This window comes from Clostridiales bacterium (genome assembly GCA_025757645.1).
Taxonomy (GTDB): Bacteria; Bacillota; Clostridia; order Oscillospirales; family Oscillospiraceae; genus CAG-103.
The window spans coordinates 1,187,925-1,245,595 of sequence record CP107216.1; the positions used below are offsets into that span (position 1 = coordinate 1,187,925).

Annotated in this window: 45 protein-coding genes, 1 tRNA gene, 1 pseudogene and 1 riboswitch (2 of these 48 cut by a window edge); of the genes and pseudogenes, 38 read left to right on the plus strand and 9 right to left on the minus strand. The window is 61.8% G+C overall.

Annotation, left to right across the window (positions count from 1 at the left end; translation table 11 throughout):
* A protein-coding gene (locus tag OGM61_05590; protein UYI85548.1) for an NAD(P)/FAD-dependent oxidoreductase crosses the window boundary here: on the minus strand, positions 1-1,687 show its 5' portion. It extends 239 nt beyond the left edge of the window; the window shows 1,687 of its 1,926 coding nt (coding positions 1-1,687); it begins with the start codon at positions 1,685-1,687; its stop codon lies beyond the left edge, outside the window.
* A gap of 75 nt (positions 1,688-1,762) precedes the next feature.
* The gene (locus OGM61_05595; GenBank protein UYI83346.1) at positions 1,763-2,221 is read right to left on the minus strand and encodes a hypothetical protein; all 459 of its coding nucleotides are present in this window, start codon (positions 2,219-2,221) and stop codon (positions 1,763-1,765) included.
* Positions 2,222-2,300: 79 nt separating this feature from the next.
* Here OGM61_05595 and OGM61_05600 point away from each other — a divergent pair, with 79 nt between their 5' ends.
* The 10 genes from OGM61_05600 (at position 2,301) to OGM61_05645 (ending at position 15,107) form a co-directional block, all read left to right on the plus strand.
* On the plus strand, positions 2,301-4,292 hold the full coding sequence (locus tag OGM61_05600) for an NAD(P)/FAD-dependent oxidoreductase (GenBank protein ID UYI83347.1): 1,992 nt from the start codon (positions 2,301-2,303) through the stop codon (positions 4,290-4,292).
* A 259-nt stretch (positions 4,293-4,551) separates the two neighbouring features.
* Positions 4,552-5,796, plus strand: a complete 1,245-nt coding sequence (locus OGM61_05605) for an AraC family transcriptional regulator (GenBank protein UYI83348.1) — start codon at positions 4,552-4,554, stop codon at positions 5,794-5,796.
* Entirely contained in the window at positions 5,789-6,376 is a 588-nt protein-coding gene (locus tag OGM61_05610; GenBank protein ID UYI83349.1) for a hypothetical protein, read from the plus strand. Before OGM61_05605 ends, OGM61_05610 begins: the two co-directional genes overlap by 8 nt.
* Positions 6,377-6,653: 277 nt before the next feature.
* The gene (locus tag OGM61_05615) at positions 6,654-7,421 is read left to right on the plus strand and encodes an SDR family oxidoreductase (GenBank protein ID UYI83350.1); all 768 of its coding nucleotides are present in this window, start codon (positions 6,654-6,656) and stop codon (positions 7,419-7,421) included.
* An 83-nt stretch (positions 7,422-7,504) separates the two neighbouring features.
* The gene (gene baiB, locus OGM61_05620) at positions 7,505-9,025 is read left to right on the plus strand and encodes a bile acid--CoA ligase BaiB (GenBank protein ID UYI83351.1); all 1,521 of its coding nucleotides are present in this window, start codon (positions 7,505-7,507) and stop codon (positions 9,023-9,025) included.
* A gap of 65 nt (positions 9,026-9,090) precedes the next feature.
* Positions 9,091-10,512, plus strand: coding sequence for an MFS transporter (locus OGM61_05625; GenBank protein ID UYI83352.1), 1,422 nt, complete (start codon positions 9,091-9,093; stop codon positions 10,510-10,512).
* A gap of 61 nt (positions 10,513-10,573) precedes the next feature.
* Entirely contained in the window at positions 10,574-11,932 is a 1,359-nt protein-coding gene (locus OGM61_05630; protein ID UYI83353.1) for a CoA transferase, read from the plus strand.
* Positions 11,933-12,047: 115 nt separating this feature from the next.
* The gene (locus OGM61_05635; GenBank protein ID UYI83354.1) at positions 12,048-13,415 is read left to right on the plus strand and encodes a CoA transferase; all 1,368 of its coding nucleotides are present in this window, start codon (positions 12,048-12,050) and stop codon (positions 13,413-13,415) included.
* A 72-nt stretch (positions 13,416-13,487) separates the two neighbouring features.
* The gene (locus OGM61_05640; GenBank protein ID UYI83355.1) at positions 13,488-14,273 is read left to right on the plus strand and encodes an SDR family oxidoreductase; all 786 of its coding nucleotides are present in this window, start codon (positions 13,488-13,490) and stop codon (positions 14,271-14,273) included.
* Between the two features lie 75 nt (positions 14,274-14,348).
* Complete coding sequence (locus tag OGM61_05645) at positions 14,349-15,107, plus strand: SDR family oxidoreductase (GenBank protein ID UYI83356.1); 759 nt, start codon at positions 14,349-14,351, stop codon at positions 15,105-15,107.
* A 172-nt stretch (positions 15,108-15,279) separates the two neighbouring features.
* Here the strand turns inward: OGM61_05645 and OGM61_05650 are convergent, their stop codons facing one another.
* Together OGM61_05650 and OGM61_05655 are read right to left on the minus strand one after the other, a co-directional pair.
* Positions 15,280-16,470, minus strand: coding sequence for a flavin reductase family protein (locus tag OGM61_05650; protein UYI83357.1), 1,191 nt, complete (start codon positions 16,468-16,470; stop codon positions 15,280-15,282).
* The gene (locus OGM61_05655) at positions 16,467-18,008 is read right to left on the minus strand and encodes an FAD-dependent oxidoreductase (GenBank protein ID UYI83358.1); all 1,542 of its coding nucleotides are present in this window, start codon (positions 18,006-18,008) and stop codon (positions 16,467-16,469) included. Before OGM61_05655 ends, OGM61_05650 begins: the two co-directional genes overlap by 4 nt.
* Before the next feature lie 146 nt (positions 18,009-18,154).
* Here OGM61_05655 and OGM61_05660 point away from each other — a divergent pair, with 146 nt between their 5' ends.
* The 11 genes from OGM61_05660 (at position 18,155) to OGM61_05710 (ending at position 32,925) form a co-directional block, all read left to right on the plus strand.
* A complete protein-coding gene (locus OGM61_05660) occupies positions 18,155-18,868 on the plus strand; it encodes a GntR family transcriptional regulator (GenBank protein UYI83359.1) in 714 nt (237 codons plus the stop codon).
* 106 nt (positions 18,869-18,974) lie between these two features.
* Positions 18,975-19,694, plus strand: a complete 720-nt coding sequence (gene pyrH / locus OGM61_05665) for a UMP kinase (GenBank protein ID UYI83360.1) — start codon at positions 18,975-18,977, stop codon at positions 19,692-19,694.
* 35 nt (positions 19,695-19,729) lie between these two features.
* On the plus strand, positions 19,730-20,284 hold the full coding sequence (frr, locus tag OGM61_05670) for a ribosome recycling factor (GenBank protein ID UYI83361.1): 555 nt from the start codon (positions 19,730-19,732) through the stop codon (positions 20,282-20,284).
* 99 nt (positions 20,285-20,383) lie between these two features.
* Positions 20,384-21,118, plus strand: coding sequence for a polyprenyl diphosphate synthase (uppS, locus tag OGM61_05675; protein UYI83362.1), 735 nt, complete (start codon positions 20,384-20,386; stop codon positions 21,116-21,118).
* A 40-nt stretch (positions 21,119-21,158) separates the two neighbouring features.
* On the plus strand, positions 21,159-21,989 hold the full coding sequence (locus OGM61_05680; protein UYI83363.1) for a phosphatidate cytidylyltransferase: 831 nt from the start codon (positions 21,159-21,161) through the stop codon (positions 21,987-21,989).
* A gap of 12 nt (positions 21,990-22,001) precedes the next feature.
* Positions 22,002-23,150, plus strand: a complete 1,149-nt coding sequence (gene dxr, locus OGM61_05685; GenBank protein ID UYI83364.1) for a 1-deoxy-D-xylulose-5-phosphate reductoisomerase — start codon at positions 22,002-22,004, stop codon at positions 23,148-23,150.
* A 12-nt stretch (positions 23,151-23,162) separates the two neighbouring features.
* On the plus strand, positions 23,163-24,209 hold the full coding sequence (locus OGM61_05690) for a site-2 protease family protein (GenBank protein UYI83365.1): 1,047 nt from the start codon (positions 23,163-23,165) through the stop codon (positions 24,207-24,209).
* Positions 24,210-24,277: 68 nt separating this feature from the next.
* The gene (gene ispG / locus OGM61_05695; GenBank protein UYI83366.1) at positions 24,278-25,330 is read left to right on the plus strand and encodes a flavodoxin-dependent (E)-4-hydroxy-3-methylbut-2-enyl-diphosphate synthase; all 1,053 of its coding nucleotides are present in this window, start codon (positions 24,278-24,280) and stop codon (positions 25,328-25,330) included.
* Between the two features lie 7 nt (positions 25,331-25,337).
* Positions 25,338-29,303 carry a PolC-type DNA polymerase III gene (locus OGM61_05700; protein ID UYI83367.1) on the plus strand — a complete coding sequence of 1,322 codons (3,966 nt, stop codon included), beginning with the start codon at positions 25,338-25,340 and terminating at the stop codon, positions 29,301-29,303.
* A gap of 105 nt (positions 29,304-29,408) precedes the next feature.
* A complete protein-coding gene (locus tag OGM61_05705) occupies positions 29,409-32,294 on the plus strand; it encodes an S-layer homology domain-containing protein (GenBank protein ID UYI83368.1) in 2,886 nt (961 codons plus the stop codon).
* 19 nt (positions 32,295-32,313) lie between these two features.
* On the plus strand, positions 32,314-32,925 hold the full coding sequence (locus OGM61_05710) for a cytidylate kinase-like family protein (GenBank protein UYI83369.1): 612 nt from the start codon (positions 32,314-32,316) through the stop codon (positions 32,923-32,925).
* Positions 32,926-32,964: 39 nt separating this feature from the next.
* Here the strand turns inward: OGM61_05710 and OGM61_05715 are convergent, their stop codons facing one another.
* Positions 32,965-33,330, minus strand: coding sequence for a GIY-YIG nuclease family protein (locus OGM61_05715; GenBank protein UYI83370.1), 366 nt, complete (start codon positions 33,328-33,330; stop codon positions 32,965-32,967).
* A 282-nt stretch (positions 33,331-33,612) separates the two neighbouring features.
* Here OGM61_05715 and OGM61_05720 point away from each other — a divergent pair, with 282 nt between their 5' ends.
* The 10 genes from OGM61_05720 to OGM61_05765 all read left to right on the plus strand — a co-directional run bounded on the left by OGM61_05720 (position 33,613) and on the right by OGM61_05765 (position 42,393).
* Complete coding sequence (locus tag OGM61_05720) at positions 33,613-34,401, plus strand: ABC transporter substrate-binding protein (protein UYI83371.1); 789 nt, start codon at positions 33,613-33,615, stop codon at positions 34,399-34,401.
* Between the two features lie 75 nt (positions 34,402-34,476).
* The gene (locus OGM61_05725) at positions 34,477-35,253 is read left to right on the plus strand and encodes an amino acid ABC transporter permease (protein ID UYI83372.1); all 777 of its coding nucleotides are present in this window, start codon (positions 34,477-34,479) and stop codon (positions 35,251-35,253) included.
* Positions 35,240-35,962 carry an amino acid ABC transporter ATP-binding protein gene (locus tag OGM61_05730; GenBank protein UYI83373.1) on the plus strand — a complete coding sequence of 241 codons (723 nt, stop codon included), beginning with the start codon at positions 35,240-35,242 and terminating at the stop codon, positions 35,960-35,962. Before OGM61_05725 ends, OGM61_05730 begins: the two co-directional genes overlap by 14 nt.
* A gap of 59 nt (positions 35,963-36,021) precedes the next feature.
* Positions 36,022-36,843, plus strand: a complete 822-nt coding sequence (locus OGM61_05735; protein ID UYI83374.1) for a methyltransferase domain-containing protein — start codon at positions 36,022-36,024, stop codon at positions 36,841-36,843.
* 170 nt (positions 36,844-37,013) lie between these two features.
* A complete protein-coding gene (locus tag OGM61_05740; GenBank protein ID UYI83375.1) occupies positions 37,014-37,448 on the plus strand; it encodes an Hsp20/alpha crystallin family protein in 435 nt (144 codons plus the stop codon).
* 167 nt (positions 37,449-37,615) lie between these two features.
* The gene (locus OGM61_05745) at positions 37,616-38,494 is read left to right on the plus strand and encodes a DMT family transporter (protein UYI83376.1); all 879 of its coding nucleotides are present in this window, start codon (positions 37,616-37,618) and stop codon (positions 38,492-38,494) included.
* A 170-nt stretch (positions 38,495-38,664) separates the two neighbouring features.
* On the plus strand, positions 38,665-39,744 hold the full coding sequence (locus OGM61_05750; GenBank protein ID UYI83377.1) for an energy-coupling factor ABC transporter permease: 1,080 nt from the start codon (positions 38,665-38,667) through the stop codon (positions 39,742-39,744).
* Between the two features lie 103 nt (positions 39,745-39,847).
* Entirely contained in the window at positions 39,848-40,648 is an 801-nt protein-coding gene (gene cbiQ / locus OGM61_05755; protein ID UYI83378.1) for a cobalt ECF transporter T component CbiQ, read from the plus strand.
* Between the two features lie 12 nt (positions 40,649-40,660).
* Complete coding sequence (locus OGM61_05760) at positions 40,661-41,401, plus strand: energy-coupling factor ABC transporter ATP-binding protein (GenBank protein ID UYI83379.1); 741 nt, start codon at positions 40,661-40,663, stop codon at positions 41,399-41,401.
* 77 nt (positions 41,402-41,478) lie between these two features.
* Positions 41,479-42,393 (plus strand): DMT family transporter, encoded by a 915-nt coding sequence (locus tag OGM61_05765; GenBank protein ID UYI83380.1) that lies wholly within the window; start codon positions 41,479-41,481, stop codon positions 42,391-42,393.
* Between the two features lie 330 nt (positions 42,394-42,723).
* Here OGM61_05765 and OGM61_05770 read toward each other — a convergent pair whose 3' ends face one another.
* Together OGM61_05770 and OGM61_05775 are read right to left on the minus strand one after the other, a co-directional pair.
* Positions 42,724-43,941, minus strand: a complete 1,218-nt coding sequence (locus OGM61_05770) for a homocysteine S-methyltransferase family protein (GenBank protein UYI83381.1) — start codon at positions 43,939-43,941, stop codon at positions 42,724-42,726.
* A 21-nt stretch (positions 43,942-43,962) separates the two neighbouring features.
* Positions 43,963-45,465, minus strand: coding sequence for an ASKHA domain-containing protein (locus OGM61_05775; GenBank protein ID UYI83382.1), 1,503 nt, complete (start codon positions 45,463-45,465; stop codon positions 43,963-43,965).
* Between the two features lie 72 nt (positions 45,466-45,537).
* On the opposite strand from OGM61_05775, the gene OGM61_05780 reads away from it, so the two are divergent.
* From OGM61_05780 to OGM61_05800, 5 genes and pseudogenes are all read left to right on the plus strand, one after another.
* Complete coding sequence (locus OGM61_05780) at positions 45,538-46,074, plus strand: DUF2284 domain-containing protein (GenBank protein ID UYI83383.1); 537 nt, start codon at positions 45,538-45,540, stop codon at positions 46,072-46,074.
* Between the two features lie 206 nt (positions 46,075-46,280).
* Positions 46,281-46,994 (plus strand): annotated as a pseudogene (locus OGM61_05785) (uroporphyrinogen decarboxylase (URO-D)).
* A gap of 174 nt (positions 46,995-47,168) precedes the next feature.
* A complete protein-coding gene (locus OGM61_05790; GenBank protein UYI85565.1) occupies positions 47,169-47,801 on the plus strand; it encodes a corrinoid protein in 633 nt (210 codons plus the stop codon).
* Between the two features lie 186 nt (positions 47,802-47,987).
* Positions 47,988-48,093: riboswitch (purine riboswitch) on the plus strand.
* A gap of 138 nt (positions 48,094-48,231) precedes the next feature.
* Entirely contained in the window at positions 48,232-50,013 is a 1,782-nt protein-coding gene (locus OGM61_05795; GenBank protein UYI83384.1) for an amidohydrolase family protein, read from the plus strand.
* Positions 50,014-50,049: 36 nt separating this feature from the next.
* Positions 50,050-51,363: an NCS2 family permease gene (locus tag OGM61_05800; protein UYI83385.1), complete on the plus strand. Its 1,314-nt coding sequence runs from the start codon at positions 50,050-50,052 to the stop codon at positions 51,361-51,363.
* A gap of 113 nt (positions 51,364-51,476) precedes the next feature.
* Here the strand turns inward: OGM61_05800 and OGM61_05805 are convergent.
* Together OGM61_05805 and OGM61_05810 are read right to left on the minus strand one after the other, a co-directional pair.
* Positions 51,477-51,565, minus strand: a tRNA-Leu gene (locus OGM61_05805).
* A gap of 69 nt (positions 51,566-51,634) precedes the next feature.
* A complete protein-coding gene (locus tag OGM61_05810; GenBank protein ID UYI83386.1) occupies positions 51,635-52,864 on the minus strand; it encodes a glycosyltransferase 87 family protein in 1,230 nt (409 codons plus the stop codon).
* 253 nt (positions 52,865-53,117) lie between these two features.
* Between OGM61_05810 and OGM61_05815 the strand changes: the two genes are divergently transcribed.
* Together OGM61_05815 and rpoC are read left to right on the plus strand one after the other, a co-directional pair.
* Positions 53,118-56,858: a DNA-directed RNA polymerase subunit beta gene (locus tag OGM61_05815; GenBank protein UYI83387.1), complete on the plus strand. Its 3,741-nt coding sequence runs from the start codon at positions 53,118-53,120 to the stop codon at positions 56,856-56,858.
* A 3-nt stretch (positions 56,859-56,861) separates the two neighbouring features.
* On the plus strand, positions 56,862-57,671 hold the start of the coding sequence (gene rpoC, locus OGM61_05820) for a DNA-directed RNA polymerase subunit beta' (protein UYI83388.1). Its footprint extends 2,913 nt past the window's final position; only the first 810 of its 3,723 coding nucleotides appear in the window; the start codon lies at positions 56,862-56,864; its stop codon lies beyond the right edge, outside the window.

Below are 57,671 nucleotides of genomic sequence, written 5' to 3' on the forward strand. Positions count from 1 at the left end.
TGGTGACCTTGGAGTTGCGGCTCTTCTTGATGGTATCGCCGGGGTACTCGATGTCGAGGAACATGGTGCGCAGCATACCCATCTTGTTGCCGACGCGCTTGGAATCCATCACGCGCACATCGGTGACGCCGTGCTCGATGAGGAACTGCGCGGTCTCGCAGCCAACGCCGCCGCCGCCGAGGATGATGGTTTCACCGTGCGGCATGGCCTTGCCGGCCAGCACGTCCTCAGCCACGTAGACGTCCTTCGCGGTGTCGAGACCCGGGATGTTCGGGGCGACAAAGTGCGCGCCGGTGGCGACGATCACGTGATCGGGCTTGACTTCCTTGATGAGCTCGGGCGTGACGGTCACGCCGGTCTTGATCTCGATGCCCATACGCTTGCACTCCTCAGCGTCCCACATGACGGCGTCGGTGAAGGCCTGCTTCTTCGGGGCCTTTCCGGCGAGCACAAAGTGGCCGCCCGGGGCGTCGGTGGCTTCATAGACGGTCGGATTGTGGCCGCGAGCCTTGAGGTACTCGGCTGCCATCAGACCGCCGATGCCGGCGCCGATGACCATGACGTTCTTGGCTTTCTCCGGCTTCGGGAGGCCCTTGTACTCCAGGCAGAGCGCCGGGTTGCGGGTGCAGGTGATGTGCTTGGCCTTCGGATCGATGACCTTGTCATAGCAGCCCTCGGTGCAGCCGATGCAGCGGCGGATCTCCGCCTCGCGGCCTTCCATGGACTTGTTGCACCATTCGGGATCGGCGAGCTGCGCACGGCCGACGGCGACCATGTCGATCTTGCCCTCACGGATGAGCTGATCGGCCAGAGCGGGGTCGACGATGCGGCCGACGCCGATGACCGGGATGTTCACGCGCGCCTTGATGGCGGCGATGTTGTCCATGTTGAAGCCGGGCTCCAGATTGTAGGGCGGCACTTCATACACGGTCGCAAGGCTGCGGGCGTTGCCGCGGGACAGGTCGATCGCATCGACACCGGCCTCGGCGGCCCAGTTGATGAACTGCACGGTCTCGTCCTGCGTGGTCACGGCCGGGAGCATCTCGTCGATGGCGTCCAGGCGCATGAGCAGCGGCATGTCTTCCGGCATGTTCTTGCGCATCTCGCGGATGACCTCGAGATTGAAGCGGCAGCGGTTCTCCAGGCTCTGGTTGCCGTACTCGTCGGTGCGCTTGTTGAGCGAGGGGTTCATGAATTCGTGCGGCAGATAAGTGTGTGCGCCGTGGAACTCGAGTGCGTCAAAGCCGGCCTCGACAGCGAGCTTGGCGGAGTAGCCGAACTGCTTGACGATCTCGTGGATGCGCTCGACGGTCAGCGTGTCAGGCGTCTCAAGCTTGTTGGTCTTGTCGAAGAACTCTTCGGGCACGAAGCCGCCGTGCCAGATCTGCACGCCTGCTTTGCCGCCGGCCGCGTGGATCGCGTCGGTGATCTTGCGCAGCTGGTCTCTGTGGTGCTCATTATAAAGGCCGAGGTACAGGTATGCATGGCACTCGGGGCAGATGGAGACGAGCTCGACAATGTTCAGGCCGCAGCCGCCGGCTGCGCGCGCCGCATGGTAGGCGGGCAGATCCTCGCCCACGTCGTTCTTGTCCTTGACCATCTTGGTGTTCATACCCGGCAGGACCACACGGTTTTTCAGCTCAAGCCCTCTGAGCTTGATGGGAGAAAACAATGCATCGTAACTCATGAAATACACCTTTCTTCATTGGAATGAATCCGAATCTGATTTCCTACACGTCTGCCTGAGAGCGGAGTTCCTTAATCATGTCCGACGGACCCGGGAATGATCCGGCGGAGACCGGCCGCTGGTGGCCGGATTCCGCTCTGCATCAGCTATTGTAGAAATTTTAACACTAGGCCGCAAAACGTGTCGGAAAGAATGTGGCGTAATCATGCGCGGGAAATGTACAAAAACTTCAGTTTTATTGTCACATGGCGGACGAAGTGTGGCGTAATATACAAAATCGGCTGCGATTTCTTGTGCAGTTTCGCTTCTTTCCACAGAGAACGCCGGGGGATCGCTGCGCTTTTTCGGCATGTTATCGACGGACAATTTCGACAAAATGGGTGCAAAATGTAGTGAAAACGAAAAAAGTGTCTGCCTGCGCGCCATCATTTTCTGAAATTCTTTTTGAAAATGTGGATTATTTAACAAGAAAATGTGCGACATGGCCGCGCCGTTTCCTTTATACTGAAAGCACAAACCATCCGGAGCACCCATGCGCGCCCTCCGGCCGGCATGTCCGGCGGGCGGCCGTTGCGTGGGATACACATTTAATAATCGTTCAGGAGGCAATCACATGATAACCGATATGAAAGATGCGAAAATCTTCTCGCCCCTGCAGCTGGGCAGAACGACGCTGAAAAACCGTATCGCCATGGCGCCGATGAGCATGCACTATGAGGCGACCAACGGCACGGTGCCCAAGCAGCTCGCGGATATCTTTGTGCGCCGCGCAGAGGGCGGCGCCGGCTACGTCGTCATCGACGCAGTCACGGTCGATCATAAGTATTGGTACATCGGCAAGACGACCGCGCTGGACAAGGACTCCCTCGTCCCGCAGTTTGCCGCCTTTGCCAAGCGCGTGAGCGATGCCGGCAGCACGCTCTTCCCGCAGCTCATTCACCCCGGCCCGGAGTCCATCTGTGCGCTCAAGGGCATCACGCCGCTCGGCCCGTCCGTGAACACGAACGCCAACGGCGCTGTCAGCCGCCCGATCACCATTGACGAGATCCACAAGGTCGTCAAGCAGTACGGCCAGGCCGCGCGCCGCGCCGAAGAGGCCGGCTGCGGCGGCATTGCCCTGCACGTCGCGCATGCTTACATGCTGCCGGGCGCATTCCTCAGCCCGCTGCGCAATAAGCGCATGGACGAGTACGGCGGCTGCATCGACAACCGCGCGCGCCTGATCCTGGAGATCATTGAAGAGTGCCGCCGCAACATCAGCCGCGATTTCCCGATCGTGCTGCGTGTCTCCGGTTCCGAGCGTGAGCCGGGCGGCAACTCCCTGGATGAAATGCTTTACCTCGCCCCGAAGTTCGAGGCTGCGGGCGTTGACATGCTCGAAGTCTCCGGCGGCGTCCAATATGAGGGCCTTCAGAACATCCTTCCTTCCCACAGCCAGAAGATCGGCATGAACGTCTACGAGGCGTCGGAGATCAAGAAGGTCGTGAACATCCCGGTTTTCGTTGTCGGCAAGATCAACGACGTGCGCTACGCCGCCGATCTGGTGGAGCGTGGTCTGGTGGACGGCGTGTCTATGGGCCGTCCTTTGCTCGCAGACCCCGACCTGCCGAAGAAAGCTTACGAGAACCGCTTCGATGACATCACGCCCTGCGGCTCCTGCGGCGGCCGGTGCATCACGCCGGAAGATCCGCATCATCCGGTCTGCAAGTGCCACATCAACCCGCTCGTCGGCCACGAGTATGACTATCCGTTCAACCCGACCGACAAGCCGAAGAAGGTCCTCGTCATTGGCGCCGGCCCCGGCGGCATGTACACCGCTGTCACGGCGGCCGAGCGCGGCCACGACGTCACCGTCTGGGAGAAGAGCAAGCAGATCGGCGGTCAGCTGAATCTGGCGGTCGTCTCTCCCGGCAAGCAGGAGATGTGCAAGTGGCTCACGCACCTGAACTACCGCGCCAAGAAGGCCGGCGTGAAGTTCGAGTTCAAGAAGGAAGCCACGGTCGAGAACGTGAAGGAATTCGCGCCCGATGCCGTCGTCGTCGCCACCGGCGCGACGCCGCTCATCCCGACCTTCATCAAGGGCGTCGGCGACTATCCGATCATCACCACCCATGATATCCTCAGCCGCAAGGTCACCATCCCGAAGGGCACGGTCTGCATCCTCGGCGGCGGCGAAGTCGCCTGCGAGACGGCCGAAATGCTCATGGCCGACGCGCGTCCGAACTCCTTTGCCACCACCGGCAGCATCGGCGACGTGGAAGTCACGCTCGTGGAGATGCAGCCGCAGCTCATGACCGGCGTCTGCCTGCCGAACCGCAACATTGCGCTCGCCAGCCTGCGCCGCGAGGGCGTTAAGAGCTACATCAACTCCAAGGTGCTCGAAGTGACCGAGCACGAGGTCAAGATCCAGCACAAGGATGGCACGGAAGAGTGGCTCAAGGGCTTTGACTACATTGTCCTCGGCCTCGGCTCCCGCAAGTACGATCCGCTGTCCGAAGAGCTCAAGGCGTTCGTGCCGGAAGTCCACGTGATCGGCGACGCCATCAAGCCGGGCCAGTCCAGCGATGCCATGCATCAGGGCTTCCACGTCGGCTACGAGCTGTAAGTCAGCGTCAATTCTCTTTGCTATTTTTCTTTTCATCCTCTTACTCCTTTCAATCTTATCACAGCGCGAAGGCCCGCCGGATGCACACCGGCGGGCCTTTTGCCACTTTTCGCTTTTTGTAACACAACGGGGAAAATGTTTAAAAGTTTGGAATTCGTTCACTTGTTTTTTGCACAAAAAGCTGTTAATCTATAAACAGAAGTATTGTCGGTTGCCGGTTTGCAAGCCGTATTGTTACCACGAATGGGGGCTAAGCACGTTGAAGAGAAAAAACAGGCCGCTCTGCGAGACACCGCGCAGCGGGTATTTTTGCGGGCCGGATAAGTATCTCCGTCTTCAGGAGCACACCATTAGTGAGGAGCTGTTCCCCGTTATGGAGGTGGACAGCTATTTTGTGCTTGTCCGCAGCGGCAGCGGCAGCTTTATCATCAACGGGGAGGAATTCCCCGTGCAGGCGGGCTGCGTTGCCTGGATCCAGTGCTCGCAGGTGCTGACGATCTGCCCCGAATTCGGGGAGACGCTCACGCTCTGGGTCGCCGCGTTTGATTATCAGCTTTTGAGCTATTATATGTTCAATCAGATCACCAACCTGCGAGAGGTCGAGATCGTGACCGGCCTGCCGGTCATCGGGCCGGAAGGGGACGATGTTCGCCAGATCGCGCGGCAGTTTGAGCAGTTTCGCCACCTGAGCGCGAAAAACAGCTGCGGCTCGGCTGTGATCCGCAGCTCCTTCCTGCGCAAGATCGAGCTGCTGTATAACCGCGCCGCCGCACGCCGCAAGGAGCAGTACTCGCTGCTGGATATGCCGCTCGGCCGGCGCGCCAGCCTCTATATCGCCACGCACAGCACGGCGGAGCTCACGGCGGCCTCGGTCGCCGAGGCGGTCTCGTCCGACGCGGATGAGACGGCACTCAACCATGCGCTGCTGATTGCCACGGGGCTGAATTTCAGCCAGTATGTCAACCGCGTGCGATTGATCCTGGCCATGTCGTACTTCCTGTATGACAGCCTGCCGTTTGACTATGTGTCGTCCATCTCCGGCTTTCATATGAGCATCACGTTTTTCCGCCGCTTCAAGGCGCTGACCGGCATGACCCCGCAAGGGTACCTCAACGATATGCTCAGCGACGGGAAGGACGGCCGGGTCTACCGCGGCATGATCCTGAGTGAGACGCTTATCTCTGCCATCAGTTATCTGTATGAAAATATGTCCGAGCCGATCGACGCGGAAAAGATCGCGCACGATCTCTACACCTCGGAGAATATCCTGCGTGTGCAGCTCAAGACGCGCCTGAACTCCAGCTACAAGCAGATTCTGTCGATGTTCCGTGTCCGCTATGCCGAGGCGCTGCTCACGACGACGGAGCTGCCGACAGTCGACATCGCCATGGAGACGGGCTTCGGCTCTGACCGCACGATGGGCCGCGTGTTCTATGCGCTCAACAAGATGTCACCAGGCGAGTTCCGCAAGCAGAGAGGACAGGGGAGGAAGCAGCATGGCTAACGAACGTTCATCCGGCACGGCATTTTTCAGCTCCAAGGACGAGAAGTCCGTTCTGGCCGGCGCGCATGACTATTTTGTCAACAATGTCCTGCCCAGCGATATCAAGGCGTGCGTGCGCAAGATCAAGGCGCCGACGCTCTATGTCAATAATCACGACGAGACGTTCCTGCTCGTGCGCAGCGGCCACGGTACACTCACGGTCAACGGTCTGGATTACCGCCTCAAGCCGGACACCCTCGTCAACCTCGGGCCGTTTCACCGCTACCGCTATCAGCCGGACAAGGGGGAGACGCTTGAGATCGCCGAGAGCCGCATGAACAGCGGCACATATGTCTACCTCGTGGCGAACCCCTATATGAAGTTCGAGCAGTTTTATGTCCCGTCCGAGCCGCCGGTCGTGGCGCTGCACGGGCTGTATGCCGAGATCGCGAATGATGCCATGGACGGCATTCTCGCGGAGACGGAGCGGCAGTCGCCCGATCAGCTCCAGCTGTGCTTCTGCTATATGATGGATCTGCTCGGTATCGTGACCGAGAAGATGCCGCGGGAATATTTTCACCAGATACCCGGTCGAAAGTGAGAATTAACAGAAAATATCGTCAATGTGGACAAAGCCTCAAAAGCGACAGCGGTCGTCTTTTGAGGCTTTGCCAGTTTTGCCACGAAATCTGTTGTGAAATCTTATTTTTTGTCGTTTTTAACGATAGCAAAACAGGAGGCAACGCCCGGAAGAAAATCGAATCTAATGTTAAAATATTATCGTTCCTTAACAAAAGCATAACTGCTGGTGTGTGTCCGGGGTGACGGGAAAGCTCCGGAAAAGGTCAAAGATTTGCGTTAAGAAAGGACAAAGAATCATGTTTGAAAATGAATTCAAAGGTAAGGTCGTTCTTGTTACCGGTGGTAGTCGCGGCATCGGCTTCGCGGCAGTCAAGGGCTTTCTCGCTGCGGGTGCCAAAGTGTACTTCCTCAGCCACTATGAAGAGACCGGTGCCAAGGCTCTAGCAGCGCTCAAGGAGATCAACCCCGACTACGAAGTCATGACCAAGGCCATCGACCTGTGCGACTACAAGGCCGTTCAGGAACTGTACAAAGAGATCATTGCCAAGTGGGGCCGTCTGGACGTGCTCGTCAACAACGCCGGCACCGACAACAGCACCTGGCTGACCAGGCTCAAGCAGTCCGAGTGGGATGCCGTCTGCAACCTGAACATGAAGGCCCCCTACACCATGATGAAGTACGCGATCCCGCACCTGGTCAAGACCAAGGGCTGCATCGTCAATACCGCTTCCGTCGCCGGTGTCTATGGCTGCCCGACCGGCCTGCCGTACCCCGCCAGCAAGGCTGCCCTGATCGCCATGACCAAGTCCGTCGCTTATTCCTTCGCCAACAAGGGCGTGCGTGTCAACGCGGTCGCTCCGGGCGTTGTCAACACCGACATGGTCGCCAATATGCCGCAGTTCGCCAAGGACTCCGTCGGTGATACCATCCCGATGAAGCGCTTTGCCGAGCCCGAGGACATTGCCAACGGCATCCTGTTCCTGTCCTCCAGCGCCGCGTCCTACGTCACCGGCGTCTGCCTGCAGATCGACGGCGGCTACCGTCCGAACAACCTGCCGAAGTAATTTTCCAAAGCCGCTGATCCCGCCCGCTGAGGGCGGGCGGGATCGGCGTATGCAAAATTCAGTGCTGTCAGGAAGTGATGGAGATGCGCACGCAGCATTTTAACATTTTCAATACCGGGACGGAGAGCTTCTTCACACCCGGCACACAGCTGGCGAACATCGCCGCCGTGAAGCCGGATGCGCCGGCGGTCATTTACGTTTCCCCGGAAAACAAGGAGTCCGTCATGACGTGGCGGGAGCTCCACGAGCTCTCGAACCGCATTGCCTGGTACCTGCTCGGTCAGGGCGTCGGCCCGGGTAAGAGCGTGCTCGCCGCGCTGCCGAACATCCCGACGCACATCGCGCTCGCGTTCGGCATCTGGAAGACCGGCGCCTGCTACGTGCCGGTGTCCAACCGCGCGCCGCAGCGCAATCTGATGGAGATCTGCGCGTGTGTGTCTCCGGCGCTCGTCATCACGAACCGCAAAAAGCCGGACGGCTATCCCGGCCTGAGCACGGCGGAACTCAGAACACTGTGTGCCGACTGCCCCGCGGACATGCCCCCCGATGTGCTCGCCATCCCCAATCTTGCCAACTGCTCCGGAGGCACGACGGGGAAGACGAAGGTCATCGAGCAGGACATGCCGGCAGGGGAGAGCGACGAGGGTCTGCGGACCTGGTTCGCCGTGTCCGGCATGCGCTTTGAGATGCGCCAGCTGCTCGCGGGCCCGCTGTTTCACGGCGCGCCGCACTCGGCGGCCTTCAACGGCCTCTACTGCGGCAACACGCTCATCATGCCGGCCAAGCTCGACGCCGAGACGATCGTGCGGCTCATCAAAAAGTACCGCATCGAGTATGTCCAGATGGTGCCGACGCTCATGCAGCGCATCAGCCGCATGCCCGGCTTCCGGAAGGAAGACCTTGCGAGCCTCGAGGTGCTTTGCCATACCGGCGGCGTCTGCTCGCAGGATCTCAAGCGCGAGTGGCTTCAGATCATCCCGCCCGAGCGGCTCTACGAGATGTACGCCATGACCGAGTGCATCGGCATGACGTCCATCCGCGGCGACGAGTGGCTGCGCCACCCCGGCAGCGTCGGCAAGATGCACTGCGGCCGGGTGTCCATCCGCGATGAGGACGGCCACGAACTGCCCACCGGCGAGATCGGCGAGATCTTCATGTCCTGGGGCGACAACAGCCCGCGCGTGATATATAAGAACATCCCGCCGCTGCCGACGGACAGCGAGGGCTTCCGCAGCGTCGGCGACATGGGCTATGTGGACGCGGAAGGCTACCTGTACTTTGCCGACCGCCGCAGCGACATGATCGTCACCGGCGGAGAAAATGTCTTTGCCGCCGAGGTCGAGATGGTGCTCAAAAAGCACCCCAAGGTGGTCGACGCCGTGGTCATCGGCCTGCCGGATCCCGATTGGGGCCACCGTATCCACGCCATCGTGGAGACGAACGGCCCGGTCGGAAATAAGGACCTGATCCGCTTCGCACTCAATTATCTCCCCCCGTACAAGATTCCCAAATCCATTGAATTGGTGGATCACATCCCCGTGAACGAAAACGGGAAAGTCGTGCGCAGCAAGCTCGTCGAGGAAAGCCTCGCCAAAGGCTATTGAGCACGCAGAAGAAACCAACTGTCACACGGCTTCGTGCCGGAATCACTAGACAGGAGAATGTACTCATGGAAAACAACAAAAATTATATGAAAGGCTTTGTGCCCTACGCTATTGCGGCGGCGATCCTGAGCCTTTGCGGCGGCTTCACCGCTTCGGTGCCGACCGCGATCTCCACGGCCTGGGATGCCGACTCGTCCCTGACCTTCATCACGCTGGCTTACTCCCTGGCTGCCGCCGCCATGGCGCCGATCCTGGGCAAGCTCGGCGGCGTGATTGGCCGCAGAAAGATGCTGCTGAGTGCCATGGGCCTTTACACGGTCGGCCAGGCTCTCATCGCCATCTGCCCGCAGAACATCCCGCTGCTGCTCGTGTTCCGCTTCATGGTCGGTATCGGCGCTGCCGGCATCGCCCCGGTCGTCATGTCCTACATCATGATGGAGTTCCCGCCCGAGAAGATGGGCCAGGGCTTCACGGTCTACATGGCAGTTGCCTGCGGCATGGTCATCTTTGGACCCACCGTCGGCGGCATCATCATGAAGGTCATCGGAACGGCCAATGCATGGCGCATCGTCATGTGGGTCTGCGTCGCGCTGTGCGTGATCACGTTCCTGATCTGCTTTGCAAAGGTCAAGGATAACCCGAACATCCCCAAAGGCACCATGCAGGGCTTTGACTGGGCAGGCGCCGTGTTCGTCCTGCTCATGTTCGGTGCGCTCGTCTGCGTGCCCACCTTCGGCCAGCAGAACGGCTGGGCCAGCGCTGCGACGCTTGCGTCCATCGGCGTGGCCGTCGTTGGCCTCATCGTCCTCTTCCTGGTTGAGAAGAAGGCCTCCAACCCGATCCTCAACGGCAAGTTCATGGCTCGTAAGAACTTTGTGCTCCCCGTGCTGGTCATGCTCCTGACCCAGGGCCTTATGACCGCCTGCCTGACCGAGATCATCCGCTTCGGTTATGCCATCGACAAGGCCACCGTCGCTGCGGTTGCCATGAGCATTGAGTACCTCGGCATGGCGATCGGCACCGTCGTCCTCGGCCCCATGGCCGACAAGAAGGAGCCGAAGGTCGTGGCTGCCATCGCGCTCGTGTTTGTCGCCATCGGCTCTCTGATCATGCTCTTCATCGGCGAGAATGCCGGCATCCTCATGATGGGCGGCGCTCTGTTCTTTGTCGGTCTCGGCATCGGCGGCAACGGCACCATCTTCATGAAGGTCGCCCTGTCCGGTGTTGCTCCGGCTGAGTCCTCCTCCGCTTCCGGCACGTACAACGTGTTCCGTGATATGACTGCTCCGTTCGGTGTTGCCATCTTCGTGCCCATGTTCGTCACGGGCATGACCAAAAAGGCCGCCACCGGCATGGCAGTGCCCGCAGCTGCCGCCAGCGCGCTGCACTCCGTGGCGCTCGTGCAGCTCATCTGTGTCATCGTCGGTATCGTGGTCTGCTTCCTGATCCCGAGCGTGCACAAGAAGGCAGAAGCTGCCAAAGAGTAATTTCTTCCGACCAATCAACCTCATTCAGTGCGATACGCACAGAAAGGATTGTCATCCTAACATGAAAGAAATCGACAACAAACTGACTCAGAAATTCGACGAGTATCCTTCCTTCGGCGTTCTCAAGGGCGTCAAGGTCTTCGTGACCGGCACGAACATCGCCGGCCCCTTCGCCGGCTGCCTCATGGCCGAGATGGGCGCGAAGGTCCTGCAGGCCGAGGCTCCGACCATCGCCTGCCAGACCCGCGGCACCCTCGCGTGGAGCCAGAACCACCGCAACGAGTACTCCATCACCATCAACTCCGCCAGCCCCGCCGGCAAGAAGATCTTCCTCAAGTGCGTCGAGTGGGCTGACATCTGGATCGAGGCCGGCCGTCCGGGCTCCTATGCCAAGCGCGGCCTGACCGACGAAGTCTGCTGGAAGCACAATAAGAAGCTCGCCATCGTGCACGTGTCCGGCTACGGCCAGTTCGGCCCGGCCAAGAACAAGCCCTCCTACGACGTCTCCGGTCAGGCCATGGGCGGCTACATGTACATGAACGGCGTCTCCCCGACGTCCGGCCCGCTGAAGGTCAACCCGTACCTGTCCGACTACATCACCGCTTACAACGCCTGCATGGTCGCGCTCGCCGGCTACATCAACGCCAAGAACAGCGGCGAGGGTGATTCCTGCGACGTCGCGCAGTACGACACCATGTTCCGCCTGCTCGACAACTACCCGGCCAACTGGTTCAACAAGGGCTACCCGAAGCAGGGCGAGCCCGTGCCCTTCCGCACCGGCAACAAGAGCGACCAGGCTGCCTGCTTCTCGTTCTACGACACGAAGGAAGGCAACGCCATGTTTGTCGCGATCGTCGGTCAGGGCCCTGTCACCCGCGGTTACCCGATCATCGGCATGGGCAAGCCCGGCGTCACCGAGGGCATCCCGAAGAACTGCACCGGCTTCCCGCTGTTTGACCCCCGCGGCAAGAAGGCGGACGAGCTGTGCGCGAAGTTCTGCGCCGAGCACACCTGCGACGAGATCGAGGAGATCTTCAACAAGGCCGGCATCCCGTGCCAGCGCGCTTACGGCCCGGCCGACATCGAGAAGGATCCGCAGTACGAGGCCCGCGAGAACATCGTCGAGTGGGATGACCAGTGCTTCGGCAAGATGAAGGGCATCGGCGTCACGAACATCTTCAAGAAGAACCCGTCCCAGATCGTGGCTTCCGCGCCGTGCTTCGGCGAGCACAACCGCGAGGTTCTCAAGGACTTTGGCTACACCGACGAGGAGATCGACGCGCTCTACAAGAAGGGCGAGCTCGCGACTTGGACGCCGGCGGACACCGCCCGCATCAAGAACTTCGTTGAGTGGCACTTCTTCTGGGATCCGGAGCGTCAGGCCAAGCGCATCGGCCTGGAGTATCCCCCGAAAAAGTAAATCTTAGCGCAAATAGACGGTAAGCTGTCAGCATGGGCTTTTGCCCATGTTGGCAGCTTATCTTGAATCCGGAGGAATCTGTAGAAAAACACAACAAAAAGGAGGCACAGCATACATGAGTTTCAAAAAAATTGACTGCAACCTCACGCAGAAGTTCAGCGAATACCCCGACTTCGGCGTTCTCAACGGTGTCAAGGTCTTTGTGTCCGGCACGGCCATCGCCGGCCCCTTTGCCGGCTGCCTGATGGCGGAAATGGGTGCGAAGGTGCTCCAGTCCGAGGCGCCCAAGATCTCCTGCGGCACGCGCGGGACGACCAGCTGGTCGCAGAACCACCGCAACGAGTACTCTATCACGTGCAACCCGCGCACGCCCGCCGGCAAGAAGATCTTCAAAAAGTGCCTCGAGTGGGCCGATATCTGGATCGAGTCCAGCAAGGCCGGCACCTATGCCAAGATGGGCCTCACCGATGAGGTCTGCTGGGGTGTCAACAGCAAGCTGTGCATCGTGCACGTCTCCGGCTACGGCCAGACGGGCCCGTATAAGTCCAAGGCATCCTACGACGTTTCCGGTCAGGCCATGGGCGGTTATATGTACATGAACGGCGTGTCCCCGACGGATGTGCCGCTGAAGGTCAACCCCTATCTGTCTGACTATGTCACGGCCTACAACGCCTGCATGACCGCACTGTCGGCTTACATCCACGCGCTCAAGACTGGCAAGGGCGAGTCCTGCGACGTTGCGCAGTACGACACCATGTTCCGTCTGCTGGATAACTATCCGGTGCTCTGGTACAACAAGGGCTACCCGAAAGACGGCGAGCCCGTGCCGTACCGAACCGGCAACCACTCCGACCTTGCGGCCTGCTTCTCATTCTACACCACGAAGGACAACAAGCAGCTCTTTGTCGCCATCAATGGCCCCGGCCCGGTCGAGAAGGGCTATCCCATCATCGGCGTCGGCACGCCGGGCGTGACGCCGGGTCTGCCGAAGGGCATCCCCGGCTTCCCGCTCAACACCCCCATGGGGCAGAAGGCGGATCAGGCGCTCACGGATTTCTGCGCGAAGCACACCTGCGCCGAGCTCGAGGAGATCTTCAACAAGGTCGGCATTCCGAACCAGCGTGCCTATGAGCCGGGCGATATCGAAAACGACCCGCAGTACGCCGAGCGCGAGAACCTTGTCGAGTGGGAAGACCAGATCTTCGGCGAGATGAAGGGCATCGGTATCACGAACCGCTTCAAGAACAACCCCTCGCAGATCGTGGCATCCGCGCCGTGCTTCGGCGAGCACAACCGCGAGGTGCTGCAGGAGTTCGGATACACCGATAAGGAGATCGACGACCTCTACAAGAAGGGCGAGATCGTGACGTGGACGCCGGCGGACACCGCCCGCATCCGTCACCTGCCCGATTGGGGCTTCTTCTGGGATACCGAGCGCCAGTGTGAGCGCATCGGCATGGAGTGGCCGCTCAAGGACGAGTGATCCCAACATACCGGACGGGCTGCGGCTCACACAGCCCGTCCGCCGCATTCTATATCAGCAAAGGAGAAACAAATGGGTAGACTTGATGGAAAAGTCTGTTTCGTCACCGGTGCCGGTTCCGGCATTGGCGCCAAGACTGCCGAGCTCTTCGCACACGAGGGCGCAAGCGTCATCATGGCGGATATGCATGAAGAAAACCTCAACAAGGTCGCGGCCAACATCCGGGCTGCGGGCGGCGAGGTCATGACGGCTGTCGTCAACATCACCGACAATGACGCTGTGAAGGCGGCGTTTGCGGCCGGTGTGGAAAAGTACGGAAAGATCGACGCGCTGGCCAATATCGCAGGTGTGCTCGATGTCGCCATGCGGCCGATCGACGATTTTCTTACCAGCGATCTCGACACGACCCTGACCGTGAACGTCAAGGGCACGATGTACGTTACCCGCGCGGCTGTCAAGCAGTTCATCGCGCAGGGCTACGGCACGATCGCGACCGTCGCCTCCGTCGGCGGCGTGAACGGCAACGGCAGCGCAGCCTACACGGTCTCGAAGGGCGCGGAGGTCGCGCTGACCAAGCACATCGCGCTGCGCTTTGCCAACGGCGAGCAGAAGATCCGCGCCAACTGCGTGTGCCCCGGCACGGTCATGACCCCCATGACCACGCGCGCCATGAAGGCCAGAGGCAAGTACACGAAGGCCGCCAAGGCCATGCAGGCCTCCACCGCAAAGCATTCCACGCTCGACGTGGGCACGTGCTCGGATCTCGACATTGCCAAGATCCTGCTGTTTTTGTGCAGCGACGATTCTGCGCCGCTCAACGGTCAGGCGCTCGTTGCCGATTACGGCGCAAACCTCTGATACGCTGCGCCGGTGCGCGCACACCGGCGCAAAGCTGCAAAACCGCGCACACAAAATGAAAGGGAGTGTACTGTTATGAGTAACCGTTTGGAAGGAAAAGTCGCGCTGGTCACGGCGTGCACCCGCGGCATCGGCCGCGCGATCGCAGACCTGTTCGTCGATGAGGGCGCGAAGGTCTACTATGCCTGCCGCAACATGGAGACCGGTAAGGCTGCCGTTGAGGCCGCCAGAGCCCGCGGCGGTCAGGCCGAGCTTGTCTACTTTGAGGCACACGACCCCGCCACGCACAGAAGCATGATCGACGAGTGCATCGCCAAGGAAGGCCGCCTCGACGTGCTGGTCAACAACTTCGGCGAATCCAACCCCCGCAAGGACCTCGACATCACCAAGTGCACCTACAAGGAGTTTGAAAAGACCGTCTGCGTGGATCTCTCGACCGTGTTCAACGCCTGCCAGCAGGCGCTCAACAAGGCCATGATCAAGCAGCACTCCGGCAGCATCATCAACATCGGCTCCGTCGCTGCCGTGTGCCCCGATCGCACGCAGGTCGGCTACGGTGTCGCCAAGTCCGGCATCAACCACCTCAGCCGCCAGATGGCGCGTCAGGTCGCGCACGCGGGTGTGCGCGTCAACGTGCTCAACCCCGGCATCATCGCCACGGAGGCCGTCGCCAAGCATCTCACGCCCGAGACGCAGTCGCGCTACACGACCAACTGCATGATCAAGCACCTCGGCGAGCCCATCGACATTGCCTACATGGCGCTGTATCTCGCCTCCGACGAGTCGAAGTACGTCACGGCGCATGTGATGAATGTCTCCGGCGGCTGGATGTAATGTCCGCTTTGTCTTCTTTTTATATCCTCTCATTCCAGCGGAAAAGAGCCCGGCGTTAGCCGGGCTCTTTTCCGTTCCCTTCCGAGAAAACGAACCCGCACACGGCGCAGCCGTGTGCGGGTTTTTCAGGGAAGGAAGCGTGAATTTGATTTACATAATGTTTGAAACCGGTTTACATAATCGGAATTTTGATCTTCAGATCGCTCAGCGGGTAGGCTGAGCAGGCGTGGAACCAGCCGAGTTCCTTGTCCATGGCGCGGCGGCCGTCGCCGATGGGGGACACGAAGATGTCGCCGCCGAGCAGCTGGCTGCGGCAGAAACCGCACTCGCCGTTGCGGCAGTGGGTATCGACCGGGATGGCGCTGCGCTCGAGCGCGACGGCGACGGATTCGCTCGCCCTGGCATCGATCACATCTTCGTGAATGCCGCGCACGACGGTGATGCGAAACGTTTTTTCCTCCGTACCCTTCGGGTAGCCCGGCAGGGTGGAGATATCGGCCGGGTTATTCACCACGTCGTGGCGGAAGCGGCGCTGCGGCACGCCCATGTCCTCGAGCGCCTTGCGCACGAACCGGAACATGGCCAGCGGGCCGCAGAACAGGAACGTGCTGTTGGGCGCGGCGTATTTTTCGATGATCTCGCGCGTGATAAAGCCGTGCTCGCCCGGCCAGTCGGGGTCGTCGGAGAGCACATGCACGACTTTGACGTCCGGACATTCGGCGCAGATCTGATCCAGCTCATCCTTGAGCACGATATCGTCCGACTTGACCGAACCATAGAGGATCGTCAGCCTGCAGCCGTGCATCTTGCCGTGGGCGATCTCCTTGGCCATGGCGTAAAACGGCGTGATGCCGCTGCCGCCGGCCAGCGCGACGAGCTCGGTCGTGTCGCGCAGCGGCTCCCAATAGAACGTGCCGAACGGCAGCGCGCCCGTGAGCACATCGCCGACATGGACGTTTTCAAAGAAGTAGTCCGGCACGAGGTACGGCACGTTGCGGCGCACGGTGATCTCGAAAAACGGGTGCTCGCCGCGCGCTTCGTACGGCGCGGAGGAGATCGTATACGGCCGCGTGAGCAGGCTCTCGCCGATCTTCAGGCGGAAGTTCACGAACTGGCCGCACTGGAACACCGGAATGTGCCCGTCCGCGGCCTCGAAGCGGAACGTTTTTGCCGTCGGGGACGCATCGCGGATGTCCGTGACGCGCAGCTGCATCTCACTCGGGTGTAGCTTGCCGGCCAGATCCCGGATGGGGTCTTTCGGATCCGGCACGGCGGATGCGTTTTTCAGCTTTTCGCGGCGCGCCTCGGTGACGCGGCCCGCGCCGCCGACGTCTTTCAGAAAGCTCTTGACTCGAATACTCATTTCGCTGCCTCCTTTGCTGCCATCGCGTCGAGCACGGCCTTGGCCGCGGCTCTGCCGTTGGTGATCTGCGGGCCCTGCCCGTCGCCGGCCACGGCGTGTGCGCCGGCAAACTCCAGCCCGTCGATGAAGTGATCTTCCGCCATCATGGTCTTCTTGGCGACCACGTGGTTGTCCATGGAGTGTGAGTAGCCGTAGATGCTGCCCTTCCACGCGCCGACGTAGTGGGAGATCGTCATGGGCGTGGAGACCTCGATCTCGGCGATGCGGCCGCGGAAGTCCACGCCGCCGATCTTGATGTACTGCTCCATCATCTCATTGGCCAGGCAGCGCTTGAGATCGTAGTATTCCTCCTCCTTGACGCCAAGGAACGGGTCGACCGGCACCAGATTCGTGATCGACAGGTGCGTATAGCCGGCCGGCACGCAGTCAGGGTTGGCATAGTTGAGGCACACGGTCGTCAGGAAGTTGTACGGTTCGGTCAGGTTGCAGTTGTTGCGCCAGATGGCGTTCGTGTCCATCGTGTCGCCGGAGAAGGTGTTGTAGTTTGTGATGCCGTTTTCCTCGGGCGTGCCCTCGAGAATGAGCATGACCGACACGGGGCAGACATTCAGGCGGTTGCCGTTGACGAACCGGATGGCGCCGGCGGGCACTTCGCTCAGTGGCTCGATCATCTGCGTGTAGACGCGGTTCGGGTACGCGCCGCAGATGACATAGTCGCAGGCGATCTCGTCTCCGCGCTTCGTGCGCACGCCGCGGACCTTGCCGTCTTTGACGAGGATCTTTTCGACTTCTTGCCGCAGCTCGAACTGCGCGCCGTTTTCCTCGACCTTCTGCTGCATGCGCATGCTCATCTCGTGCGAGCGGTGGCGCGGCACATAGCTGCCGGCAAAATAGTCCGCCATGCAGTAGGCGTAGATCGTGAATGGGAGATTGTCCATCGGCTCGCCGACGTAGATCCAGTACGGCGTGAGCATATCGACCGCCTTCTGCGGCAGGTCAAAGGTCCGGATGACTTCCGAGGCGCTGTAGCCCGCCACGCGCACAAAGTCCGGGTGCTCGCGCAGCATGCGCAGCTTGCTCATCGGTGTCACGGATATGACGTCCATGCTGTCGTACACGCGGCGGCAGAGGCGGATGAATTCCAGCACCTTGTCGTAAGTGCCGGGGCAGGCGGCGTCAATGTCGCGCGCCATGTGCTCGTAGCCGTCGTGCAGCACGGTGTCGATGCCCTCACCGGGCACGACGACGCGGTACGGCTCCGGCACCGGCAGCCAGTCGATGTCAATGCCCATGTCGTCAAAAAACTGGCCGACCTTCAGCCGCTTACCTTTCGGGCCGATGGACATCATCTCATGCAGCGAGGCCTCCATCTCAAAGCCGTCGCGCATGTAGTCCGTGGCGACACCGCCGGGCATGTTGTGCTTTTCGAGGATCAGAATGTCCCGCACGCCCTTGGCCTGCAGCTGCAGGGCGGCCGCCATGCCGGCCAGTGCGCCGCCGATGATGACGACATCATAGTGGTCTTTGTAAAAACGCAAGTCAATTCCTCCTTCTGTGTTTGAATCACTGCGAAAAGTATATGTCAAGAATTCTACAAGTCAAGAATCGACTTGCTTTTTCGTCACTTTTTTGGTACTATTTTCTTGTGATTCTGATTCAATCACAAATACAAGGAGGACTGCGTATGCGTTTTCAGACCATCGTTGCGCCAACAATCACGGAGTTGTTCGAGCGGCAGATCCAGGGCATGATCCTCTCCGGCCAGGTGGAGCCGGGGGAAAAGCTGCCCACGGAAGCGGAGCTGGCCGAGAATATGCACATCAGCAAGAGCGCCGTGCACGCCGGCATCAAGAATCTGGAGCGGATGGGCTTTCTGCGCGTGTCGCCGCGGCACGGGGTGTATGTTGCCGACTGGGCCGAGTGCGGCAACGTGGACACGCTCATCTCCATATTAAAATACCGCGACGGCAAGCTCGACATGGCGACGACGGCGTCGCTGCTGCAGACGCGCAATGTCATTGAGGGGCTCGCGGTGCGGCTGTTCGTGCCCAAGCGCACGGACGATGATATTGCGGTGCTGCGCACGATCATCCGTGATTTCCGGCAGGCCGCGCAGCAGCCGCGCGCGGACGTGGACAAGCTCGCAGAGCTGGCCTGTTCGTTCCACCGGTATATCTGCTTTAAGAGCGGCAACAACGTCGTGCCGCTCATCGTCAACGGTTTCCATGATGTGAATATCGTCCTCTGGGCGCAGTGGGTGCGCTCGGTCGGGCCGCGCGCCGCGGGCGATGTGCTGGAGGATTTTCTCTATTTCGTCACGCAGGGGGACGCCGAGGGCGCCATCGCACTCTTCGATACGAATACGGACGAATTCGTCTCCCGGCTCGTGGACGTGTGAAGCCGGCGGGCGATTGTTTTCGCTCTTTTCACAAATACCCCCTTTTCATCCGGGCGGTTTTATATTACAATAAAACGACGAATATGAAAAAGTGAGGGGTAGTTTTATGGAAACAGGACCCAAATATAAACGCATCCTGCTCAAGATCAGCGGCGAAGCGCTGGCCGGCGAGCAGAAGACGGGGCTGGATTTCGGCGTCATCGGGCAGGTGTGCGATGTCATCAAGTCCTGCACCGAACTGGGCGTGCAGGTAGGCGTCGTCATCGGCGGCGGCAACTTCTGGCGCGGCGTGAAAAACGGCGAGGGCAAGATGGCTCGCTCGCGCGCCGACCACATGGGCATGCTCGCCACCGTCATGAACTGTCTGGCCGTGTCTGACGTCATGGAGCAGAAGGGCATCCCCGTGCGTGTGCAGACGGCCGTCGAAATGTCGACATTTGCCGAGCACTATACCTGGGAGCGCGCCGTGGCGCATCTGGAAGAGGGCAAGGTCGTGCTCTTCGGCGCGGGCAGCGGCTGCCCGTATTTTTCGACCGACACGGCCGCCGTGCTGCGCGCCGCCGAGATCGGCGCGGACGCGATCCTGCTTGCCAAGAACATCGACGGCGTCTACAGCGCCGATCCGCACGTCGATCCCGGTGCCGTGAAGTACGACGCCATCACCTATGACGAGGTGCTGGCAAAGCATCTGGCCGTCATGGATCTGACGGCGACGTCGCTGGCCATGGAAAACGACATTCCGGTCGTCGTCTTCGCGCTGGCTGATCCGCAGAATATTGTCCGTGCCGTGATGGGCGAGTCCGTCGGCACGGTCGTGACCAAATAAAATCAAATTTGAAAACCCGATAAGGAGGATACATCATGTCTACCGATTATACCGAGTTTGAGTCCAAAATGAAAAAGACCGCTTCGGTCCTCACCGAGCAGTATGATTCCGTCCGCGCCGGCAAGGCCAACCCCGCCGTACTCGACCGCATCACGGTCGATTACTACGGCTCTCCCACGCCCATCCAGCAGATCGCATCCGTCAGCACGCCGGACGCCCGCTCGCTGCTCATCCAGCCGTGGGACGCATCCGTGCTCAAGGGCATTGAAAAGGCCATCCTGGCGTCGGATCTGGGCCTGAATCCCCAGAACGACGGCCGCACCATCCGCCTGATCTTCCCCGCGCTGACCGAGGAGCGCCGCCGCGACCTCGTCAAGCAGGTCAAGAAGTACGGCGAAGAGGCCAAGGTCGCCGTGCGCAACATCCGCCGCGACGCGATGGACAAGTTCAAGGCGCAGAAGAAAAAGTCCGAGATCACCGAGGACGACCTCAAGATCATCGAGAAGGATCTACAGAAGCTGACCGATGATTACATCAAGGAAGTCGAGCGCATCGCCGACGAAAAAGAGAAGGAGCTCATGGAGATCTGAGCGCCCGCACCCGCAAATGTGATACGGGGGGATTTTTCATCCCCCCGTTTGAATATCCTGTCTACAGACGCCGCCGATCCGGGCGGCGCAGGAGGAACTATGGCAAACGATAAGACGACCGCGCCGCAGGTGGATTTCTCGCGCCTGCCGCGCCACGTGGCGATCATCCTCGACGGCAACGGCCGCTGGGCCAAAAAGCGCGGCCTGCCGCGCACGGCCGGCCATGCCTACGGTGCGGAGGCGTTTCGCCGCATCGGCAACTACTGCAAGGCCATCGGCATCGAATACCTCACGGTCTACGCCTTTTCCACGGAAAACTGGCGCCGTCCGCCCGAGGAAGTGCGCACGATTATGAGCATCTTCGATAAATACATGAAGGAAGCGCTTTCGATCATGGAGCGCGACAAGTTCAAGATGCGCTTTTTCGGTGAGCGGTCCGGCCTCTCGCCGGAGCTGCAGCGCCTCATGGCCGCGGCCGAGGAAAAGAGTACGCACTACGACGGCTGCCAGATGAATCTGTGCATCAACTACGGCGGCCGCGACGAGATCCTGCACGCCGTGCGCCGGTATGCCGAGGCCTACAAGGCCGGTACCGCGCCGGAGCTCACGGAGGATGTGTTCAGCGGCTATCTGTATTCGGCCGGCATTCCGGACCCCGACCTCATCATCCGCACGAGCGGAGAGCAGCGCCTGAGTAACTTCCTGCCCTGGCAGGGCGCGTACTCGGAGCTGTATTTCACCGACGTGCTCTGGCCGGACTTTACCGAGCGCGACATGGACGCGGCCCTGGCGGAGTTCCAGCGGCGCGACCGGCGCTTTGGCGGCGTGAAATGACCGCTGCACCCGAGAGAAAGACAAACGGGAGGGACCAATCATGAAAAACAGACTGATCGTTGCGGCCATCGGCATCCCGGCGCTGCTGGCCGTGATCTTCTTCACCCCGATCTGGGGTTGGGGCATCGTGGTGGCCATCATGGCGGCGTTCTGCGCCTGGGAGCTGCTGCACACGGCCATGCCGAAGTTCGTGCCGCGCTTTGCGGTGTATGCCGGCGTGTGCGGCGCGGCCATCGTGCTCGGCGCGGCGTTCGGAAAGTCTGAGCTCGTGTTCAAGATCGCGGCCTACGTGCTGTTCGTGACCATGTTCGTCGAGATGATGATCTCGTTTCACAAGTCCGAGCGCATCCCGTTTCAGGATCTGGCGCTCGTGTTCACGGCGGGCATTATCATCCCGTGGATGCTCTCGTCGCTCGTGCGCCTTGGCCTGAACGACCCCAAAGCGCCGTACCTGCTGCTGCCGTTCGTCATCACGTGGCTGAGCGATTCGGGCGCGTTTTTCGTCGGCCGCAGCCTGGGCAAGACCAAGCTCGCCCCGGCGCTGAGCCCGCATAAGACGGTCGAGGGCTGCGTCGGCGGCTTTGTGTGCGCGATCGCGGCGGCCATGCTCTACGGCCTCGTACTGCACCTGTGCGGCTACCGCGTGCAGATCGGTCTGCTCGCCATCTACGGTTTCTTCGGCAGCCTTGCCGGACAGACGGGCGACCTGGCGTTTTCCGCCATCAAGCGCGAGCACGGCGTGAAGGACTACAGCAATCTGCTGCCCGGTCACGGCGGTATGCTCGACCGGTTTGACAGCACCATCTTCACCGCGCCCATGCTTGAGCTGCTGGTGCTGCTGGCACCGGCGATCGCGGTCGTGGCGCAGTAAAGGAGCATAACTATGGTACATTCGATTTCCATTCTCGGTTCTACCGGCAGTATTGGCCGGCAGACCGTTGCCGTCGCGGAGCATCTGGGGCTGAACGTCCGTGCGCTGACGACGAACCGCAACATTCAGCTCGCCGAGGAGCAGGCGCGCCGCCTGCATCCGGCGTTCGTCGCCGTGACGGATGAGGCGTCTGCCAAGGCGCTGCGCATCGCGCTCGCCGATACGGACATCGCCGTCGGCGGCGGAGAAAACGCACTGTGCGAGGCGGCGGTCATCTCCGATACGGACGCCGTCGTCACGGCGGTGTCCGGCGCGGTCGGTCTGCGGCCGACGCTCGCGGCCATTGAAAAGGGACGGCGCATCGCGCTGGCCAATAAGGAGACGCTCGTGTGCGCGGGCGACATCGTCATGCGCCGCGCCAGAGAATGCGGTGCGGAGATCGTGCCGGTCGATTCCGAGCACTCGGCCATTTTCCAGTGCCTGACCGGCCGGGAGGGCGAGCTGCACAAGATCCTGCTCACCGGCTCCGGCGGCCCCTTCCGCGGCTGGACACGCGAACAAACGCGCGACGTCACGCCCGAGATGGCTGTCCGTCACCCGAACTGGAGCATGGGCGCGAAGATCAGCGTAGACTCCGCGACCATGATGAACAAGGGCCTGGAATTCATCGAGGCCATGCACCTGTTCGGCGTCACGCCGGACGATATCCAGGTGCTCATCCACCCGGAGAGCGTCGTGCACTCGATGGTCGAGCTGCTTGACGGGACGGTCATCGCCCAGCTCGGCGTGCCGGATATGGGCCTGCCCATCCAGTATGCGCTCACGTATCCGGAGCGCAAGCCCAGCCGCAGCGACCGGCTGGACTTCACGGCCTATCCCGGCGGGCTGCATTTCTACGCGCCCGATCTCGAGGCGCTGCCGTGTCTTGCGCTCGCCATGCAGTGCGCGCGCACCGGCGGCACTGCGCCGACGGTCATGAACGCGGCCAACGAAGTCGCCGTGCACCTGTTTCTGGACCATAAAATTGGGTATCATTCCATTTATGAGAGCGTGGCGGCGGCGGTGGATGCCATCACGCCGGCCGCAGCGCCCGATCTGGACGTCATCCGCGCGGCCGATCAGGAGGCCCGCGCGTTCGTCCGGTCATATTTCCATTTCTGAAAGGACACCTGCATGTATATTCTGCTCGCAATTCTCGTCTTTGGGATCCTCATCGCCGTGCACGAGCTCGGCCACTTCCTTGTGGCCAAGGCGTGCGGGGTGCGTGTGGATGAGTTCGCCATCGGCATGGGCCCCGCCATCTGGAAAAAGCAGAAGGGGGAGACGCTCTACGCCGTCCGCTGCCTGCCGATCGGCGGGTTTTGCGCCATGGCGGGCGAGGACGAGGCGATCGACGACCCGCGCGCGTTCACGAGCCAGCCGGCATGGAAGCGGTTTCTGATCCTCTGCGCCGGTGCGTTCATGAACTTTGTGTTCGGTCTGCTACTGCTTCTGATCGTGTTCGCGCAGGCGAAGAGCTTTTCCACGCCGACGCTCACGGACTTCATGGACGGCTGCCCCTATCAGGGGGAGAACGCCCTGCAGGTGGGCGATACGATCTGGAGCATCGACGGACACCGCATCTATTTTACGACCAATGTCAGTGAATATCTCGCCCGCGGCGGCGACACGCATGACATCGTCGTCAAGCGTGACGGTGAAAAGGTCGCGCTCAACGATTTTTACCTCGTCGCGCGCGAGTATCCGGGGCAGGACGGCAAAATGTACGGCTTCTACTTCGGCACGAAGCCGGCGACGTTCGGCGCCAAGCTCCAGACCACGTGGTACAGCGCGATGGACTTCGTGCGCATGGTCTGGATGGGGCTGAGCGATCTGTTCGCGGGCGCAGTCGGCGTCAAGGATCTGTCCGGCCCGGTCGGCATCGTGAGCATGATGAACGAGGTCGGCAAGGAGTCGGCCACGAAGGCGGCCGCCTTCTCGAACATCGCCTATTTCTCGGCGTTCATCGCCGTGAACCTTGCGGTCATGAACATGCTGCCGCTGCCGGCGCTCGACGGCGGGCGCGTGTTCTGCCTGCTCGTCACGTGGATGCTCGAGCGGATCAGCCGCAGAAAGATCGACCCCAAATATGAGGGCTATATCCACACGGCGGGGCTGGTGCTGCTGCTGGCACTGATGGCCTACGTCATGTATAACGACATTTCCAAACTTGTCACCTGATCCGGGGCGGATCTTTCCGCCTCGGGCTTTTGTGCGTTTTCAGGCTTCTCGGAGATACAGGAGTGTTTATGAAAAGAACCCAGACAAAACAGATCCATGTCGGCCCCGTTGCCATCGGCGGCGGCGCCCCGGTCGCGGTGCAGTCCATGTGCAACACGCACACATCGGACGCGCGCGCGACCATCGAGCAGATCACCCGGCTGCATGACGCCGGGTGCGAGATCATCCGCCTTGCCGTGCCGGATCAGGCCGCGGCGGATGCCCTGCCCGAGATCGTGCACGCCTCGCCCATCCCGGTCGTGGCCGACATCCACTTTGACTACCGCCTTGCGCTCGCAGCGGCGAAGGCCGGCGTGCACAAGATCCGCATCAACCCCGGCAACATCGGCGAGCCGGACAATGTCCGCAAGGTGGCCGAGGCCTGCCGGGAGCGCGGCATCCCCATCCGCATTGGCGTCAACGGCGGCAGTCTGGAAAAGCGTCTGCTCGAAAAGTACGGTCACCCGACGCCGGAGGCGCTCGTCGAGAGTGCGCAGGGGCACATTGACCTGCTGCACCGGTATGATTTTGACGACATCGCCCTGTCGATGAAGAGCTCTACCGTGCCGCTGACGATCGCGGCCTACCGGCTCGCGGCCGAGCGGTTTCCCTATCCGCTGCACGTCGGCGTCACGGAGACCGGCACGGCCTACAACGGCATCATCCGCTCCGCCGTCGGCATCGGCACGCTGCTGTCCGAGGGCATCGGCGATACGATCCGCGTCTCGCTCACGGCCGACCCCGTGGAGGAGGTGCGCGCCGGCATCGCCATTTTGAAGGCGGCCGGGCTGCGCCGCGAGGGCGTACGCTTCGTCTCGTGCCCGACGTGCGGCCGCACGCAGATCGACCTCATCGCGCTCGCGCAGGAGGTCGAGCAGCGGCTTCAGGGGCTGGAGCGCGAGATCACGGTCGCCGTGATGGGCTGCGTCGTCAACGGTCCCGGAGAGGCGCACGAGGCGGACTACGGCATCGCCGGCGGCAAGGACTGCGGCCTGCTGTTTCGCCGCGGCGAGATCCTTGGCAAGTACCCCGCGGACAAGCTGGCCGATGCGCTGGTGGACCTGATCCTGAGCGAAAAGTGAGGAAGCTATGAGCGAAAAGATCCCGTTTCTCGATATGTTCCCGGACTGCGTGTCCCTGCAGGATAGCTGCGGCGGACTCGACAAGGCCGAGGTGCTCGACGTGCTCATCGAGCGCGAGAGCATGACGATGCAGCTGCACACGTGGTTTGCGCGTATGCCCGCGCCGGTCGAGCGCACGAATATCGAGCAGCTGCTCGCGGCGCAGTTCCGGCTGCGCGGCGTGCAGATCCAGGCGGAATATCCCGCCCCGGAGCAGAAAAAAGAGGAGAAGAAGGCCAAGGCTAGGGTCCTCATGGGCAAGCCCATTCCGAAGCGCTCGGACATCACGCCCATGAACGAGCTCACGCTCGAGAGCGGCAATGTCACGCTCGAGGGCGAGGTGTTTGCCGTCAACAGCCGCGAGATTGCAAAGTACGGCTCGGCCGTGCTCTCGTTTGACATGACCGACAGCACAAGCAGCGTGCGCGTGTCGCGCTTTCTGCGCTCGGACGACGATCAGAGCATCGTCGGCATGATCCACGAGGGCATGTGGCTGCGTGTGCAGGGCAAGATCAACTACAGCAAATACGATGAAGACATGGTGCTCGAGCCGCGCAACATCGTGCAGGGGGAGAAGGTCATCCGCCCCGACAACGCGCCGCAAAAGCGCGTGGAGCTGCACTTACATACCCGCTATTCGGCGCTCGACGCCATCTCCGACCCCGCCGACCTCGTGGCCCGCGCGGCCTACTGGGGCCACCCGGCCATCGCCGTGACGGATCACGGCGTGGCGCAGGCGTTTCCGGATATGTGGAAGGCGTCGAAGAAATACGGCGTGAAGATCATCTACGGCGAGGAGGGCTACCTCGTCAACGACGTGGACGGCACGCTCGCCGTGCACGGGCAGAGCGACCTGCCGCTCGACGCGGAGTTTATCGCCTTCGATATCGAGACGACCGGCCTGCACCTGGACACAAACCGCATGACGGAGATCGGCGCGGTGCTCTTCTCCGGCGGCGAGATCAAGGCGGAGTTTGACACGTTCGTCGACCCGCACATGCCCATCCCGGCCGAGATCACGCGCCTGACCGGCATTACGGATGCCGATGTGGCCGGCGCGCCGGACGAGGCGGAGGCCATGCGCCAGTTTCTCGACTTTGCGGGCGGACGGCCGATCATCGCGCACAATGCCGACTTTGATACCGGCTTCATGAGCGCGGCCTGCCGCCGGGCGGGCATCCCGTTCGAACCGGTGTATCTCGACACGCTGGTGCTCGCGCAGTACCTGCTGCCGGATCTCAAGCACCACAAGCTCGACCAGGTCTCGAACCGCCTGAGCCTGCCGGACTTCAACCACCACCGCGCGTGCGACGATGCAATGGTCGTGGCGCGCATCATGGACAAGTTCCTGCCCATGCTCGCGGCGAAGGGCGCAAAGACGATCGGCGACTTCAACGATCTCGTGCGCGGCGGCCTGAAGGAGAAGCGCCGCACGCACCACATCTCCATTCTGGTGAAAAACAAGACCGGCCTGAAAAACCTCTACGAGATCATTTCCCGGTCGTATCTGAAGTATTTCAAGCGCAACCCCACCATCCCCAAGAGCCTGCTTATGGAATACCGCGAGGGCCTCATCATCGGCTCGGCCTGCGAGGCGGGCGAGGTGTTCGAGGCGGTGCTGCGCGGCAAGAGCGACACGGAGCTCAAGCGCATCGCGTCGTTTTACGACTATCTCGAGATCATGCCGCTGGCGAATAACCACTTCCTGCTCGACAACGGCACCGTGCGCAGCGAGGAATCCCTGCGCAACCTCAACCGCCGCATCGTGCAGCTCGGCGAGGAGCTCGGCAAGCCCGTTGTGGCGACGTGCGACGTGCATTTTCTCGATCCCGAGCAGGAGATCTTCCGCCGCATCCTGCTGGCGGCCAAGAAATTCTCCGACGCGGACAAGGCCATGCCGCTCTATTACCGCACGACGGTGGAGATGCTCGACGAATTTGCCTACCTCGGCCCCGAAAAGGCGCAGGAGGTCGTCGTCACGAACACGAACGCCATTGCCGACAGCGTCGAGGTGTTCGAGCTCCTGCCGAAGGATCTCTACCCGCCGAAGATCGAAAACTCAGCCCAGCAGCTCAAAGACCTGGTCTATGGCAAGATGACGGCCATCTACGGCGAAAACCCGCCGAAGCTCATCACCGACCGCGTCGAGACCGAGCTGCACGACATTCTCTCGCGCGGGTATGACGTCATTTACATGAGCGCACAGAAACTTGTCGCCAACTCCCTCGAGCATGGCTATCTGGTCGGCAGCCGAGGCAGCGTCGGCTCGTCGCTCGTGGCGTATTTCTCCGGCATCACGGAGGTCAACTCGCTCCCGCCGCACTATGTCTGCCCGCAGTGCAAGTATACGGACTTTGACTCCGGCGCGGGCTTCGGCTGCGGCGCGGATATGCCGGACAAGGTGTGCCCCAGGTGCGGGGCGAAGCTGCGCAAGGACGGTTTCGACATCCCGTTTGAGACGTTCCTCGGCTTCGGCGGCGACAAGGTGCCCGATATCGACCTGAACTTCTCGGGCGAATATCAGGCCAAGGCGCATAAATACACCGAAGAGCTCTTCGGCTCGGATCACGTGTTCCGCGCCGGCACGATCGGCACGCTGGCGGAAAAGACGGCCTACGGCTATGTCCTCAAGTACCTCGAGGAGCGCGGCAAGACCCTGCCGAAGGCGGAGATGAACCGCCTCGCGCTCGGCTGCGTCGGCGTCAAGCGCACGACCGGCCAGCACCCCGGCGGCCTCGTCGTCATCCCGCAGGACAAGGACGTCACGGATTTCTGCCCCGTGCAGCACCCGGCCGATGATCCGAACAGCGACATCATCACCACCCATTTTGAATACCACTGCATGGAGGCGAACCTCCTCAAGCTCGACGAGCTCGGCCACGATGACCCGACCATGATCCGCATGCTTGAGGACATGACCGGCGTCAACGCGCGCGAGATCCCGCTCGACGATCCGGACACCATGGGCATCTTCTGCAGCGCGGCGCCGCTCGGCCTGACGGACGACGACCCGATTGTCGGCAAGACTGGCACGATTGGCATCCCGGAGTTCGGCACGGGCTTCACGCGCCAGATGCTCGTCGACACGCAGCCGAAGGGCTTTGACATCCTCGTGCGTCTGTCCGGGTTCTCGCATGGCACGGACGTGTGGCTCGGCAATGCGAAGGATCTCATCATGTCCGGCACGGCGACGGTCAACCAGACGGTCGGCTGCCGCGACGATATCATGCTCTACCTCATCAGCCGCGGTATGGACGCCAAGCTCTCGTTCAAGATCATGGAGAGCGTCCGCAAGGGCAAGGTCAAGCGCGGCGGCTTCCAGGACGGCTGGGTCGAGACGATGCAGGAGCACGGTGTGCCGGAGTGGTACATCACGTCCCTGAGCAAGATCGCCTACCTGTTCCCGAAGGCGCACGCGGTGGCCTACGTCATGATGGCGTTTCGCATCGCGTGGTTCAAGGTGCACGAGCCGCTGGCGTTTTACAGCGCATATTTCTATCGCCGCAGCCAGAAGGATTCGTTCGACGCCGACATGATGACGCGCGGCCTCGATTACACCCGCCGCAAGATCAACGAGCTGCGCAACAAGCCCACGCTCACGGCCAAGGAGGAGGACCTGCTCGTGACGCTGGAGGCCGTGTACGAATTCAACCTCCGCGGCTTTGAGTTCGCGCCCATGAGCCTCTATGAGAGCGACGCGACGAAGTTCCTCATCCGCGACGGGAAGCTCCTGCCGCCGTTCGTGGCCATCTCCGGTCTCGGTGAGAGCGCGGCGTGGAATCTCGTGGCCTGCCGTGCCGACGGGCGAGAGTTCGTGTCGGTCGAGGAGCTCTCGGCTGCCTGCCCGAAGGTCAGCCAGACGCACCTGGAGCAGCTGCGCGCCATGGGCGCGCTCGGCGAGATGCCGGACAGCAGCCAGATGAGTCTGTTTTAAATTCGTCATTTTTTTGCAACTTTTGTTTGCATCATGCGCAAATCCCTGATATGATAAAACCGTATCCCTGTACGATTCGGCACGACCGAAAGAGGAGGTAATGCAATGAAACGTTTCCTGGCGCTGCTGCTGACGCTGGTCATGCTCGTGTCCGTCTGCGGCCTGCAGGCGTTCGCCGCTGACGGTGACACGCCTGCGGACACCGGCGACGAGCTGGTCGTCTACACGCGCTCCGGCGCAACGCGGACATTTCATGTCGGCGATACTTTTTCGTATACCTACTGGTTCCGGCTGACATCCGGCTCCGTCAACGAGATTACGGGCCATGTGCTGTATGACAGCCAGTGCCTGTCGGTCAATGCCGACGGCTGCAAGTTCCCGAACATGACCTCGCCCTCGACGAAAAACAACGCGGGCGACTTTGAGTTCCACGATACGTTCACGACATCGCAGGGCGGCGAGTTTGCCACCACGTCGCCGCAGACCATGGCGAACATTTCGTTCACCGTCACGCGCGGCGGTACGGCGTACCTGACGACGCTGCTCGAGGAACTGGAGATCCGCAAGTCCAACGGCGACAAGTCGCAGCTCGTCACGAATTTCAAGAACAAGAGCTGGTCGCCGACGATGTACTCCACGTTCGACTACCTGCAGGATGAAAAGCCGTCGCTGGCCTCCACGCCGCTGAGCGCCTCGTCCGACGTCGCGTGGTTCTATGCCGTCGACGCGGAGACCGGCGCGCCGATCCCGGCCGGTGTGACGTTTGAACTCACCGGCACGTCCGACAACGGCAAGCACATCGAGCGCACGGCCGTGTCCGACGCCTATGGCTTCGTCGGTTTCGGCACGGTGCCGTATGGCAAATCGTATTACATCCAGACGCGCACGGCGTCCGACGCTTCGGTGGCGTATATCATTAAGGACGGCGCGCGCATTTTGCCCGACGTGGAAAACGGCAAGCTGCGGCTCGATCACACGCTGCACTACAAAACGGCCGACCCGAGCGAGCTGCGCTCGATCACGGTCACGTTCGAGTGGACGAACGAGCAGATCGCACCCGATGAGGTCTATACCAAGGACCGGCCGACGAGCGTGTACATGGAGCTGAGCCGCAACAACGATGCCGTGGTCGTGGCGCACCATTCGTCCGATCCCGAGGACGGACAGGCCGTCTTTGACAACCTGCCCATCCACGATGATTACGGCAACGAGATCACCTATGTCCTGACGACAACGACGCTGCAGCATTACGATGCGCAGATCACGCGCACGGATACGGGCTTCCATATCAATTTCGCCTATCTCAATGACCATAACTGGGAGACGACCCGCACCGAACCCACCTGCACGGTGGATGGCTCCATTGTCTCTGTGTGCAAGGACTGCGGCGCGACCGACCGGGTCGTGCTGCCCATGACCGGCCACAAGCTGGTTTCTTCCGGGCACGATGCCACCTGCACGCAGGACGGTTATCAGCGCTACATGTGCACGCAGTGCGACTATTGGTATGAGAAAAAGACCCCGGCGCTCGGCCACGACTGGAGCGACTGGGATGTCCTTCTGGAAGCCGGCAGCAAACGGGATGGTATCAAGCAGCGCACATGCATGCGCTGCGGTGAGGTGGAGACGTATGCCATCCCGAGCGACCACCACGAGCACACCATGAAAAAGCACGTCGTCCAGCCGACCTGCACTGAGCAGGGCTACACGGAGTACCGCTGCATCAACAAGGCGGGTCTGCCGTGCGGCGAGCACTACATCGTCGAGGGCAGCCGCACGCCGGCGCTCGGCCATGACTACAGCGGCGACAGCGGCATCCGCACGATCGTCGAGCCGACCTGCACCACGAGCGGCCTGAAGGAATATAACTGCTCCCGCTGCGGCGACACCTATACGGAGATTATCGATCCGCTGCGGCACAATTACGAGCTCAAGCCGGAAAAAAGCAGAGAAGCAGACTGCACGCAGCCGGGCACGGAGTATTATGTCTGCGGCCGGTGCGGGGATGTGCATCTGGTGCGCATCCCGGCAAAGGGCCACGACTGGGGCGACTGGATTGTGGACAAGCAGGCCACGGACCAGACCGACGGCGCGCAGCACCGCATCTGCAAGGTCTGCGGCGAGCGGCAGGATGCCGCGATCCAGAAGCTGGATCATGTGCACAACCACATTCCCACGGTCATAGATCCGACCTGTGAGCAGCAGGGCTACACGCGCTACACCTGCGCCTGCGGCGATACGTATATTGAAGAGAGCAGCTATGTGCCCGCGCTCGGCCACGCATGGGCTGAGACTGCACGGCAGGAGCCGACCAGCAAGACCGTCGGCGTGATCACCTACACCTGCCAGCGCTGTGCCAAGCTGCGCTATGAATTCCTCCCCAAGACCGAACCGGTCGAGACATGGAAAAATCCCTACCGCGACGTGCGCAGCACCGCGTGGTACTATGAGGACGTGGCCTATGTCACGCAGAACAAGCTCATGGTCGGCACCTCAACGATGATGTTCTCGCCCAATGCCGTGATGAGCCGCGCCATGCTTGTCACGGTGCTCTACCGGATGAACGGCTCGCCGAGCGTGGCGGGCATGACCGCACCGTTCACGGATGTGCCGTCCGGTCAGTGGTACACGGACGCCGTCATCTGGGCGTATAACTGCGGCGTCGTCGACGGCACGAGCCCGACGCAATTTGCCCCCGCACAAAACGTCACGCGCGAGCAGATGACGAAAATGTTCTACGGCTATGCCGAATTCATGGATTACAACACCATGGCGGTCGCCGACCTGAGCGCGTTTGCGGACGGCGGGAGCGTTTCGTCCTGGGCGCAGACCATGATGGGCTGGGCCGTTGCCAACTCACTTATTAAAGGTGTGCAGGATGAAAACGCGACGTATCTGCGCCCGCAGGGCGTTGCCACGCGCGCCGAGGCGGCAGCGATCCTGCACCGCTTTGACCAGTGGCGCGTCAATGCCGTCGTCACGGGAAAATAAAACAGGAGGAGATCATACCATGGCCAATCTTGTCATTACAATCGGAAGAGAGAACGGCAGCGGTGGCCGCCAGCTCGGCAGCGAACTGGCAGCGGCGTTGGATGTCAAGTGCTATGACTCGGAACTCATCAACGAGACGGCGAAAGCGAGCGGCTTTGCCAAGAGCTTTGTCGAGACGCATGAGGAGCACCGTCCGGGCAGCTTCCTGTATTCGCTCGTGACGGGCGGCGGTGTTGTCGCCGACGAGCAGCCGTTCCCGGTGCAGATCTTTCAGGCGCAGTCGGAGGTCATCCGCACGATCGCCGCGCGCGAGCCGTGCGTCATCGTCGGCCGCTGCGCGGACTATGTCCTGCGCGACGATCCGAACGTTGCGCTCGTGAACCTGTTTGTGCACGCGCCGCTGGCTGCCCGCATCCGCCGCGAGAGTGCACGCACGAACACCACGCCCGCGGAAGCGGAAAAGCGCATCCGCCAGGTGGATAAGGAGCGCGCGGCGTACTATAACTTCTTCTCCTCCAAGCGCTGGGGCGATGCGCAGGCCTATGACCTGTGCGTCAATACCGACGGGCTGGAGATCAGCGACGTTGCCAAGCTCGTGCTCCGCTATCTGGAGCTGCGCGGTCTGCGCTGAATCAGCGGAATCATGATATAAGGAAAACCCGGCAGACGCTCAGGCGTCTGCCGGGTTTGTCATGTCGGGGAGATGGTCTGCGAGCTTTGCGTCCGGCACCGGCCGGATATCCGCCCCGGCCAGAGCGGGGCAGAGGTCGGGCAGGCACGCCGGATCTGCGATGAGCGCATCTTTCTGCGCGCGCGTCAGGCGCTTGATGCGCGCCTCGAGCTGCCGGGCGGTCGTGGCGGTGTCGGTCGTCAGCAGCAGCGCCAGCGCCGTGACCGGATGGCTGCGCGTGTACTTCGCGCAGCCGGGCAGACGCGCGACGTGCTGCCGCAGGCGGCGCGCAATGTCCGGCGTCATGCCCGTGTAGAGCGAGCCGTCTGCGCAGCGCAGAAGATAGACATAGTGGCGCTTATCCATGAAAAAGTCCCCGTTTCCCGTGTAAAATGCGTGAAAAGAGCATAGCACAAAACTGTCAATTTTTCAAACGCGCGCCTCTGCCGCATTGTGCAAAAGCGCGAATTCGGCTGCAAATATTCATTGATTCTCTGAATATTCGCGCGTTTTGTGAATATTCAAGGGAGAAATCCGAATATTCATGCACGAAAATGCTTGACAGCCTCACGCTCGCGTGCTATCATACGACCATACCAAACGGGGCGCGAGCCCCAATCTATTTTGTTTGAGGAAGAGGCTAATAAAATGAAGAAATTTGTTGCACTGCTTCTGGCAGTCCTCATGGTCGCATCTCTGTGCGCCTGTGGCCAGAAGGATACCCAGACGGGTTCGGACATCAAGACCGTGACCGCCGGCAAGCTCACCATGTCCACCAACGCGCAGTTCCCGCCGTACGAGTCCGTTGCGGACGACGGCAAGGGCTACGAGGGCACCGGCTTTGAAGGCATCGACATCGAGATCGCTTACGCTCTGGCGCAGAAGCTGGGCCTGGAGCTGGTCGTCGACGATATGGACTTTGACTCCGCTCTGAGCGCTGTCCAGACCGGCAAGAGCGACATCGTTGCCGCCGGCGTGACCGTCACGCCCGAGCGTCAGAACACCATGAGCTTCACCGACAGCTACGCCAACGGCGTTCAGGTCGTCATCGTGAAGGAAGGCTCCGATATCAAGAGCATTGATGATCTCGAAGGCAAGCAGATCGGCACCCAGCGCGGCACCACCGGTTATAGCTATTGCATCGATGATTACGGCGAGGACAGCGTGGTTCCCTTTGATGACGGCGCGACCGCCGTGCAGAACCTGCTCGCCGGTAAGGTCGACTGCGTCGTGATCGACAAAGCGCCGGCTCAGGAGTACGTCAAGGCGAACGCCGGTCTGACCATTCTGGACACCGAGTACGCCAACGAGGATTACGCCATCGGCATGGCTAAGGACAACACCGCGCTGCAGGAAGCCCTGAACAAGGCGCTGGCCGAGCTCAAGGCGGACGGCACCATCCAGTCCATCATCGACAAGTATATTTCCGCGAAGTAATCGCATCCAAAATGCAAACCACGTAAAGGGCGGCCAACTGCCGCCCTTTGCGCGTAGAAAGAAAGAGGTATCTACATGGGTAATTGGGCGCAGCTTTACGCCGACCTGACGGCGCAGCTGCAGGCCGGGCAGGCCCTCGGCTTCTGGGACAACGCCTTCGTCGGCTTTTACCAGAGCTTTGTGGCCGCCGGACGCTGGAGACTGTATCTGAACGGCCTGCTCACCACGCTCGAAGCGACGATCCTGGCGCTGCTGCTGGGCGTCGTGCTCGGCGTCGTCGTCGCGGTCATCCGCACGGCGCACGACCAGCAGCGCGCCGGGCACAAGAATGTGATCCTCGGCGTGTTCAACGCCATCTGCAAGATCTATACGACCATCATCCGCGGCACGCCGATGATGGTGCAGCTGCTGATCATGAGCCTCGTGATCTTCGCCAGCAGCCGCAACTATACCATGATCGGCATTCTGGCCCTTGGCATCAACTCCGGCGCTTACGTCTCGGAGATCGTCCGCAGCGGCCTCATGTCGGTCGACCCCGGCCAGATGGAGGCCGGCCGCAGCCTGGGCATGAACTACTTCACGACCATGCGCTTCATCGTCATTCCGCAGGCGATCAAAAACATCCTGCCGGCCCTCGGCAACGAGTTCATCACCCTGCTCAAGGATACGTCCCTCATCACCGTCATCGGCGGCAAGGAGATGACCTATGCGGCCAAGGCGGTCATCGCCAAGACGTATCAGGGCCTGTTCCCGCTGTTCGGCATCGCGCTGATGTACCTGCTGCTGGTCATGCTGTTTTCCAAGCTGCTCGGTGTGCTTGAAAGGAGGCTGCGTCAAAGTGATCGACGTTAAACATCTGTCCAAATCGTTCGGCGACCACCTCGTGCTCGATGATATTTCCGAGCACGTCAGCCCCGGCGAAAACGTGGTCATCATCGGCCCCTCCGGCTCCGGCAAGTCGACGTTCCTGCGCTGCCTGAACCTGCTCGAGCAGCCGACGGCCGGTACCATCACCTTTGCCGGCACGGAGATCACCGACCCGAAGGTGAATATCGACGCCATGCGCCGCCAGATGGGCATGGTGTTCCAGCACTTCAACCTGTTTCCGAACATGACCGTGCGCAAGAATATCACGCTCGCGCCCGTGCAGACGAAGCTCATGTCGCAGGCGGAGGCGGATGCAGAGGCGGACAAGCTCCTTGCCCGCGTCGGCCTGGCCGACCGGGGCGACAGCTATCCGTCCGCACTCTCCGGCGGCCAGAAGCAGCGCATCGCCATCGTGCGTTCGCTCGCCATGCACCCGAAGGTCATGCTCTTTGACGAGCCGACGAGCGCGCTCGACCCCGAGATGGTCGGCGAAGTGCTCGATGTCATGAAGGAGCTGGCGCACGAGGGCATGACGATGGTCGTCGTCACGCACGAGATGGGCTTCGCCCGCGAGGTGGGCGACCGTGTCCTGTTCATGGCCGACGGCAAGATCGCCGAGTCCGGCACGCCGAAGGATATCTTTGAGCACCCGCAGTGCGCGCGCCTGCAGGACTTTTTGGCCAAGGTGCTGTAAGTGACATTGCGACCGCGCAGCCTGACCGGCTGCGCGGTTTTCTGCGGAAAGGAGCCAGAATGCCGGAACTGACCTGTCCCGTCTGCGGCGGCGCGCTGCACCGGGAGGAGAGATCCCTGCGCTGCGGCGCAGGGCACTGTTACGATCTCGCGCGGCAGGGCTATGTGAATCTGCTGCGCACGAACCGATCCAAGGATAAGCGTCACGGCGACGATAAGCGCATGGTGGCCGCGCGCACCGCGTTTCTGGACGCGGGCTATTACGCGCCGCTGCGAGATGCCATCGCTGCCGCCGCGACGGAATACACCTCCGGAGATGCAGGCGTGCTCGATGCCGGCTGCGGCGAGGGATATTACACCGCCCACGTCCTGCACACGCTGCAGGCGCAGGGGGCAAGCCCCTCCGTGTGCGGCGTGGACATCTCGCGCGATGCGCTCATCTGCGCGCACCGCCGCGCGCCGGAGCTGACGCTGGCCGTGGCCAGCATCGCGCACCTGCCGGTCGCGGATGCGAGCTGTGACCTCGTGCTCAATGTCTTCGCGCCGCACGACGCGGCTGAGTTTGCGCGCGTGCTGCGCCCCCAAGGGGTGCTGCTGCGTGTCATCCCGCTCGAGCGCCATCTCTGGGGGCTCAAGCGGGCGGTGTACGACCACCCGTATGAAAACACCGTTCCCGACCCGGCGCTGCCCGGCTTCGCGCTCGCAGAGCAGCGGACGCTGCGCGGCACGATCACCCTGCGCACGAACGCCGACATCGAGGCACTGTTTTGCATGACGCCGTATTACTATAAGAGCGGCGCGCGCGACCAGGCCAAGCTCCACGCGCTCGACACCCTGACCACGGAAACTGAATTTGCCCTCCTGATCTACCGGAAAGCATGAAAAACGTTAGCACTCGAATCAAAAGAGTGCTAACGTTTACTTTTTGTTCATGATATATACTTTATTTATTCATAATTGTATAGTAATTTATATATCGTAAAGAGCGAGAGAAATAAATCGAACGCTCGAGAAAATGATTACCGTGTATAGAATTCTAGGAGGAATATAAAATGTTCGAAATCATGCCTTTTGACCGCAGAAGCTATCGTATGAGCTACAATCCGTTCCGCGAGCTGGAACAGATGGAGAAGAATTTCTGGGGTGACCAGCAGGTCAATCCGTTCCGCACCGACATTTCCGAGACGGCGGACGGCTATAAGCTTGAAGCCGACCTGCCGGGCTTCCGCAAGGAAGACATCCACATCGATATCGACGATGACATTCTGTCCATCCATGCCGAGCACAAGGACAGCAAGGGCGAAAAGGACGACAAGGGCGATTACATTCGCCGCGAGCGTTACTACGGTTCTTACTCCAGAAGTTTCAACGTGTCCGAGATCGACGTCGAGGGCATCAAGGCCGCCTATGAAAACGGAGTCCTGACGCTGACCATGCCCAAGAAGGCCCCGGCAAAGCCGGAGTCCAAGCACCTCGAGATCGAGTGATCGAGGGCCAAAATCGTTAAATCCTTTCATCTCTCATTTTCCTTTCATCCCCCTATCGAAAAGGCGTCCGGTGTCCGGCCGGGCGCCTTTTTCATGCCCGGCCGGACTTGACAGGGCGGGGGAGCGCTGTATAATAGGGTGACTTTGTCGGAATCGAGAGAACCGTTATGCAAAAACTCAGTCAAAAAACACAGGGCATCGTCTATGTCCTCATTGCGGCGTTCGGCTTTTCGCTCATGTCCATGTTCATAAAGCTGGCGGGCGATCTGCCGTCGTTTGAAAAGGCATTTTTCCGCAACTTTGTCGCGCTCATTTTTATCACCATCCTCATGCTGCGCAGCCGCACATCGTTCCGGCCGGAGCGGCGCAATCTCCCGGCGCTGTTCGGCCGGTGCTTTTTCGGTACGCTGGGCCTGCTGTGCAATTTCTATGCCATCGGCAAGCTGAACCTGCCGGACGCGAACATGCTCAACAAGCTCTCGCCGTTTTTCGCCATCCTGTTTTCGATCTTCCTGCTGCGCGAAAAGCCGAACCTTGTGCAGGTCCTTGGTGTGCTGGTCGCCTTCGGCGGCAGCGTGTGCATCATCAAGCCGAGCTTCGCTAATCCCCAGATGCTCCCGGCGCTGGCCGGCGTGCTCGGCGGGTTGGGCGCGGGCGCTGCGTATACGTTCGTGCGTTATCTCGGCGCGCGCGGGGAAAACGGCAGCCGGATCGTGTTTTACTTCTCGGCGTTTTCGTGCATCGTGTGCGTGCCGTTCGTGGCGCTGGATTATGCGCCGATGAGCCTGCTCCAGCTCGTGTATCTGCTGCTGGCGGGCGCGTTCGCGTGCGTCGGGCAGCTCGGCATCACGAAAGCCTATGTCTGCGCGCCGGCCAGGGAGATCTCGGTGTATGACTATACGCAGGTGCTCTTTGCCGCGGCGCTGGGCTTTTTCGTCTTTGGTGATGTACCGGACTGGCTCAGCGTCTTGGGCTATGTGCTCATCTGCGGCGCGGGCGTCGGCATGTTTCTCTATAACCGGCGGCACGACGCTGCCCATCCCTGAAAAAATCGGTTGACGCCGGATGTATGGGCATCCGGCGCCAACTTTTTTGCGTTTTTCATCACGGCGTGGAAAAGTGTTGAGCAACGCATCCCCCCTGGGAGCTTGTGCAGGAAGCGACTGGTGCGTTATAATCTTGTCATAAGAAACGAAGGGAAAGGGCGGTGCATCCTATGCATATGGCAGATGCGTTGCTCACGCCGGCGGTCGCCGGTGTGATGTACGCCGCTTCTGCGGTCGTTGCGGGGGCCTCGATCGTGGAGCTGCACAAGGAAGAAAAGCAGGATCTGACCTCAGCGGCCAAAAAGTTGCCGACCATGGCCGTCATGTCGGCGCTCGTGTTCGCGGGGCAGATGATCAACTACACCATCCCCGGCACCGGCTCGTCCGGCCATCTGTGCGGCGGCCTGCTGCTCACGTCCGTACTCGGGCCGTGGGCGGGATTTTTGTCCATGATCGTGATCCTCACGATCCAGTGCCTGTTCTTTGCCGACGGCGGTCTGCTGGCGCTGGGCGCAAACGTCTGGAACATGGCGTTTTACGGCTGCTTCGTCGGATATTTTCTCATTTACCGGCCGCTGATGCGCAGCCGCTGCTTTGCGCGGCGCGGCGAGCGGGCGGCGAACCGCCTCAAGATCACGCTTGCGTCCGTGCTCGGCTGCGTGCTGACGCTGCAGCTCGGCGCGTTCTCGGTCGTGCTGGAGACGACGCTCTCCGGCATCACGGATCTGCCGTTCGGCGCGTTCTGCGCCATCATGCAGCCGATCCATCTGGCCATCGGCCTGATCGAGGGCCTCATCACGGCGGCGGTGCTGCTGTTCCTCTATGAGGCGCGGCCGGAGCTGCTGCGCGATGTGCGCATGAGCGGCGAAACCACCGGCAAGGCCTCGTTCAAGGGCACGATCGCGGTCATCGCCATCGCGGCGGTGCTCGTCGGCGGCGGCTTGTCGCTGTTGGCCAGCGGCAACCCCGACGGGCTGGAGTGGTCGCTGTTCGGCAACAGCGACGCCGGCTACACGCAGAACATGGGCCTCGACGAGGACAGCTACGGCGTGCAGAGTAGCGCGGCCGACAAGGCCGGCACCGTGCAGGAAAAGACGGCGTTCCTGCCGGACTATTCCTTCGCCGGGAGCGATTCCGCGGCGGGCACGTCCGTGTCCGGCATCGCGGGCGCTGCCATCGTGGCGGCGGCAGCGGCGCTTATCTGCGGTGTCGGCGGCATCTGCCGGCATAAGAAAAACCATTCGCAATAATCAATAATCTCGATACCAGGCATCCAAATACGACCCATGCGGCAAGCTCCTCTCGGGGCTTGCCGCAATGGGCGTTTTTGTACAAACGGGGAGGTGAGCACACATGAACAAAGCGCAGCAAGCGAGCGTCGAGCTGCGGGCCATGGACGAGCTGGCGGCGCAGGATTCGCCGATGCACCGGCTCAGCCCGCTGTCCAAGCTCTTTGTGACCGTGCTCTACATCGTCGTGACGGTCTCGTTTCACAAGTACGATATCTCGGGCGTGTTCGTCATGGTGCTCTTTCCGCTCGTCGGTTATCAGGTCGGCATGATCCCGGTACATACGTGCTTTCACAAGCTGCGCGTGGTCATGCCGCTCGTGTGCGCGGTGGGGCTGTTCAACCCCTTCTTTGACAAGCGGATCGTGCTGTACATCGGCGCGGTCGGCGTCAGCGGCGGTGTGATCTCCATGCTGACGCTGATGATGAAGGGCATCTTCTGTCTCATGGCGTCGTTCCTGCTCGCGGCGACGACGAGCATCGAGGATATCTGCCGCGCGCTGCGGCAGCTGCACGTGCCGAAGGTGCTCACGTCGCTGCTGCTGCTCACATTCCGGTATATCTCCGTGCTGCTCGACGAGGCGGCCATCATGACGGATGCCTACCGTCTGCGTGCGCCGGGGCAGAAGGGCGTGCATATCTCGGCCTGGGGATCGTTTCTGGGCCAGTTGCTGCTGCGCAGCATGGACCGCGCGACCGCGCTCTATGAGAGCATGGAGCTGCGCGGCTATCACGGGGAGTTTCATTACGCGCAGGGCCGGCCGTCGAGTCGGGCCTCGTGGCCGTTTGCCATTGGGTGTGCGGCGCTGATCGTGCTGGCGCGGCTGTACAATCTGCCGGCGCTGCTGGGCGGACTTTTTGCCTGAGGAGGGGCGCATATGCTGTGTTTTGACCATGTTTCGTTTGCCTATCCGGGTGAGCGCACGATCTTAAATGACCTGTCGTTTTCCGTTTCCGAGGGCGAGCAGGTCGGCCTGATCGGCGCCAACGGCGCGGGCAAGTCCACGCTCATGAAGGCGGCGCTGGGGCTCATCACCGTCTCCGGTACGATCACGATCGACGGTCTGGAGATGAACCGTGACAACCTCGCGGACATCCGCCGGCGGCTGGGCTATGTCCTGCAGGACTCAGACAACCAGATGTTCATGCCGACGGTGTTTGAGGATATGCTCTTCGGCCCGCTCAATTACGGCATGCCCCGCCCGGAGGCGGAGGCACTTGTGGATCAAACGCTCGCAGAGCTGAACCTTACGCACCTGAAAAACCGCCGCAACCACAAGCTCTCCGGCGGCGAAAAGCGCATGGCCGCCATTGCGACCATCCTCGCCATGCAGCCGAAGATCATGCTCATGGACGAGCCGTCCACGGCGCTTGACCCGAAAAACCGCCGCACGCTCATCCGCACGCTCAATGCGCTGCCGGTGACGAAGATCATCGCAACGCACGATCTCGACCTCGTGCTCGAGACGTGCGACCGCGTCCTGCTGCTGCACGACGGGCAGATCGCGGCCGATGGGCCGGCGGGGGAGATCCTGCGCGACCGGGCGCTGCTTGAGCGGCACTCGCTGGAACTGCCGTTTTGCCTTGCCGGTGTGCCGGAGCGGGCAAAAGAATCGTGAAAAACGGCGCTTGAAGCCGTGGGCGCTGTCTGCTATAATAGCGCGTATTCCGGTGGAGAGCGAGGTCGATGTTTGCAATGAGCCGACAGCTCAAAGGTGCGCTAATGGCGGCGGGCGGCGGTGTGTGCTGGGGCATTTCCGGCACGATGGGGCAGTATCTGTTTACGCACGAGGCCATGCAGACCACGTGGCTGATCCCGATCCGTCTGAGCCTGGCGGGCCTGATTTTGTTTGTCTACTGGCTGGTGAAGGACCGGCGGCTGCTGTTCGCCCCGTGGCGGCAGCGGGATAGCGCGGTGATGCTCGTGCTCTATGGCATTTTCGGCATCAGCCTGAGCCAGTTTCTTTATTTTCTGACCATTCAGTTTTCCAACGCGGCCATCGGCACGATCATGCAGGATCTGTCGCCGGTGATGGTGCTGCTGGTCGCCTGCGCGACTGCGCACAGAAAGCCGCGCGCGTATGAGATCGTGAGCATCGTGCTGGCGCTGCTCGGCGTGATTTTGCTGACCACGCACGGCGACCTGACGACGTTTGCCGTGTCGCCAGTGGCGCTGGTCGCGGGTGTTGCGTGCGCGGTGTGCGTGACGGTGTATAACTGCCTCTGTCCGCGCCGGGAGCTGCACGATTATCCGGTCAGTCTGCTGCAGGCGTGGGCGTTTTTGATGGGGGCTGTGCTCTTCGAGCTGTCCATGCACCCGTGGACACTCGGCTATACGCCGTCACTGCGCGGTGTCGGCGGCATTTTGTTCGTGGTGCTCTTCGGCAACCTGCTGGCCTTCAACCTGTATATGACGGGCGTGAAGCTCATCGGCCCGGAAAAGAGCGTGCTCTACGGCTTTGCCGAGCCGGTCACGGCGGCCATTCTGGCCGTGACGCTGCTGGATACGCCGTTCACGGTCTGGGATGCGCTGGGCTTTGCCGCCGTGTTTGCCATGCTGGCGGTGCTGTCCGTCGGCGGAAAGAAATATGCCGAGCGGCTGGAAGTGTAAAATTTAAAAAGAAAAACGGAGCAGATACGGGGGGATGTATCTGCTCCGTTCCTGTTTATGAGGGATGGTCATTCCTCTCATAACGGTTGTCCCACGCGGTGTACCCCACAGCACCGGATGTACCTACGTAGTACAGGTTCATTATTTCACAGAAAACTTGCCGTGTCAACAAAAAACTGTTGCCTTTTCACGCTTTTCTGTCACAAAAAGCGCTAAGAAACTGCGCGTTTCTGTACAGGCCGTCCGGCAGACGCAGCATCCTCCTGCGTCCCTTTTTTACCCTGAGGGCGTGTGGTCGCTGCGAAATTTACCACCTCGGGCGGCGACTGTTCAAATCAACAGGCCGTACCGGCCGCACAGCGGCAGCAGCGCCGACTCCGGGAGCGCGCCCTCATACAGCGCGCGGCCCTGATAGGCGCGCAGTGCGGCCTCAAGCAGCTCCGCGTCGTCGCAGACGAGGCACAGCGGCTTGCTCAGCAGATACTGCACGTCGGTCAGTGCGTCGATGTCCTCCCAGGCAGCGACGCGCAGCGCAACCATGGGCTCGCTGCCGTCGAGCGCATCCGCCAGCCGGTCTTCGAGATCCGGCCCGGCGGTCAGCACAGGGCCGTGCCCGGCGTCCGTCGGCAGGTAGCAGGGGAGCTTCTCCGTCGCGGCCGGGAGCAGGTCCGTGTGCTTCGGTGCGGGCGGGACGAATTTCGCGTCCTTGAGGGCCGCGTGCAGCGCGGCGATATGCTCCGCCGTCGTGCCGCAGCAGCCGCCGAAAACGGCCACGCCGGCTTCCAGCATCGGCTGCACGAACGCCGTGAATTCCTCCGGCGTGCAGTCATATACGGTCTTGCCGCCGACGGTGATGGGCATACCGGCGTTGGGCTTTGCGATCAGCGGCACGCGGGCGTATTCCCGCAGGCGGCGCAGCTGCACGAGCATCTGTTCCGGCCCGGTCGAGCAGTTGAGCCCGAACGCGCTGATGCCCATGCCCTGCAGCACGGTCAGCGCGGCGGTCACGTCCGTGCCCGAGAGGCTGCGTCCGCTCTCGTCGCACGTGAAGGACACGAAGATCGGCTTGTCGCTCACGCTGCGCACGGCCAGCACGGCGGCGCGTGCGTCCGAGAGCGTCATCATCGTCTCGATGACATACAGATCGACGCCGGCCGCTTCGAGTCCGGCCGCCTGCTCGGTGTAGATATCGACCAGATCCTCGAACGATGCCTCGCCGAGCGGGGCGAGAAACAGGCCCGTCGGCGCGAGATCGCCCGCGATCCATGCCTTGCCGCCCGCCGCTTCGCGCGAGAGCGCGGCGAGGCGGCGGTTGTAGTCCGCCGTCTGGTTGAAGATGCTGCGCTCCTCGAGCTTCTGCCGGTTTGCGCCGAAGGTCGGCGTGTAGAGCACCTGGCTGCCGGCGGCAACGTAGCCGCGCTGGATGCCCACAATGACGTCCGGGTGCTCGAGCGTCCACTGCTCGGCGCTCACATCACCGCCGTAGCCGCGCTTTTGCAGTTCGGTGCCGGTCGCACCGTCGAGGATGAGGGGAAAACGGATCTCCATGGTCATGACCTCCGTGAAATGTTATGGTTGCGGAAACGACAGATCGTCGGTAAAGGCCGCGGCAAAATCTGCGCGGCCGGACAGCTCCAGATAGTCGCATGCCCGGGAAATATTCCCGATGCGCTGCCACTGCGCGGGGTCGAGCGTGAGCGCGGCCGCGCCGGCGAGCGCCGTGTTGCCGAGCGTGTGCAGCTTGCCCGCGCACGCGCGCGGGAGCATGCCGATGGCCATGGCGCTCTCGGGGTCGAGATAGCTGCCGAAGCCGCCGGCAAGGTACACGCCGTCCACCTGCTCCGGTGCGATGCCGCGCTGCTGCAGCAGCACGCGGATGCCCGCCGCGACGGCGGCCTTGGCCAGCTGTAAGTTGCGCACGTCCGCCGCCGTGAGAGATACCTCCGGCGTCAGGTGAAAGCGGCCGTTGCCGTCGTCATCGCGCGTCAGATAGCGGCGCAGGGGCATTGGTGCGTCCTCCGGCGGCAGCAGCCGCCCACCGGGCGCGATCACGCCGAGGCGCAGCAGCACCGCCGTCAGGTCGAGCAGGCCGGAGCCGCACAGCCCCTTCGGTTCGCCGCCGCCGATGACATCGTACAGAAAGCCGCGGTCATACCGTACGCGGCTGATGGCGCCGTCCACGCCCGGCATGCCGCACGTGATGCCCGCACCCTCAAAGGCCGGGCCGGATGCCACGGCGCAGCAGACGAACCCGCCGCGGCCGCCGAGCGCCATCTCGCCGTTGGTGCCGATGTCGAGAAACAGGTTCTCGCCCGGCAGCTCCGCCAGCCCGGCGGCCAGCAGTCCGGCCGTGATGTCCCCGCCGACGTAGCCCGCCACGCAGGGAGCAAAGTGCACCGGCACGCCGTGCAGCGTTTCGTCTCCGGGTGCTGCAAAGAGCGTCTCCGGCCGGAACGGCGCTGCGGCGATGCCGCGCACGGAGTATCCGGCGAAGAGGTGCTGCATGACGGTGTTGCCGGCGAGTGTGATCTCGCGCAGCGTGCCCGGCGTGCGGCCGCTGCGCGCGAGCGCGTCCGATACCAGCGCCCAGATCTGCTCGCGGATGCGCCGCGAGAGCTCCGGCAGGCCGTCCGGCTTCTCAAGCGTATACTGGATGCGGCTGATGACGTCAGCCCCATAAGGGGCCTGCGCATTCCAGCCGCTGCAGGTTTGCAGCTCTGTGCCGGACGAGAGATCGTACAGCCGCGCGACGACGGTCGTCGTGCCGAGGTCGACGGCGGCGGCGCAGCCTGTGCGTCCCGGTCGGCAGGCGGGCAGCGGCACGGTGCCGGTCAGGATCGTGCCGCCGGCGGTCTCTGGCAGCGTGACGGTGTCGCCGTCCGCCGGATAGACCCGGCAGGCGAGCCGGGGCACGCCGTTGACCGGTACGCGGCACTTGCCGCAGCGGCCCTTTCCGCCGCAGGCGGCGGGAATGGAATAGCCCGCGCGCCGCAGAACGGACAGCAGCGTCTCGCCGGCCGGCAGGGGAATGGTGCGGACATGGCCGTTTTGTTCAATTTGGATGCTTGACATGGCCGCCGCCCCCTTATAAGATATAGGCACATTCTAAGCAGTGAGACTTTGCTTTGTCAAGAGGCTTTGCATATGAACGATCCCGAGACGCTGGCCGCGCAAAACGGCTTTTCCCACTGGGCACAGCTGAATATGGCGGCGGCGGTGCCGCTCGAGGCGGTACGCGATATGTGCGCGTCCGGCCGCTGCGGCCGATACGGGCACAACTGGGCCTGCCCGCCCGGCTGCGGCAGCATCGAGGCGGCTGCGCGACGCATCGCAGGCTTTGACGCCGGCATCCTTGTACAGACGACCGGGACGCTGCGCGATGATTTCGATTACGAATCCATTGCGGCCACTGAGCGCGCGCACAAGCGCCGCTTTGCCGACTTTGCACGCCAGATGCGCCGACTCTGTCCCGGCTGCCTGCCGCTGACGGCCGGCAGCTGCACGCTCTGTGCCCGCTGCACGTATCCCGACCGGCCGTGCCGCTACCCGACCAAACGCCTGTCGTCCATGGAGGCGTATGGTCTGTTCGTGAGCGATATCTGCGCGCGCTCGGGCCTTGCCTACAACTACGGCCCGCGTACCATGACGTATACATCCTGCGTTTTATACAACAAGGAGTGAAAACCATGTCCACACCGAAAGAGATCTTCCTCGAGCTCATCCGGCCCGACGGCCAGCCGGAGCGCCAGCTGCGCCAGTATGAGGCGCTGCACATGTGCCTCACCGACCCGTGCAACACCTACCTGCGCGGCAACCGCAAGCGCGGCACGACGAGCGTGGACCGCTGGGGCACGACGATCCTGTTTCCCGAGGATGCACCCGGCCCGATGCCGGATACGCGCGAGGGCCTTGCCGTCTGCCCGGACGTCACGCGCTGGCGCGAGACGGTGCACGCGCCCGATCTGGAGGCCGCCTGCACGGAAGGGTGGGACACCTGCCGCGCCGAGGCGCGCGCCGCCTGCGGGTCGGATCACCTGTTGGCCGGGTTCATGGGCACGGGCATTTTCGAGCAGTGCCACTTCCTCATGGGCTTTGAGGACACGCTCACGAATCTCTACGCGCATCCGGACGAGATGCACGCGCTTATTGACTACATCACGGAGTACCGCCTGACGTATGTGCGCATGCTCATCGACCATCTGCAGCCGGATGTCATCTTTTCGCACGACGACTGGGGCACGAAAAACGCCCTGTTCATGAAGCCCGAGATGTGGCGGGAATTCTTCAAGGAGCCGTACCGCCGGTTTTATGGCTACATCCGTTCGCGCGGCGTCATTGCCATCCACCACGCGGACTCCTATCTTGTGCCGATCGTGGACGACATGGCCGAGATCGGCATCCAGGTCTGGCAGGGCGTCCTGCCGGAAAACGACATTCCCGCCCTGCAGGCACACTTAAACGGGCGGCTCACGCTCATGGGCGGCTTCGGCGCGGCCATCGACCGCAAGGACGCGACGCCCGAGGACATCCTCACCTATGCCCGCGATGTGCTCAAGCGCAACTGCCCCGGCGGGCACTACATCCCCTCGATCACCTACGGCCTGGCGGGCACTGTCTACCCGCACGTGGACAAATACCTCAACCAGGCGGTCGATGAATACAACGCAGCGCTGCATGTGCCGGTGACGCACCTGCCGCCCGTGCCGCGCCGGAGCGTGCACGCCGCGGCCGCGCCGGCGCAGAGCGCGCCTGAGGCCGAGCAGCCGCAGGGCGATGTGCTCTCGCGCATCGCGTCCGCGCTCGTGCGCGGGCAGCAAAAGCGCGTGCTGCAGCTGTGCTCCGAGGCGCTCGAGAGCGGGCACGGCGCGCAGGAGATCCTCACGGACGGCCTTGTGCGCGGCATGACCATCCTTGGCGAGGATTTTTCGGCCAACCGCGCCTTCGTGCCGGAGATGCTCATCGCAGCGCGCTGCATGGCGGCGGCGACGGAGCTGCTCAAGCCGTACATGACGGGGGAGAGCAGCGAGACGATCGGCCGCGTCTGCCTCGGCACGGTGCGCGGTGATATGCACGACATCGGCAAGAACCTCGTCAAGATCATGATGGAGGGCAGCGGGCTGGAGGTCGTGGACCTCGGCGTGGACGTCACGGCGGAGCAGTTCGTGGACACGGCGATCGAACAGCACTGCGACATCATCGCCTGCTCCTCGCTGCTGACGACGACGATGCCGGAAATGCGCGATGTGGTGGAGCTGGCGAAGGCCCGCGGCATCCGCGACCGGGTGAAGATCTTTGTCGGCGGTGCACCCATCACGCCCGGCTACAGCGACGAGATCGGCGCGGACGTCTACTGCCCGGACGCGGCCACGGCCGCGCGCTCGGCCGTGGCGCTGCTGCGCGGCGCGTAAGCGCATAAAAGACATAATGCAGGAATGTGTCTCTGCCGGACGAACATACGCCGGTCGGAGACACTTTCATTTTTTGGAAGGAAATTCAGCGAAATGGATAGAGAAAAATCGAAAGACCGGGATTATTTCAGGTTCTTGAATAATTGCTTTTCGGTGCCGCCGGATTTATAATCAAGGCGTTCCAACAAGTGAACACAGACACTTTCAGGTATAGGCGGGGAAGTCACATGGGCCCCGCGTCTCTACCGGGCGGCCCTTGAATTGCCCGACTACCGGAATGCAGCACGCACAGCGCCAAACCGCTGTGTGAGCTTTTCCGTTTCGGTGGAGGGTCGCAGATCGCAGACGCTCCGCCGTTTTTTTATTTGGATAGAGAGCGGAAACGCTTTTTATGGTTGATAGCAGCTTATGATTTCAGGGAGGGATTTTGATGCGTACACGCAAGGCAAAGGATCGCTCGCGCCTCATTCAGGCGGCCATGGGTCAGATCCCGTGCGATCTGACGATCGGCAACGTACAGTTTTTCAATGCCATTACGGGAGAAATCTATCCGGCCAGTGTCGACATACTGGACGGATTTGTTGTTTTGGTGCGTGAGGAAGGGCAGGAGGCAGTCCTGCCGTCCAAATCGTACTACGACGGTCAGGGCCGCTACCTGATCCCCGGCTACATCGACACGCACATGCACATCGAGAGCACGATGATGATCCCCGAAAATCTCGCCCGCGCCATTCTGCCGTGGGGCACGACGACCATCTGCACCGACCCGCACGAGATCGGCAACGTCATGGGTCTCGACGGCGTGCGCTTCATGCTTGAGAATGCGAAAAAGTCCAAGCTCCGCCAGTACGTGCTCGCTCCGTCGTGCGTCCCGTCCTTGCCCGGCATGGAAAACGCCGGCGCGGAGTTCCTCGCCAGAGAAGTCGGCGAGCTGCTGGACATGGACGACGTCATCGGCATTGCCGAGATCATGGACTACGTCGGCGTTATTCACGACAGCGAGCGTATGCACACCATCATCGACGAGGGTATCCGCCGCGGCATGTTCCTGCAGGGCCACGCGCCGTACTGCTTCGGCCGTGAGCTCGCGGCCTACCGCATCGGCGGCCCCGTGTCCGACCACGAGAGCGTGAACGCCGACGAGGTGCGCGCCAAGCTCCGCGCCGGCATGCACATCAACCTTCGCGCCAGCTCCCTCATTGATAACCTTTCCTTCCTTGTCGACGGCTGCAAGGATCAGCCGTGGCGCGATTTCGTGTCCATCTGCACGGATGATGTCCACGCCAAGGATCTGCTCACCGTCGGCCACATCAACAACGTCGTGCGCAAGGCGGTCGCCTCCGGCCTCGACGGCCGCGAGGTCGTCAAGATGGCGACGTTCAACGCCGCGCGTGAGTATGGCTTTGACGATCTCGGCGCGATCGCGCCGGGCTACATCGCCGATATCCAGCTCGTCGACGCACTTGACGGCAGCCGGCCGAAGGCCGTGTTCACCGAGGGCGTGCTCGTCGCGGAGGACGGCAAGTACCTCGGCGGCGACTGCAAGACGGCGGACTACGACCTGCCGAACACCGTCGATCTGCCGCAGATCACGGGCCCCGAGTCCTTCGAGCTGCGTGTGCCGGAGGGCTACACCGGCGATACGATCCGCGTCAACGTCATGGTGTCCGAGGACGGCAACCGCATCCTGCGCCACGTCGAGCCGGTCGAACTGCCGGTGCGTGACGGCGTGGTCGACATCAGCGGCGATCCGACGCTCGTGTTCGTCTGCTGCGCCAACCGTTATGGCCGCGGCGGCAAGACGATCGCCGTCTACCGCGACTTCGGCCTGCGCGCCGGCGCGCTCGCGTCCACCATTTCGCACGACAGCCACAACTTCACCGTCAGCTACCACGATCCGAAGGACGCCTTCCGCGCCGCCGAGATCCTGCGCGCGTGCGGCGGCGGTGTCTGCGTGATCGACGGCGAGCAGGAGACGCACATCGCCCTGCCGGCTGCCGGCCTCATGAGCCAGAAGCCCTGCGCCGAGGTCGCCGGCGAGATCGCGGCCGTGCAGTCCGCGCTCGATGTCATCAGCGACGGACAGCTCACCCTGCTGGCGACCGCCATCATGGCGCTGCCGGTGCTGCCGAGCGTGGTCATTACGGATATGGGCCTCGTCAACGGCGCCAACCAGACGTTCGTACCCGTGTTTGCGGATGCGGAAGCATAAATCAACCAGAGACAGAGAAAGGATAAGGAGCTTTTGATGGATAAACTCTTCAAACTCAGCCTGCGCGGTACGGATAAGAAAACCGAGATCATCGCGGGCCTGACCACCTTCATGACCATGGCGTATGTGCTGGCCGTCCAGCCGGCCGCGATCTGCGGCGGCGAGGCGTACATCACGGATGTCAACGGCGTTGTCATCACCAAGTCCGCCATCATGATCACCTGTGCGCTCGTGTCCGGCCTCATCACGCTGCTGATGGCCTTCTACACGAACTTCCCCTTTGCACTCTCGACCGGTATGGGCTCGAACTTCATTCTCGGCGCGCTCATCCAGTCCCAGGCGCTGAGCTTCGGCGCCGCCATGGTGATCACGCTCATTTCCGGTATCGTGTTCGTGCTGCTGACGGTCTTTGGCCTGCGCGACCTGATCGTGCGCGTCATTCCCAAGAACATTAAGATCGCCATTTCCGCGTCCATCGGCTTCTTTATTGCCTACCTCGGCTTCAAAAACTGCGGCATCGGCTCGTTTGAAAACGGCATCGCCCTCGGCAACCTCACCGATCCCGCCGTGCTGCTGGCCATCGGCGGCCTGCTGCTCATCATTGTGCTCAACGCCCTGAACGTCAAGGGCGCCATCCTCATCAGCATCATTGCCACCACGCTCATCGGCATCCCGCTCGGTGTGACGACGCTCAACGGCGTCGCCGCCGTGCCGGACTTCGGCGAGCTGGGCAACGTCATGTTCAACCTCGATTTCAAGGGCGTGTTCACCGCGAGCGGGCTCATCCTTGTGTTTGTATGTTTCTTCGGAGATTTCTTCTCCACGCTCGGCACGGTGCTGGCCGTCGCCAACCGCGCCAACATGCTCGATGAAAACGGCAACCTGCCCGGTATCGAGCGTCCCTTCCTCGTCGACGCTATCGGCACCTGCATCGGCGCGCTGACCGGCAACACCACCATCACGACCTTTGTCGAGTCCACCTCCGGCGTGGAAGCCGGCGGCCGCACCGGCCTGACCGCGCTCGTCACCGGCATCATGTTCCTGCTGACCATCTTCCTCGCGCCGCTGTTCGTCGCCATCCCGTATGCCGCGACCGGCCCGGCGCTGATCTATGTCGGCTTTCTGATGCTCAAGGGCTTCACGGAGATCGACTTCACGGACTTTGACGAGGCCATCGGCCCCTGCGTCATGATGATGTTCACGGCCTTCACCGGCAACATCACCAACGGCCTCGGCGCCGGCATCATCGTGCACGTGCTCGTCAAGCTCGTGCGCGGCAAGGCCAAGGAGATCCACCCGATCATGTACCTGCTGTGCGCGCTCATGGTCCTGTACTTCATCGTTGGATAACCTGCGCCGCTCTTCATAAATGCAGAAAGCCTCCGGCGGATCTTCCGCCGGAGGCCTTTTTTGCGCGCTTGGGAAAAACAAGATCGCCAAGGTACGATGTACCTTGGCGATCTTGGTGCGGGAGATGGGACTTGAACCCACACGTCTATGGTTGGACACAGGCACCTCAAGCCTGCCTGTCTACCGATTCCAGCACTCCCGCATATGCACTTTTCAAACGCATGAGTTATTATAACAGAAAAGCGCGGAATGTCAACCACAAATTTTCGACTCAGGTCGATTTTTTTATTTTCCCGTTCAGCGGCGATCTCTGCCGCAGCTCCAGCGCGAGAACGACCGTCAGGATCACGAGCGCGGCGATGAGTGCGAGCGCGCCGTCGGCCATCGGCAGCAGATAGCGCATGCGCAGATAGGCGTGATAGCCGAGCAGGGAGGCAAACTCGCACAGCACTGCAGGCAGCACCAGCTGCGGCCACGCGGCCGCCAGCGCGAGCGTGAGCGCATCTGCGGCGAAGAAATACCGGTCGTGCATATGCGGCAGGAAAAACGGGATCGCGACCGCGAGCAGCGCCGCCGCCAGCACGAGCGCCCGGTCGGAGCAATCGTCCCGGTGCAGCCAGAACCAGACGGCCAGCAGCACGATCACGAGTACGGCTGCGCCAATGCCGAGCTTTGCGGCGATCTCGGGGTCGCGCACCTCCGTAAAGAGCGCAAAGACGGACGAGGAGTTATAGTTGAGCCCGGTGCCGATGCTGCCCGTCTGCTGAAACGGGATGGTCAGCGCATCCCACAGTCCGCGTCCGGCGATGACGGCCGGCAGCACCATGACCACGCACGTAGCGGGGAAGGCCAGCGCGTGCCGCAGCTTGACGCGCCGCGTGAGCCAGAAGAGCAGGAACACCGGCATAACGAACACGGCCTGCAGTTTGAAGGCGAACGATGCGCCGATGCTCACCACGCCGAGCACGGGATGCCCGGCCAGCACGAGATAGACGCTCAGCACGGCGAGGGCGGCATACACACTGTCGCACTGGCCCCAGAGCGCGCTGTTGAGCATGACCGTCGGCCAGAAGAGCACGAGGAAGAACGCCGCAAGCTTCCACACAGTCTCACGCCGGAACAGCCCCACGAGCTGCATGACCGACCACGCGAGCACGACGTCAAAAAAGATGCTGAACAGTTTTATAAGGTACAGATCGGGCAGGGAACTGCCGCTGATGAGCGCCAGAAACGTCAGGTACGGTACATTATAATTGCCAACGGACTCCCGCAGTGCGGCGAGCCCGCCGTGCGTGCGGAAAAAGTTGACCCACACGGTCAGAAACTGCGTGTAGTCGCTCGTCTCATAATTCAGGCACAGCCCACGCAGCACGAACGCCGCCGCCAGCAGCAGCACCGCGCACAGGACGTGCGCCGGTTTTCGGAGCACGCCGGCGCTCCACAGCAGCACCAGCGCGAGCCCGGCCTCGGCAGCCAGCAGCAGACAGATTCGGATATCCATGGTCATCCCTCCGAAGATACAAAAAAGCGGCAGGGCGACGCGCTCCTGCCGGCGAAAAATTCACAAATTCGTGCTTGACAACCTATGCGTTGAAATGGTAAAATATCACGCTATGTGTCTTTGGGAGCGAGAGAGACTACTCCCGCAACCTACAAGCACATTTTACCGGATACGCTGCGAAAATGCAACAGGTCAAAAAAGTATTTCACAACCCTACCGGGTGTTCGCAATCTCAAAAGAAGGAGTGTTCGCCATGCCAAAGGCAGTCACCTATGGAAAAACCGAACGAATGAGCTTTGCCCGTCACGAGGAGATCCAGAGCATGCCGAATCTTCTGGAGATCCAGAAGAATTCGTACAAGTGGTTCCTCGAAGAGGGCCTGCGTGATGTGTTCAAGGATGTGGACGTCATCACCGACTACTCCGGCAACCTCGAGCTGCGCTTCGTGGACTATTCCATGGACGAGAACCCGAAGTACACCGAGGAAGAGTGCAAAGCGCGCGACGCCACGTATGCGGCCCCACTGAAGGTCAGCGTCCGCCTGCGCAACAAGGAGACCGAGGAGATCAAGGAACAGGAGATCTTCATGGGCGATTTCCCGATCATGACGCCCAGCGGCACCTTCGTTATCAACGGTGCGGAGCGCGTCATCGTCTCGCAGATCGTGCGTTCCCCCGGCGTGTACTATGATAAGAAGACCGACAAGGCCTACAACTCCACCTACGGCACGACCGTCATCCCGTACCACGGTGCCTGGCTCGAGTACGAGACCGACCTCAACGACATTTTCAACTGCCGCATTGATAAAAACCGCAAGCTGCCCGTGACCTGGTTCATCAAGGCCATGGGCGCCTACAAGGCGGACAACCCGAACACCTGGCTGTCTTGTATCCCGGATATGACGACCGGCGTCGTCACGAACGAGCAGATCAAGGAAGTGTTCGACAATGACGCGCGCATCGTCGCCACGCTCGACAAGGACACCTGCAACTCCCGCGAGGAGGCGCTCGTCGAGATCTACCGCAAGCTCCGCCCGGGCGATCCCCCGACGGTCGAGAGCTCGGAGACGCTGCTCGAGGGCCTGTTCTATGACCGCCGCCGCTACGACATTTCGAACGTCGGCCGCTATAAGTTCAACAAGAAGCTCGGCCTGCGCGGCCGTATCGCCGGCTTTGCGCTGGCAGCACCGGTCGCCGACCCGATGACCGGTGAGATCATTGCTGAGGCGGGCGAGGTGCTCACGCGCGAGCGCGCCGAGGAGATCGCCGAGGCCGGCGTCAATGACGTCTATCTGGACGTGGACGGCAAGTCCATCCGCGTGTTCGGCAACGGCATGGTCGACATGAAGCACTATGTGGACTTTGATCCCGCCGAGCTCGGCGTCAAGGAGCTCGTGCGCGGCGTGATCCTGCGCCAGCTCATGGAGCAGTACGAGGGCGACGCGCTCAAGGAAGCCATCGAGGAAAACCTCGACCTGCTCATTCCGAAGCACATCATCGCGGACGATATGTTCGCGTCCATCAACTATCTGTGCTGCCTGGCGCACGGCATCGGTGAGCCGGACGACATCGACCATCTCGGCAACCGCCGCGTGCGCAGCGTGGGCGAGCTGCTGCAAAACCAGTTCCGCATCGGCTTCAGCCGCATGGAGCGCGTGATCCGCGAGCGCATGACGCTGCAGGATCTCGACGCCGTGACCCCGCAGTCGCTCATCAATATCCGCCCCGTGACGGCCTCCATCAAGGAGTTTTTCGGCAGCAGCCCGCTGTCCCAGTTCATGGACCAGACCAATCCGCTGGCAGAGCTGACGCACAAGCGCCGTATCTCCGCCCTCGGCCCCGGCGGCCTGTCGCGTGAGCGCGCGAGCTTCGATGTCCGTGACGTGCACTACAGCCACTACGGCCGTATGTGCCCGATCGAGACGCCTGAAGGCCCGAACATCGGCCTGATCAGCTACCTCGCGTCCTATGCCCGCGTGAACGAGTACGGCTTCCTCGTGACGCCGTTCCGCCGCGTGGAGAAGGGCACCTGCCGCGTGACCGACGACGTCGAGTACATGACGGCGGACGTTGAGGACCGCTACATCGTCGCGCAGGCGAGCGAGCCGGTCGACGAAAACGGCTGCCTCATCAACGAGCGTATCACCTGCCGCCACCGCGACGAGATCGTCGAGGTCGACCGTGACCGCGTCGACTATATCGACATTTCCCCGCGCATGATGGTCTCCATCGCAACGGCCATGATCCCGTTCCTGGAAAACGACGACGCGAACCGTGCCCTCATGGGCGCGAACATGCAGCGTCAGGCCGTGCCGCTGATGGTCACGGAGGCACCGATCGTCGCCACCGGCATCGAGCACAAGCTGTGCGTGGACTCCGGCGTGGTCATCCTCGCCGAGGACGACGGCGTGGTGCTGGCCGTCTCGGCCGACAGCGTCAAGGTGCGCTACGACAGCGGCGAGATCAAGGACTACAAGCTCATCAAGTTTGCCCGCTCCAACCAGGGCACGTGCATCAACCAGCGCCCGATCGTTGCGGTCGGCGACCGCCTGAACAAGGGCGACGTCATCGCCGACGGCCCGGCCACCTCGCAGGGCGAGATCGCGCTCGGCAAGAACCTGCTGGTCGGCTTCATGACCTGGGAAGGCTACAACTACGAGGACGCCGTTCTCATCAACGAGCGTCTGGTCATGGAGGACGTTTACACCTCCATTCATATTGAAGAGTTCGAGTGCGACGCGCGCGACACGAAGCTCGGCCCCGAGGAGATCACCCGTGATATCCCCGGCGTCGGCGACGATGCGCTCAAGTATCTCGACGACCGCGGCATCATCTGCGTCGGCGCAGAGGTGCGCAGCGGTGATATTCTGGTCGGCAAGGTCACGCCGAAGGGCGAGACCGATCTGACCGCCGAGGAGCGCCTGCTGCGCGCCATCTTCGGCGAAAAGGCGAGAGAGGTCCGCGACACTTCCCTCAAAGTCCCGCACGGCGAGGCCGGCATTGTGGTCGATGTCAAGCGCTTCACCCGCGAGAACGGCGACGAGATGTCTCCCGGCGTCAACGAGGTCGTGCGCGTCTACATCGCGCAGAAGCGTAAGATCTCCGTCGGCGACAAGATGGCCGGCCGCCACGGCAACAAGGGCGTCGTGTCCCGCATCCTCCCGCGCGAGGATATGCCGTACCTGCCGGACGGCACGCCGCTCGATATCGTCCTCAACCCGCTGGGCGTGCCTTCCCGTATGAACATCGGTCAGATGCTCGAGGTGCATCTGGGCTACGCCGCGCAGGCGCTCGGCTGGAAGGTCGCAACGCCGGTCTTCAACGGCGCAAACGAGGTCACCATCCGCGAGACGCTCAACAAGGCCGGCCTGCGTGAGGACGGCAAGAGCGTGTTGTACGACGGCCGCACCGGCCAGAAGTTTGATAACGACGTCACGGTCGGCTGGGTCTACTTCCTCAAGCTCCACCACCTCGTCGATGATAAGATCCACGCCCGCAGCACCGGCCCCTACAGCCTCGTCACGCAGCAGCCGCTCGGCGGCAAGGCGCAGTTCGGCGGCCAGCGCTTCGGCGAAATGGAAGTCTGGGCGCTCGAGGCCTACGGCGCGGCTTACACCCTGCAGGAGATCCTGACGGTGAAGTCCGACGACGTGACCGGCCGTGTGCGCACGTACGAAGCCATCGTCAAGGGCGAGAACATCCCGCAGCCGGGCGTGCCGGAGTCGTTCAAGGTGCTCATCAAGGAGCTGCAGTCCCTGTGCCTGGATGTGCGCATCCTCGACGAGAACGGCGACGAGATCGAGCTCAAGGACGACGAGGACGATTACATCCCGGGTATGCGCGATGAGATGTCCTACAAGTCCGACGATGATGAGATCACCGGCAGCGGCTTCACGATTGAGGACGTACCGGTCGAGGAAGATGACAGTCTCAGCGCGTTCGGCGATGCCGGCGACGATGACTACACGGACGATTCTGATAAGGAGGAGGAATAAAACATGAGCTACACCCCGTTTGATGCAATTCAGATCGGCATTGCCTCCCCTGAAATGATCCTTTCCTGGTCCTCCGGCGAAGTGAAAAAGCCCGAGACCATCAACTACCGCACACTCAAGCCCGAGCGTGACGGCCTGTTCTGCGAGCGCATTTTCGGACCCACGAAGGACTGGGAGTGCCACTGCGGCAAGTATAAGAAGATCCGCTACAAGGGTAAGATCTGCGACCGCTGCGGCGTCGAAGTCACGCGCGCAAAGGTTCGCCGCGAGCGCATGGGCCATATCGAGCTGGCCGCGCCCGTGAGCCACATCTGGTACTTCAAGGGCATCCCGTCGCGCATGGGCCTGATCCTGGATCTGACCCCGCGCGTGCTGGAAAAGGTGCTGTATTTCGGTGCGTATATCGTCACCGACCCCGGCATGACGCCGCTGCAGCGCTGCCAGATCCTGTCCGAAAAAGAGTACCGCGACATGCGCGAGAAGTATGAGGACGATTTCGAGGCCGGCATGGGCGCCGAGGCCATCAAGAAGCTCCTGCAGCAGATCGACTGCGCCAAGCTCTCCGAGCAGCTGCGCGCCGAGCTCGAGGAGGCCAGCGGCCAGAAGAAGGCGAAGATCGTCAAGCGCCTGGAGGTCGTCGAGGCATTCCACCGCAGCGGCAACCGTCCGGAGTGGATGATCATTGACATTCTGCCGGTCATCCCGCCCGAGCTTCGCCCCATGGTCCAGCTCGACGGCGGCCGTTTTGCCACGTCCGACCTCAACGACCTGTATCGCCGCGTCATCAACCGCAACAACCGCCTCAAGCGCCTC

Coding starts and splice junctions, on each gene's coding strand:
- OGM61_05595 (UYI83346.1), bottom strand. CDS start 2,221: ATGGGTGCTCCGGATGGTTTGTGCTTTCAGTATAAAGGAAACGGCGCG.
- OGM61_05600 (UYI83347.1), top strand. CDS start 2,301: ATGATAACCGATATGAAAGATGCGAAAATCTTCTCGCCCCTGCAGCTG.
- OGM61_05610 (UYI83349.1), top strand. CDS start 5,789: ATGGCTAACGAACGTTCATCCGGCACGGCATTTTTCAGCTCCAAGGAC.
- OGM61_05615 (UYI83350.1), top strand. CDS start 6,654: ATGTTTGAAAATGAATTCAAAGGTAAGGTCGTTCTTGTTACCGGTGGT.
- baiB (UYI83351.1), top strand. CDS start 7,505: ATGCGCACGCAGCATTTTAACATTTTCAATACCGGGACGGAGAGCTTC.
- OGM61_05625 (UYI83352.1), top strand. CDS start 9,091: ATGGAAAACAACAAAAATTATATGAAAGGCTTTGTGCCCTACGCTATT.
- OGM61_05630 (UYI83353.1), top strand. CDS start 10,574: ATGAAAGAAATCGACAACAAACTGACTCAGAAATTCGACGAGTATCCT.
- OGM61_05635 (UYI83354.1), top strand. CDS start 12,048: ATGAGTTTCAAAAAAATTGACTGCAACCTCACGCAGAAGTTCAGCGAA.
- OGM61_05640 (UYI83355.1), top strand. CDS start 13,488: ATGGGTAGACTTGATGGAAAAGTCTGTTTCGTCACCGGTGCCGGTTCC.
- OGM61_05645 (UYI83356.1), top strand. CDS start 14,349: ATGAGTAACCGTTTGGAAGGAAAAGTCGCGCTGGTCACGGCGTGCACC.
- OGM61_05650 (UYI83357.1), bottom strand. CDS start 16,470: ATGAGTATTCGAGTCAAGAGCTTTCTGAAAGACGTCGGCGGCGCGGGC.
- OGM61_05660 (UYI83359.1), top strand. CDS start 18,155: ATGCGTTTTCAGACCATCGTTGCGCCAACAATCACGGAGTTGTTCGAG.
- pyrH (UYI83360.1), top strand. CDS start 18,975: ATGGAAACAGGACCCAAATATAAACGCATCCTGCTCAAGATCAGCGGC.
- frr (UYI83361.1), top strand. CDS start 19,730: ATGTCTACCGATTATACCGAGTTTGAGTCCAAAATGAAAAAGACCGCT.
- uppS (UYI83362.1), top strand. CDS start 20,384: ATGGCAAACGATAAGACGACCGCGCCGCAGGTGGATTTCTCGCGCCTG.
- OGM61_05680 (UYI83363.1), top strand. CDS start 21,159: ATGAAAAACAGACTGATCGTTGCGGCCATCGGCATCCCGGCGCTGCTG.
- dxr (UYI83364.1), top strand. CDS start 22,002: ATGGTACATTCGATTTCCATTCTCGGTTCTACCGGCAGTATTGGCCGG.
- OGM61_05690 (UYI83365.1), top strand. CDS start 23,163: ATGTATATTCTGCTCGCAATTCTCGTCTTTGGGATCCTCATCGCCGTG.
- ispG (UYI83366.1), top strand. CDS start 24,278: ATGAAAAGAACCCAGACAAAACAGATCCATGTCGGCCCCGTTGCCATC.
- OGM61_05700 (UYI83367.1), top strand. CDS start 25,338: ATGAGCGAAAAGATCCCGTTTCTCGATATGTTCCCGGACTGCGTGTCC.
- OGM61_05705 (UYI83368.1), top strand. CDS start 29,409: ATGAAACGTTTCCTGGCGCTGCTGCTGACGCTGGTCATGCTCGTGTCC.
- OGM61_05710 (UYI83369.1), top strand. CDS start 32,314: ATGGCCAATCTTGTCATTACAATCGGAAGAGAGAACGGCAGCGGTGGC.
- OGM61_05715 (UYI83370.1), bottom strand. CDS start 33,330: ATGGATAAGCGCCACTATGTCTATCTTCTGCGCTGCGCAGACGGCTCG.
- OGM61_05720 (UYI83371.1), top strand. CDS start 33,613: ATGAAGAAATTTGTTGCACTGCTTCTGGCAGTCCTCATGGTCGCATCT.
- OGM61_05725 (UYI83372.1), top strand. CDS start 34,477: ATGGGTAATTGGGCGCAGCTTTACGCCGACCTGACGGCGCAGCTGCAG.
- OGM61_05735 (UYI83374.1), top strand. CDS start 36,022: ATGCCGGAACTGACCTGTCCCGTCTGCGGCGGCGCGCTGCACCGGGAG.
- OGM61_05740 (UYI83375.1), top strand. CDS start 37,014: ATGTTCGAAATCATGCCTTTTGACCGCAGAAGCTATCGTATGAGCTAC.
- OGM61_05745 (UYI83376.1), top strand. CDS start 37,616: ATGCAAAAACTCAGTCAAAAAACACAGGGCATCGTCTATGTCCTCATT.
- OGM61_05750 (UYI83377.1), top strand. CDS start 38,665: ATGCATATGGCAGATGCGTTGCTCACGCCGGCGGTCGCCGGTGTGATG.
- cbiQ (UYI83378.1), top strand. CDS start 39,848: ATGAACAAAGCGCAGCAAGCGAGCGTCGAGCTGCGGGCCATGGACGAG.
- OGM61_05760 (UYI83379.1), top strand. CDS start 40,661: ATGCTGTGTTTTGACCATGTTTCGTTTGCCTATCCGGGTGAGCGCACG.
- OGM61_05765 (UYI83380.1), top strand. CDS start 41,479: ATGAGCCGACAGCTCAAAGGTGCGCTAATGGCGGCGGGCGGCGGTGTG.
- OGM61_05770 (UYI83381.1), bottom strand. CDS start 43,941: ATGGAGATCCGTTTTCCCCTCATCCTCGACGGTGCGACCGGCACCGAA.
- OGM61_05775 (UYI83382.1), bottom strand. CDS start 45,465: ATGTCAAGCATCCAAATTGAACAAAACGGCCATGTCCGCACCATTCCC.
- OGM61_05780 (UYI83383.1), top strand. CDS start 45,538: ATGAACGATCCCGAGACGCTGGCCGCGCAAAACGGCTTTTCCCACTGG.
- OGM61_05795 (UYI83384.1), top strand. CDS start 48,232: ATGCGTACACGCAAGGCAAAGGATCGCTCGCGCCTCATTCAGGCGGCC.
- OGM61_05800 (UYI83385.1), top strand. CDS start 50,050: ATGGATAAACTCTTCAAACTCAGCCTGCGCGGTACGGATAAGAAAACC.
- OGM61_05810 (UYI83386.1), bottom strand. CDS start 52,864: ATGGATATCCGAATCTGTCTGCTGCTGGCTGCCGAGGCCGGGCTCGCG.
- OGM61_05815 (UYI83387.1), top strand. CDS start 53,118: ATGCCAAAGGCAGTCACCTATGGAAAAACCGAACGAATGAGCTTTGCC.